This window comes from Dickeya chrysanthemi NCPPB 402 (assembly GCF_000406105.1).
GTDB classification, from domain to species: domain Bacteria; phylum Pseudomonadota; class Gammaproteobacteria; order Enterobacterales; family Enterobacteriaceae; genus Dickeya; species Dickeya chrysanthemi.
Genome location: NZ_CM001974.1, coordinates 2,998,616 through 3,052,327, shown reverse-complemented (window position 1 = coordinate 3,052,327; position 53,712 = coordinate 2,998,616). Strand labels below are relative to the sequence as shown.

Here is a 53,712-nt window from a genome sequence, read left to right as displayed (position 1 = left end):
GGCTGGACGCCACCGGCCGGGTGCAGGAGGTGTTGAGCGGCGGCGCGGGCAAACCGGTGGACACCACCGCCCGTTACCACTACACCCGCACCGGTCTGCCGCAGGAGGCAGGCCGCCTCACCGAGTGGCAGTCTGGCCGGCTGATTCAGCACGATGATGCCCATTACCAGTACGACAGGGCCGGACGGCTTATCCGTAAACAGGTGGTGCAGCCGGGCTACCGCCCGCAGGTGTGGCAGTACCGCTGGGACAGTCGCAACCAGCTGCGGGTGGTGGATACCCCGAACGGCGAGCGCTGGCTGTACCGCTACGACCCGTTTGGCCGCCGGGTGGGCAAACGCTGCGACCAGAAAGCCGAAGAGACCCGCTACCTGTGGGACGGCGACCAGATAGCGGAAATCCGCCACTACCGCCACGGCCAGCTGATACAACGTCGTCACTGGGTCTACAACGGCTGGGAGCTGGTGGTGCAGCAGCGCCAGCACACCGGCGGCGACTGGGAAACGGATTTTGTCACCAGCAGCCAGAACGGTACCCCGCAGGCGCTGTTCACGCCGGACGGCACCCTGCGCTGGCAGGCGCCGACAGCCACGCTGTGGGGCCGGCGGCAGACAGAAAAATCGGAAAGTCCGGACCCCGGCCTGGCCTTCGCCGGGCAGCTCCGTGACAGCGAAAGCGGGCTGTGCTATAACCGCTTTCGGTACTACGACCCGGCCGGTGGGTGTTATGTCTCGCCGGACCCGATAGGGATAGCGGGGGGAGAGAGTAATTATGGGTATGTGCCGAACCCCAATACGTGGGTTGATCCGTTTGGGTTGGCTGGTTGTGAAAACATACTACGTGCGAGTAAGCCTAAAATTCTAAGCCAAGGTAATTTATCTTCAACTGAAAGAAATTACTTAGAACGCCAGTTCATGAAAAAGCAAAATGCACTTAATCGAGCGGCTAAAAGAGGGGAATTAGTTTGGTCTCCTGGCACACATGATGTCAGAATCGCGTCCGTCCAGAGTTCATATAGGAAGGCTGTTTCTGAGCGTTACGAGCGAATGTTTGGTAAGGCACCAGATCTCTCAAAACTGAATGCTGATCACCCAGTTGACCTAATCGTGGGCGGCTCTGCAACACAGCGCTTACAGATGCTGAATGAAACCATTAACAAAAGTGTTGGTAGTGCTCTCAAAAATGCAGGAAGAAAAGCAGGACTTCAGCCTGGTGATAAAATAAGCGCGATAATATTTGATTGAGGTATTAAATGAATATTAACTTCAAGATTTTTACGGATACAGCCACGATAGTTATATTTGATTTGCAATCACTTAAACATCGCATTACCGATACACCTGATTGGTGGAGTATCGAGGATGACGAAATAGATGAAACTAATAATGGTAACGCTGTTTTTTTAAATTTAGGAAGTGATGGTGAATATTTAATAAACATTGTTGAATCTTTAAATGATTATGATGGTGCTGCATATATAAAATCCCCATCAGGGGATATATTTATTGGTGCGGGAGAAGATACTACAGGCGGCGATCTAGAGCCTGAAAATACAAACAGTGTATCTGGTTATTTTTTAAAATCCCTCCCAGGAAATTACTCTGTGAAATTTAAGAAGGTCGATAGCAACATATACTTATCCTTCGCTCCATCAAAAGAGAATAGAAATAATATAGGAAAACCCATCAGATTATAAAATAAAACCGGAAGTGATCCCAACGATCCTTCCGGCTGCTTTTTTATGCTGTTTAATTCAACGATCAGATATTAGGCTGTATCCCTTAATTCAGATTCACTGATTGATGGTGAAAAAATGCATTAAATTCGTTCATTTATGAGCCGATTTCGTAAATTTCCACTGCCATCACCTGTAAGCGTTATGTGATTTTCCACCACGCAGGTGATTAAGAGACACAGCCTGGATTGAATGAGGACGTACTCTATTAACCAGATCCTGAAATGGATGTTGGCGAGCCGCGCTCCAGCGCAGTTTTTAGTGTGTCACCGCTCAGATGGTCGGTGATACCATCAGTTGATGCCCATTGCTCAAAAATAGACAACAGCTTATAGGGTTGCCGGATTAATGGACTAATGGCCTCATTATGTTTACAGGCGAGCAAGAATAATCGGGATAGCGGCGTGGATATCCGTGTGGAAGACGACGAGGAAGTTTGGTTTTTGGTCGGCATGTCGATTAACTTTTCCAGTTCAGTATGCCGGATGACAAAGCAGGCATCTTGAGGTAAATCATGAATTGGAAAATAATCCTTTCGGAGGTCTGGATTTATGCCTTGTTGTAGAATTCTTTGATAAATATCAGTCCACATTTTTTCAGGGAGTCGCATTATTTTCTGGTTTATTCTTTCCTGCCATGTGAGCTTTTCGAATACCTGAAATATCTCTCCTGAAAGAGTTACCGATATACCGTAATTGATCTCATTCTCACCGATGTGTGGTAATGGAATGTGCAGGGAGCGGGCAAGTAAACGTTGTACCATAACGTACTCATGTCCCGCTAATAGTGTGTCGATAATTGGCTGGGTGGGAGTAATGTATCTTCCCTCGGTACTGAGAATAAGATTTCGTTTGCCAAGGAAACTGTTTCTATCGAGCAAGCAGAGCCGGTCGATGAATGAGTGCCCGACCGGGCGTAGCTTCAATTTATTATCCAATGTTCGTATTTTTCGTAAAACAATCGGTGACTGGAAGTAAATAGAAAGGCTGATATTGCCATATAAAGCATGGCGATAAATATCACTGTCTGTCAATTCTATTTTTGTTGTTTTCTTCGTTATTCTGATAGCCTCCTGTATCGTCATCCATTCAGGCATACTGCTTTTCGTGTTTAAAAGGAAGGTTTGTTTTTGCATGATGTAATCTCCTTCAGCATGACAACCTTTCCTGTGTGTAGAGCGTAACGGGGGATTAATAAAATTGCCGGGTATAAAGTTAACGTTCCATATGTAAATTTATAGAGCGAAAAAGGTTTATTTAGAATGACCAGCTTTATCTATTTTTAGGTTTTTTTAAGAAAGAAAATAACAAATCCACAAGGAGTGGGGGAATCTGTATCACAAGTGGGCTACCGCCTGCCGTGGCAGCAGCACTACAGCACCCAGGTTATGCACTCTTTAGTTTTATGAATGGATGTCATCAACGTGTTTCACTGGCATGGACAGCCCAGAACTGTTCTGCCAGATTGAATTTATAGAATGAAGTTTTTACTTAAAGTGATGCAGTTTGTCATAAAAATAGATGTACTGCTGTCATTATTGGTTATTACGTGTTAGCTCCGGTATTTTTGAGTGTATAGAAAGGGTAGTTGGCATCTTTTCAGTCTTAAAAGGTTATCCATCGTAATTGACGGGGTGTTTTCGTTTGCCATCATTTGCTGTGTCAGGTTGGATGGATGTTTGCCGTTTTTGGCACTGGCGACGAAGGTCTTGCAGTCAGGAAGAGGGCGTCACCGATATATCGCTCGGCCAGATGACCGGATTGATGCCATAGGCTGCTTTCACCGTGGGATAAATTGCAGAGCATGCTCGACGGTCGTGGGGATGATGATCTTGACCGAATCAGGAGAGGAGCCGGAAAAGCTGTTGTGCGGGGAAGCCGGGCCAGCCAATGCGCCTTTTGGCCTGGTCAGCCTGTGCGTCCTTGAGCTCGTTGTGAATCCTTGCAGGAGCCGGGCTTGATGGCCGCAACCGGAAGAGGCAAACAATTTCCCCGGCGTAAACGCCTTCCTCGCGCAGCAAATTCTTTGCCTCTTCCGGTCCTGCACGGTGTTACGGTCGCAGCGATGCGGCCAGCCCGGCTCCTGCCGTTCGGATCACCACAAAGGACGCGACAGGCGCGACCTTGAAAATCCGAAAGGAGCAACATCATGGCTAACATCGGCACCTTCACCGCACAAAACAACGGCTTCACTGGCACCGTCCGCACCCTGACTTTGAATGTCAAGGCGAGGTTCATCCCCTGCGACAAAAGCAGCGAGCACGCCCCTGACTTCCGTATTCAGACCCTCGGTGGTTATGACATCGGCGCAGCCTGGCGGAAAATCAGCCAGGCCGAACGGCCTTATCTGTCGGTGACGCTCGACGATCCTTCGTTCCCGGCAACCCTCTATGCTCGCCTTATCGAAGACGAGAATGGCAAGCATCATTTGATCTGGTCGCGCAGCAAACCGTCGGCCTGACAGTCAGACACCACGCCCCGCCAGTCACGGCGGGGCGCACACTGTTTACTCCGGCAATAAGCCTATGGCTCATTGCGTTTTTGCGCATAAACATAGGGCGCAACGTATCCTTCCCGGTTCATATCCAGATAATCCGACCACCATTGCATCATCGCTTTTCGGGCATCAAGGTATTCCGCTTTATGGATGTACGCCGCTCGCACGTTGTTGCGCTCCTGATGTGTCAACGACGGGTAAAAAGTGGGTCTTCCGTAACCTGGTTGGAAGAAAACCAATTAAACTTTTTAGTTAACAAGGATCTAAGCTGTTTTAAGTTATGGATAGCCCTATGGCCTCACTTAAGGAGCTTTTGCAGCTACCTTGCGGGTGGCGGTATCCTCCATCAGCGCGTTAAGCGGTTAGCTAATTTGAGGTTAATCCACTCGTCAATTTCAGATTCGAGCCAGGCCACACTGGCGGGACCCATCTTTATTGAGGCCGGAAAGGTTCCGTCTTTCATATACAATAGATTTGCGAACGCCTCAGGCCGGTTTTTTCTTCTACTTGTTTCAAGCGTAATAACTGATGAGATGTTATAGGTTCCTCCAGTGCAGAATGGCGTATGCCCGGAGAAGACAAAAAAACACAGCGAGGGACGGAGTGAAAGTTGATGAGTCCGTATTACGGATATCACCATCCTTAATACGGTTTTCAGATTGAGAAGCGTAATATTATTTTAATTTTTTGCCTATTTTCTACTTGTTAACGAATGAATTTAATAGACTATTATAGTTGTCATGATTTTTTATGACGAATTTCTCTCGGGATACGTCGCCCTTGCGAGTCAAAATAACGATTCGGCCAGATTTCACTTGCCTGTATGCCCAGTGCGTCTGCAATGAGCCGTTCGCCTTTCGGCCATGGGCGAATTAGCGCATTGGCGAGTGTGGATGAACTGAGACCTGCCGCACGGGAGACGGTAGCCAGTGTGGTATTGCGTTTGCGAAGGGCTGCAATGATATCGGCAGGATGCCAGTCCATTCGCTGATTTTGTTGTTCAGTGCTCATGCTTCCTCCTCTCTTGGACTAAAATCTTACTCCTTTCAGTAAATCATATCTTCATTTTAGATCAAAAAACAACCAAAAATAAATTTAAAATTTATTAAGGAAAGAAATGGTTCAAGAATGGCCTGTCGAGAGCGGTGATAATCAACCAATGTTGCTCAATGCTGTGGATACGCCGTGATTGGTAAACGATTAAGACTGGCCCGAGTAAATGCAGGATTAAAACAGGTGGAGCTGGGTTGTCTCGCTGGCCTGGACGAAGAAACGGCGAGTTCTCGCGTGAGCCAGTATGAAAGAGAAGTCAGTGCGCCGGATTTTGGTTTGGTTCGTCGCTTTGCAACGGTGCTGGATGTGCCGGAAGCGTATTTTTATGCCGTGGATGATGATCTGGCTACCTTAATCTTGCAGTATCACCGTTTCAGAAAAGCCAACCCGCATTCCACACTACTCATCACCCCTCAATAGAGAGATATCGTAGACGTGCTTCGGTGTTCGAATTTTATGCGGCTATCATTCCAAATCTCATGATTACTTCTCCAAATAAATTAAATCTTCATTTTAGATGTTAAAGCATTCAATAATAAATTTTAAATTCATTTAGTAAAGAACCACTTCAAGAGTGCTCTATAGGGAACGGCGATAATCGGTTTATGTTAATCAGTGAAGCAGGTAATGCCGTGATTGGTAAACGATTAAGATTGGCCCGAGTGAATGCAGGGTTAAAACAGGTCGAGCTCGGTTGTCTCGCTGGGCTGGATGAAGAGACGTCGAGTTCCCGTGTAAGCCAATATGAAAGGGAAGTCAGTTCACCGGATTTTGGTCTGGTTTGCCGGTTTGCGGCGGTGCTGGATGTGCCGGAAGCCTATTTTTATGCTGTCGATGAAGATCTCGCAACGCTAATCTTGCAATACCATCGTTATAAGAAAAGTAACCCTAATTCTACGTTATTGATTACCCCGCAATAGACCTTCATTCATGTATCCGGCCTGAGTAATTTCCTGACGTTTCACGATTTTTTGTGAAATGCTGAGGTAAAAACTTTCTCGCTGTCTGAAAAGCAGATCCTGTTATCAGGATCTGCTCTTAGGAGCGTTATCGATCAGGCAGTTCCAGCCGTCTTATGTTGTTGAGCATAAATGTACGGCGCAATATATCCTTTTCGGTTGGTATCCAAATAATCTGACCACCATTGCATCATCGCTTTACGGGCATCGAGATATTCTGCTTTATGGATGTAAGCCGCTCGAACGCTATTGCGTTCCTGGTGGCTCATCTGCCGTTCAACGGCATCCTGCGCCCACAGTCCAGATTCCATCAGCGCACTACAGGCCATTGCCCGGAATCCATGACCGCAGATTTCATCTTTCGTGTCATACCCCATCAAGCGCAGCGCTTTGTTGACCGTGTTTTCGCACATCGGTTTATACGGATTATGGTCTCCGGGGAATATCAGCACCTGATGCCCAGAAATTTCCCGTATCTGTTTCAGAATAGCGATGGGCTGACGGGACAGAGGAACGATATGCGGTGTGCGCATTTTGGCACCACGCCCGGAATAACGCACTCCAGGGATGGCTTCACGGGTAGCAGGAATGGTCCAGATTTTGTTTCTGAAATCGATCTCAGACCAACGGGCAAAGCGCAATTCGCTGGAACGGATGAACAGGTGCAGGGTAAGTGAGACTGCCAAACGGGTTAATTCTCTCCCTTGATTGTAGTCCTCAATGCTAGCCAACAGCTCCGGCAGTCGTTCCAGTGGAAGGGCAGGGTAGTGGCGTTTAACGGGAGGGGCGATTATCCCGTCCAGATTTGCCGCCGGGTTGTGCTCTATCAACTCCTGATGCACGGCATGACGCATGATGTTGCACATATGCTGTCGGGTTCGTGCCGCCACTTCCAGCAAACCTTTTTTCTCAATCCCTTTCAGCAGGTCGATGAAGTGGCGAGTTTTCAGTTCTGTGACCGGCAGGTGCCCAATTATCGGGAAGATATGATTGTTCATGCTGGCAAGCAGACGGGCGGCATGGTTCTCTGACCATGAGCGGTTGCTTTTATGCCACTCCAGTGCCACATGCTTGAAGGTTTTTTCTGGTGAGGAAGTGGTTCTTTCAGCGGAGCGCTGCTGTGCGGGATTGATATTCTGCGCCAGCAATTTTCGAATACCGTCACGTTGTTGACGAGCGTCGGCCAGAGATACATCAGGATAGGCACCTAAGCCGAGGCGAGATTCTTTTTTATTGATACGATATTTGAGATACCAGAGACGTGAACCGCCTGGATTAACCAGCAGATACAGACCATGAGAATCGGAAACTTTGAAGGGTTTAGCGGATGGTTTTAAGTTGCGGATTTTTGAGTCGTTAAGAGACATTTGGGGGTCACTCCGTCATCGAACCAACTTGACCCCAAATCTGACCACCAAATTCTCCCGATGCGGAGGGAAAACTGAAAATGCATCGGGAAGATATTTCACGCTAACTCATTGAACCCCAATCACATAAGGATTCGCGAAGCGGCATGAAAACAAGAATCTGGCTCCTCTGACTGGACTCGAACCAGTGACATACGGATTAACAGTCCGCCGTTCTACCGACTGAACTACAGAGGAATCGCTAATTGGTGTGGATGATAGCGGTAGCCTGAGTGCTTGTCAAAGCATGATAACGCTGAGGATAACTGTTTGCTGAACTTATAATCAAATTATTGAAATTATTGTGGTAGTCGGTGTTTTTCTCGTCAGTCCATTCGCTGCATATGGTCAAGGTTGCACTTTCAGATAGCAGGAATTGCACCACTTTGGTGCCAGTGGGCCATTGTACAGGTGTGTAACGGGTCATGGTCAGAAGATTAGTATTGTTACTGTCATCGCCTCCACCATTGCTTTTACTTATTTTTAAGCAGGTTAAACGAGTTACGCACTTTTTTTAATAATAGTGAAATGATCTGGCGCGCTTCTTGCTACTACTTAACCGTAACTATTCGGGAGGTACACATGAATCTGAGACGGCTCAAATACTTTGTGAAAATCGTTGATATTGGCAGCCTGACCCAGGCCGCTGAAATGTTGCATATTGCGCAACCAGCGCTGAGCCAGCAAGTTGCTACGCTTGAAAGCGAGATGGAGAAGCAACTGCTGGTCCGTAGTCGTCGTGGCGTGACGCCGACTGAAGCGGGCAAGATTCTGTATTCACATGCGCAAACTATTTTGAATCAATGTGAGCAGGCTAAGCACGCAGTGAATGGTGTACGACAAACAGTCAGTGTCTAATCGGATACGGTCAGCTATATCGTCAGGTGTAGCTGACCGTATTGAACTTAACGCGACGCAAAAGCAGGTGTTACATCTGCTTTTGCGTTGTGACGTTACGCCTGGACCTGAGCGAGAGCTCTGCGACGACGAATTAACTGGTAGGCTATCGCCAGAATTACAAACCACACCGGTGTGACAATCAATGCTTGCAGCGTATCAGGCTGCAATGTCAGCAATACCAGCACAAAAGCAAAAAAAGCCAGACAGACCCAGCTCATGATAATGCCGCATGGCATTTTGTATGACGAGCTTTGGTGCAACTGTGGGCGCTGCTTACGGTACACCAGATAAGAGCATAGAATGATACTCCATACGAACATGAACAGGATGGCCGACACGGTAGTGACCAGGGTAAAAACGGTCATGACGTTAGGAATGAGGTAGATCAATACAACACCGGAGAGTAGGCACAGGCAGGAAAAGAACAGCCCGGCTGACGGCACTGCGCGTTTTGATAGCTGGCCAAAACGTTTTGGTGCGTCGCCTTGCCTGGCGAGTCCAAACAGCATACGGCTGGTTGAGAAGACGCCGCTGTTGGCGGAAGATGCTGCTGATGTCAACACGACGAAATTAATGACACTGGCGGCAGCCGGCAACCCCACCAGGACAAACATCTCAACAAATGGACTGCGGTCTGCTGCGATATGGCTCCATGGTGTCACCGACATAATCATCATCAGCGCAAACACGTAAAACATGATGATACGTATCGGAATGGCGTTGATTGCTCGCGGCAAAACGACAGTTGGATTTTTGGTTTCAGCTGCGGTGGTGCCAACCAGTTCAATACCGACAAATGCAAATACGGCAATTTGAAAGCCAGCAAAAAAACCGCTGAGCCCTTTGGGAAAGAATCCGCCGTCTTGCCATAGATTGGCCACAGATGCCGTGGCTCCGGAAGGTGATGTAAAATTCATGATGACCAACCCGGCGCCAATCACAATGAGTGCAACGATGGCGATGATCTTGATCATGGCAAACCAAAATTCCATTTCGCCAAATAGTTTAACGGTGGCCAGGTTTAAGGTCAGAAGCAGCAGGACGCACAATAAAGAACTGAGCCACTGCGACAAGTCTGGCAACCAGAATTGTGCGTAGGCGCTGATGGCGACAACATCGGCAATCCCCGTGACCACCCAACAAAACCAGTATGTCCAGCCAGTAAAAAAGCCTGCCCATGGCCCTAGCAGGTCGGCGGCAAAGTCGCTGAACGATTTGTAATTGAGGTTGGAAAGCAACAACTCGCCCATCGCACGCATAACAAAAAACAGCATGAATCCGATGATCATATAAACAAAGATAATCGATGGGCCAGCAAGACTGATGGTTTTTCCCGACCCCATGAACAGGCCGGTGCCAATGGCACCTCCGATGGCGATCAACTGAATATGACGGTTGGTCAGGTTGCGCCGCAGGTCGCTATGTCCGGCTGTGTCCGGGGCGTGATGCGTTTGTTCTGTCATGTAATGTTATTTCCGGATTATGTCTGTCTGTGAGGATGGAGTGCGAATCACCCATGATATATAAGAAATCAGCGAGATTAATAGTAACACGGTATTCAACCGATGATGAGCTGAGAACGTATTTCCTGATTGTCAGGTTGGTCTTCAGAGGATGATGAATTTGCGTCTAATAATCGGTCAATAGAGGTCTGGCGCTGGAGTGGCGGCGTAAAATAGTGATAGGTTACAATGTGTTTTCTGAGCCCCCGGCTGAGTAAAAAAATAAGATGAACCATTTGACAGACGGCGATAAGAAGAGAATAATCCGTCCCCGTTGGGTCGTTAGCTCAGTTGGTAGAGCAGTTGACTCTTAATCAATTGGTCATAGGTTCGAGCCCTATACGACCCACCAACACTTTCATTTGTCTCTGCGCTTTTTTATTCTGAAAAAATACCTATTCGATTTTATTGCTCCAGATAATTACTTTCCGTTCTTTTATTTATTCAGAAAAGTTCATTTTTAAATTATATTTAATCAGTCAGAGCGATTATCGGATATAGTCTGTTTTGTTGACGAAATATGAATGACTCTGTCAACTTCTACGTATTCTTTCTTCTTTTTGTTTGTTTATTATTCGAATTGAGAGGATACCCATCGGACAATTACGGATTATGGTTCTGCCCGATGGTGTATGATTAGCGGCGATAGACGGTTTTGATCTGCTTAATCGTCGTATCGAAAATTTCTGCCTGAGTTGGGTCTTCCAGTTGGGCTGCGTGTTTTTCCATACTGATGATAACCTTGCCTGCATCAGCTTGACCGATAGATTTTAACATCAATGTCATCAGTATCTTCAGGCAGCTAACTTCGTGAGCCAGCGTTTCAGGCGTGGAGGCCGTAGGGAAATCATTGTTATTCATGGAATCTCCTGTTGCGAATGGGCGTTGACGTGGTGGTCCCTGGAAATGGTTTGATATCGTACACTCGCCAACGACATAACAAAAATTGGCCCGAATTATACCATAGATGACAATACGTCTGGTGAGGAAAATAATCCTGTTTGACCATTAAGTTGTATTTTTTGTATCTGTTTGTGCCACATTTTGCCCATATATTGTTAACGTGTTTTTTGGCTTTTAAATGCGTTTGATTAGAAACATTGCAACTTTTATATGGATATTTTAGGGCAGGTGTATTATTTGTAGTAAACAGGCGGTGCAGCGAAGTGACGATACCGTTACAATGATGAAAAAGAAGCTGATGCGTACCTGATTGTTTACGTTTAAAAAACTTGATAACTTATTGATTATATTTAAATTTTAATGATTTTAGACGGTTGAGCCGTCTGTTTCTCTAAAAAACCAGGTTGGAAATATGAATACTGTGATGGAAGTGAGTTCCGAGTTCGATACGCAATCAGTATCATTCAGGATACTTAGAGGATAATACCACATGGTAGAATAAAAAAATACACTTTTAATTAAAAAGTGTATTCATTTTTTCTAAACCACGATAGTACCACCTGCAACAAACTCGTCTGTAAGTGTTACTCTTTTTGGAGAATTGTTCTTTGATTAGCGTTTTTCTTGTTGATGACCATGAGCTGGTGCGAGCAGGGATACGGCGCATTCTTGACGATATCAAAGGCCTCAAAGTTGTTGGTGAGGCGCAGTGCGGTGAAGATGCGGTCAGATGGTGCCGTAATAACAGTAACGGTGTGGACGTTGTGCTGATGGATATGAATATGCCAGGAATCGGCGGTCTGGAGGCAACGCGCAAAATTGTACGATTTTCCCCTGAAATTAAAGTTATAATGCTAACTATTCACACCGAAAACCCGTTACCTGCTAAAGTGATGCAGGCTGGGGCGGCGGGGTACCTTAGCAAAGGGGCGACGCCAGAAGAAGTGATTTGTGCCATTCGTTCTGTGCATGCCGGCAAGCGCTATATTGCATCGGATATCGCCCAGCAAATGGCGCTGAGTCAGTTAGAGCCGCAAACAGAGACACCATTGGAGTGTCTTTCTGAGCGCGAACTACAAATTATGCTTATGATAACTAAAGGGCAGAAGGTGACGGAGATCTCTGATCAACTCAACCTCAGCCCCAAAACGGTCAACAGCTATCGTTATAGAATGTTCAGTAAACTGAACATTAATGGTGATGTGGAGTTAACGCATCTGGCTATTCGACATGGGCTCTTTAATGCGGAGACATTGATTAGTAGTGACTGAACGTTTTGATGCCCAGGCTTTTCTGAAGACCGTAACCAGTCAGCCTGGGGTTTACCGTATGTACGATGCCAGTGACACGGTTATCTACGTCGGTAAAGCTAAGGATCTGAAGAAACGCCTTTCCAGTTATTTTCGCGCTCATGTTGCCAGCCGTAAAACAGAGGCTTTGGTGAAAAGTATTCGGCAGATCGATGTAACGATCACGCATACTGAAACCGAAGCCTTGCTGCTTGAGCACAACTATATCAAACGTTATCAGCCGCGTTACAATGTGCTGCTGCGTGACGACAAATCCTACCCGCTGATTTTCCTTAGTGGAGATACGCATCCTCGGTTATCGGTTCATCGCGGCGCTAAACATGCCAAAGGCGAATACTTTGGCCCGTTTCCGAACGGTAATGCCGTTCGTGAAACGTTGATGCTGCTGCAGAAGTTATTCCCCATCCGACAGTGCGAAAATAGCGTTTATCGCAATCGTTCGCGTCCATGTCTGCAATATCAGATTGGCCGTTGTTTGGGGCCATGCGTTAGCGGCCTGGTGAGCGAGGAAGATTATCAGCAACAGGTCGAGTATGTGCGCCTTTTTCTATCGGGCAAGGATCAGCAAGTGTTGACCCGATTGGTCGAACGAATGGAGGCGGCAAGCCATGCGCTGAAGTTTGAAGACGCCGCCCGTATCCGTGATCAGATTCAGGCTGTTCGTCGCGTGACCGAAAAACAATTTGTTTCTGGCGATGGTGATGATCTTGACGTGATCGGTGTGGCATTCGATGCGGGAATGGCATGTGTACACGTGCTCTTTATTCGTCAAGGACAGGTTTTGGGTAGCCGCAGCTATTTTCCCAAAGTACCTGGCGGGACGGAGCTGGCGGAAGTGGTGCAGACATTTGTCGGCCAGTTCTATTTACAGGGTAGTGCTTCCCGCACCTTGCCATCGGACATCCTGCTGGATTTTTCGCTACCGGAGTACCAACTGCTGGCGGAATCCCTGAGCGAACAGGCGGGCCGAAAGATTCAGATTCAAACCCGCCCACGTGGTGACCGCGCGCGTTATCTTAAACTCGCTCGTACCAACGCCCATACGGCATTGGCAACGAAATTGTCTCAACAATCAACGGTTCAGCAACGTTTGACGGCGCTGGCGTCCGTGCTTGAGATTGAAAAAATCAACCGGATGGAATGTTTCGATATCAGTCATACCATGGGTGAGCAGACGGTTGCTTCCTGCGTTGTGTTTAATGCTGATGGGCCGCTGCGTTCAGAGTACCGCCGCTACAACATTACCGGTATCACGCCAGGTGATGACTATGCGGCTATGAACCAAGTGCTTAGACGCCGCTATGGCAAGTCGATTGATGAAAGCAAGATTCCAGATGTCATCGTGATTGATGGCGGTAAAGGCCAATTGGCGCAGGCCAAGGAAGTTTTTGCGTCGTTGCAGGTATCCTGGGATAAGAATCGGCCTTTGCTGCTGGGCGTTGCGAAAGGCAGCGATCGCAAAGCCGGCCTGGAAACGTTATTTTTTGAAGCAACAGGCGAGGGTGTTGCTTTGCCTGCTGATTCACCCGCATTACATGTGATTCAACATATTCGCGACGATTCCCATAACCATGCTATCAGCGGTCACCGTAAACAGCGTGCCAAAGTCAAAAGCACCAGCTCACTGGAGACTATCGAAGGGGTGGGGCCGAAACGGCGCCAGATGCTGTTGAAATACATGGGGGGGCTACAGCCGTTGATGAATGCCAGTATCGAAGACATTGCTCAAGTACCGGGAATTTCGCATGCGTTGGCAGAAAAAATCTTTCATGCATTGAAACACTAGAGGCAATGTAGCAACATAACCCTATTATCTTTCGGGCCAGACAGTTACCCAGACGCTATGCGATTTAATATACCAACGTGGCTTACCCTGTTTCGTGTTGTGCTAATTCCATTTTTTGTATTGGCATTTTATCTGCCGTTTAGCTGGGCGCCGATGGTATGTGCCGGCATATTTGTCTTTGCCGCGGTAACCGACTGGTTTGATGGCTTTCTTGCCCGGCGATGGAAACAAACCACTCGCTTCGGCGCTTTTCTGGATCCTGTTGCCGATAAAGTCATGGTAGCGGTTGCTCTGGTGCTGGTATCCGAGCATTACCACTCTTGGTGGATTACGTTGCCTGCCGCGACGATGATTGCACGTGAGATCATCATTTCTGCATTGCGCGAATGGATGGCCGAGTTGGGTAAACGTAGCAGCGTGGCGGTATCCTGGATCGGCAAGATTAAAACCACCGCGCAAATGGTGTCGTTGGTCGGTTTGCTGTGGCGGCCAGAGCGGATGGTAGAGGCTGCCGGCGTGGCGGCGCTGTATGTGGCTGCCGTGTTGACCTTCTGGTCGATGTTCCAGTATTTGAGCGCGGCCTGGCGCGATTTGCTGGAACATTGATCGTCTCGCCTTAAAAAACAGCAAACGATTCAGGTGAGGTGATAATTTTATTGACTCAGTGCGTCAGGTAAGTAGAATGCACCGCATCGACAGCAACACAGTTTATTGAAATTACTTGATAAACAAAGTGTTCTGAAAAAGCGGGAATAGCTCAGTTGGTAGAGCACGACCTTGCCAAGGTCGGGGTCGCGAGTTCGAGTCTCGTTTCCCGCTCCAGAATTTTATTTGCAGATTTATACTGGATCTGCGGATAGTTAAAAGGGCCGAAAGGCCCTTTTTTCGTTCCGATATTCCGGCGATTAGCTCTTCATAGCTGTGCCGGCAGCCTGGATTTTTCCCACACATTCCCTGTCAGGCATAGTATAACGTCGCTGTTCTGTTACCAACTCGCCTGCGCCGCTGCCCTGCTGGGTATCGTATGATGTGTCCAGTCAACTGAGCCTGTCCACGTAATGTGGCATCTTCCTGAGTAAGCCCTTTGGTTTTCAGACTGTGCCTGGTGATCGCCGTCGGTGGCTATGCCAATTTTCAGGACTCCATTGCAGAATGACGGCGTATGCTGCCCATGCAGTTTTTATGGGATAATGCTGGTTTGTCATGTGATTGTGTGGGAGTTTATTTACATTAGCAATATTGGTGTGGTTATTGTTCGTAACGCTAAGATTCATTTGCAAATGATATATTTTGTTGATGCCTCCAGCCTGATGCAGAATTTCTTTTTTTGAGGAAATCTTGCTTGTGTTGGCGTACTTTTTTCCATATAAAAGTATAATATGGTGTTAATAGTAAGCAGAGCACTCGCGATGGCATCCAATGCCTCGACTTATTGGTTTGGGTTATCAAAATCCAGTTTAGGTCATGTTGATTTCGACATGCCTGATAATCTGGTAAGGTTATTAGAAGAAATACTGAGGATATATCGGCTGTACTTTTCATGATTGATGTTCTGACTTTATCACTTTCTTTTCTATGCAAGGTTGTAGTAAAACGCGTGATAAGGCTCTGGATGATCTTACACGGTGAGGCTGATGCCTGGAATTATTTATCTCGATAATGTGTTATTCTGCAATTCACGTTATTATTCTTTCCTGGTTTTTTATGTTTCAATATATTTTTATTGATGGTGATTTTGAGAGGAAATTATCAATAAAAATAAATTATCAGACGGGAAAAGTAAGCGCTGAATTGAGATAGAAATATGGTATTTTTGTTTTAAGGGGGAAATTATATCGTAATGTTAAAATAGGGATAATATCAGGCCTGACGTTACTGGCCTTAATCAAGGAGGTGTCAAAATGATTCATGGAATTGAATACGTAAAAATCACGTTATACATCGCATTGTTTCTCAGTATGCCGGGACCAACTAACACATTGCTTCTTTGCTCTGGTTATACTCAAGGTTTTGTTAAAAGTATAAAATTGACTTTATCAGAATGGCTTGGATATCTATTGGCTGTCACTGCATGGGGATTGCTGTTTAACTATTTGGCACAACATGGAAACCCGGTACTGAACATCATAAAGATATTATCGGCATGTTATGTCGTGTATTTAGCGGTGAAAGTGTGGAGGTTTTCTCTTCATCAAACCAGTGAGAAGATCACTTTCAGTACGGTTTTTATCACGACCTTACTCAACCCCAAGGCCTTTTTCTTCGCTGACTCCATCATCCCTCCATCAGCCTTCATATATCAAGACAGCTATATTCAGGCGATGCTTTGCCTGTTTTTGGCGTTGTTACCCATATCATGCATGTGGATTTACTCCGGTACGTTGATTAATCTCAGCCAAGCCTCAAGCCAGCCAAGACTAAAACCAACGGTGTTTTATCGTGGCGCTTCACTCGTTATCTCACTTTTTGCTGCTTCGATGTTTTATAAATCAGTGTCTATTATGTTTTAGTAAAGAGATTGGCTTGTTACCGTAATCCTGACATTGACGTTTTATTGCGTTTTTCTTCACTGCAAATAGTCAGGATATACACAGATCTATTGTATGCTGATTGAGATAGTTGTAAAAAACGATTTATTCATCAACGTTCTGATATTCAGTACGTCCGCATTTTCGCTGGGTGTACTGAATTATCTTAATTGCTGAATAACCTGGATATGTTTTGTCTGACCTCCGGTTGAAAAAAGGTTTTCTCATGCATGATGACTTCCTGTGCCGTGTACTCAGGTAGCTTACTCCGAAGGTACTGAGTCAGATGAGTCTTTAACGTGACAAGTGATGTTCGTGGTTTTTTGACCAGATCCCTGGCTCTGGACAATGCGGCCTCTACAACTTGTTCCCTTGGGTAAACCGGAAAGGGAATGCCTCGCTGCCTCAGCTCTTCACCTCGATAATTATTACCCAACATCAATATCTCTTGTCCCAGAGCCAATCCTAATTTCTCCGGTACGATCAGTGTTCCTCCCATACCGGGAGTAAAGCCGTATTTCATGAAATTGGCGGTATAAATGCTTTCCTGACTCATAATGACAAAGTCGGCAAACAGCCCCATCACCAAGCCACCTCCGACGGCGTGCCCTTGCATAGCGGAAATAACGGGAATCGGACATTCCAGAGGTAAGCTATAAATATTGGTATCAGTAAATTTTCCTTTTCCCTCTTGTAACGCGAACAGGTCTTCCTGCGTTCCCCCTGTAGCAAAATAGCTGTCGTAACCTGTCAGGATGACTGCTTTATAGTGGTCTGATGTTTCAATATGCTTAAATACCTGGATTAGCTCGTAGACCAATGCTCGGGAGAATGTATTTTTGTGGATTTTGTCCTGCATTTTTACATACACAATTCCCGGTTCTATTTCTTGAAAATCAACAACATTTGTGGCCATTGCTTTATTCCTCCCAAGGATATTTCCCCGTTTGGATATAACGGGAGATTTTATTGAGATTCTCTTGATCGGAAAAAATTTCCACATTCAAGGCGAGAGCTGCCGGTTTCTGATCGCGAGTGAGAGTAACCAGCTCGCTCATGTATGATTTGTAACGTGTAATGGCACGCTTCGATAAACAGTTAAGCCGTTGTATGTGCTTCTTGAGGATCAGGTCGCTGTCGTTACCATAATCGTCGACTAAACCCCAGCGGTAAGCTTGCTCTGCTGACACCGGTTTTGTCATTAGCGTCATGTAATGCGCTTTTTGTTTTCCTATTTTGTGCACCAGAAAAGGAAGTACACAGGCAGGCAGCAAACCGAACAACATTTCAGATAAACTGAACAGGGCCCGGGTGTCCGCAATAACGATATCGCTGGCGGCAACGAAACCGATTCCTCCTGCGTTGGCTTTGCCTCTGACATGGGCGATGCTGATGTAAGGCCCACTCATCATATCCTGCCAGACTTCATACAATATCTCTGGGTCCTGAGGGCGGCCACCACTGCTATTTCCGGCAATATTACCTTGTTCTATGGCGTGTAAATCGGCACCAAAGCAAAAGACTTCGGGTAATCCTTCAACGACTAATATGCTGATGCTATCGCGGTATTGCCGGATAACCTCCCGGCACTCTATCGCAAAGTTTTCATTGATGGTGTTATTGGCTTCAGGTCGATGTATCTGCAGGTATAGCACCGGACCTTCCTGCCTCAAGCGGATTGTTTGGTAAAATGCCATCGTCAGACCCACTCATATTCACGGTGAAATTCGTTGATTCGGCTTAGTACGAGATGATGGGTGTTCTGAGGGCCTGAATGGATTTGAGGAAAGAGACTCAGATCCAGCGTGACATTTTTAGTACCGAAGCGGACTCCATGGTTGCCGTAAAGCAACGCATCATATTCACCCATTGTGAGTTCACGACGTCTGTCAAGATGAGCGCCAATGTCCATTTGTCTGACACGCCGGCAGCCTTCAGGAGTCACGACACCGCTGAAAAACTCTGAGCAGCATCCCGAACCGTAGGAAAAGCACCCAATCCGTTGTGGTGACTGAATATCCGCATTGGATAAGGTACTGAGTAGAGAAAGGGCTAATGTTGCCCCCATGATATTGCCGACCCGTTGACAATAATTCAGACCGGGAGCCACGCGACGGTTAAAATCGGCTTCCGTATCCTGCGGCGTAGCGCGTACCATTTTACGCATCATGTTGCGGTGAGCGCCTTTGACCATTCCACCAAAAGGCGTATGAAATGCCAGATAACCAAAGGTATTGACATAATCAATGCCGGCAACGCGTTTTTCGTACTCCAGATAGGCTTTTTCACAACATTCCAGATAAGCCAGTAATGACAGGTCGGAATCACCGGTTTCTTTATCCGGGACTGGCCTACAGGTATCCATTACTTCATAACCGTAATAGCCGTTTGCCCCCGCATCGATCTGAAAAACGTGAGGGGTGTCGCTGACCAGCATGGCAATAGCGCCGGAGCCACCGCTTGGCTCGGCAAAAGACCAGTCCTGGCTGGTATGGTCGCTATTTTCTTCTTCCAGAATGAATCGCGTCATATCGGTGGCAATAACCAACGCTTTACTGCCGGGAGATGTCTGGGAGAGGATGGTATTGATAGCCATTTGCAAACCGGCGACGCCGGAGTAACAGGCTGTTTTCAGTTCGAACAACCGACAGTTTCGCTTTAGCCCCAGATAGTGGTGAACATAGGTACTGATTGACTTGCCGAAGTCGATTCCCGATTCTGTACAGGTGATCAACAATTCAATACTGTTTTTTTCCTGCTCACTTAGCGCATCCAGGAGGGGTTTTGCTGCATTGACGGCAAAGCTGACGGGATCTTCACAAGGCAAACTCACCGTTTTTTGCTTCATCAAGAGATTGTCAAAACGGGACATATCCAGCCGGCGGTGCTGCGCCAGCTCTCTGACATTAATGTAGCTTGTACCACAAAACGCGTTTATCGCTTCAATTCCAACGGAAATCATAAGGTCCCTCTTACGCTAAATTAGGTAAACGCTATTGGTTGACGTGCTCCCAAACAACACAGGTATTAATGCCGCCGAAACCGAAGGCGTTATTCAATGCGATGTTGATGTCCTGGCGTTGAGCATGTTGCCCGACAAAACGGCATTCATTGTTGATGGGGGTTTCCAGGTTCAGATTGGGATGGAGAAAGCGTTCTCTCATTTGAACCAATGTGGCTACCGCTTCTACCGCGGCGGCGGCGTACAGACAGTGCCCCGTGAGGCTTTTGGTTGAGTTAAGCCAAATCTGGCGATGATAAGGGCCAAAAACGTGCTTGATGGCGGCGATTTCAGTTTCATCTCCCATCAGTGAACTGGTGCCATGCGTATTGATATAGTCGACAGAATCATAGGCACAACCCGCAGCCTGCAATGCCTGTGCCATTACCCGGGATTCGCCTTCACAACTTGGATTGCTACCTCGATTGGCATCCAGACAGATACTGCCGCCGAGGATGCGTCCCCAAATTGGTGCGTGGCGTTTACGCGCGCTTTGTTCATTTTCCAGCAGCAGACAGGCACACCCCTGACCGTAAACAAACCCTTTTCGCTGTTGGTCAAAGGGGCGACAGAGCTGTGTTGGATCACCCGAATCGCTTTCAGCCAGCAAAGCGCCGCTGTTTTTGAATGCCTGTACCTCCGGGGGAGATAAATCCGCCATTGCTCCGACTACCAGGCAAGACTGAGTGATTCCCGATGCGACTTGTCGGTATGCCTGGATAATGCCGGCGTTTCCGCTGGCCGACGCGCCGCCAACGGTGCAGCCTTCTCCACGGATAGTGAAGAGCTCGCTGAGCAAACCTAACTGGTTGGTGTCCATGAAGTACAGTGCGTAGCTGGCAGGAACAAACTCAGGTTGGTCGGTGAAGGATTGCCGGACTTGATACTGATATTTTTGCTCGATGTTGTGTCCGGCAATGATGATGCCTCTTTGCTCTGGCGGGTAAGGACATTCGTCGGCAAAGGCAGAACGCCAGGCTTCAAGTGCCGTAGCGAGCGATATCTGGGCGCTCAGCGGTACTCTGGCACCCAGGCGTAAAGCATCGTTCAGCGTTTCCTGAGTGAGCGATAAAGACGTTAATGCGGCTTTATAGTTGTAATCAGACAGGCTTGCCTTGATTTCTGGGTATTCGCCGGCATGCCTGCTGATTCCACTGATACCTGTTTTCAATGATTGGGTAAAAGCGGGTATTCCGATTCCATTCGCCGCGGCTATGCCTAAGCCGGTCACAACGACATTGTGCATCATACGCATCCTGCTTTGATTCACTGAAAGGCCATCTTCGCCAGAAGATCTGCATAGTTTGGATGGCTACTGCGCTTTAGCGTGCAAGAAATCTACTAATTCTCCGATGTTTTTGAGATCGCCGGCTTCATGGAGAGGGAATATGAGATCGAGGGTTTCCATACTGGAGAGCAGAATATCCGCCCGGTCAATTGAATTGGCCCCCAAGTCCTTCATGCTCCGCTCCGGCGTAATGGTACTGGTATCCAGATAAGGGAGGATTTCCAGTAAGTTATGCACGATAATATTGAAAATATCTTCCTTACTCTTGTAGCTCATGTGGTGCTCCTTACTTGTGCATGACTGACTTAAATAAAAATAACTACAGATAGAAAAAATTATCTAAAAATAAAATCACTATTACCTAAAGAAAATTATCGACGAGTAATGAAACACAAAAGATTAACTGATTATTTTGATTGTTCGTCTCTGTGCTTATACCTGTCATGTTGCGATAAACAGAATCTGTTGGTTATTACTGATAACCTTATGTAATTACTTTATTAAACATTATAATTATAGAGAAGCTGTGTTACCGGGTTCCTGTAATCTAAATTACTTTTTATATGGCTATTTTCATTATAATAAATGAGCGTGACTTTATCTATTTAACTTATGTGTAACTTACGGGCAACTCTATATCAGTGAAGAAAGCGGTGTCAATCAGTGTTCTTGATAATAAAAGCGAGACGTTGATTTTTATAATTTTCGTACTCAACAATTCCTCATATCTTCATCTGCTCCTTACCGGGAAATAGGCCGATGGTTGCTGTAAAGTACTGAGCTTTTCGGTAGCTACAGGCTGTAGTAGCAACCCATAGCAGAAAATTCACGACAGATATGTCGTTGATGTGTAGTGATTTAATGTTATATCGGCATGTTTTTGTATTGGGCACCGTACGATGGAGAAGGTTTTGCGTGCCGTTCGGCATCACTCAGCCCGTCTGGAAATATATTTTTTGTGATGGCTAAAATTGTTCAATTCAGCTTGTTATACCCCGAATTTTATTGCTGTTTGTAGCCATTACTTCTCTGTTTTTTTTGATTAAAAACGATTTTTTTAATGGTTGAAATGATTTGAAATAATTTTCCTATTGAGAGTAAAACATATCTGTAACACGCTGATAACGGATGTATGTGCTTTGTATTTAATAACCTGTTGACTCGTTTCACACCCAGTTTTTCCTTTTTTTTCCGGGTTTTCTTTTGGTTTCCCAATATCGGAATTAATCTTTTCTTGGGGTGTGAATAGCTGGTTTTTTATTGTTGTTTATCAATAGCGAAACTTTCAGGGACGAAGATTTCGGGATTTAACCAAAATTGTTTAAGCATATTGGTGACAAGGAGGTCGTGATGTCGAAGTACATGTTAAATAATAGCCATCTTATTATTTCCGGGCACATAGTATCGAGTGAACCCATCCTGCCCGCGATGGGATACCTTCATTTTGTCGCAGCCTCGCTTCTGGATAACAAGCAAAGTCATCATCAGATTTCTCTTTATCCTTTGCAGGTAAAAGATGCGGTATGGTTTGCACCCCTTACGATTGCGGCGGGCGAATGTCAGGTTAATGTTCATCTGGATACCGAGGGAGAGGGCATAACCTATTGGGTCACATCCACGGTGCCGGGAAAAGCGACAAAACGTCATGCGACAGGTGTTGTTTTTTCAGGTTTAAACAATGGACCTGATTTAATTAAAAAACCGGCGACCCATCATGCCGAAGAACCTGTTTTTCGTCTTCCTGATACGTCATCTCACGCTTTCACTCACCGACTGAACCGCGATGAAATTTACCGTTTGTTTCTGGCCGGCGGAATCAACTATGGGGAACCGTTTCAGTGTCTGGACGCGTTTCACTATAGCCAGGATCTGTTTTGGGGGCGGATCGTGGCTGATGAGGCGAATCTGACGGATCTTCCTTCACCTTACATACTCGATGCTGCAATCCAAACAGTCTTGCTTGGCGCCAGGGAAAGCCGACTACCCAATCATCAACATCAGATTTATGTCCCTTTCTCGTTGGAAAATATCGTCATTCATACACAGTTAACGCCAACGTGCGACGTATTTGTCGTACCCAGACAGCCTGTTTCAGACACCACCGAGACGCGCGTTTTTGATGTGTTCTTAGCTAATGAGTCGGGAGAGATAGTGGTGGAAATGCATGGGGTACATATTCGCTCATATCAACGCGTCGGGTCGTATGAGCAGGCTGTAGGAGTAGAAAAAGTCGAACAACCGGCCGGCCAACCGAATATTGGTCAGCCAAATCAAACAACGCGTATCGCCGGGCAATCATGGGCTATTGCCGCAACCTTTACTGCGGAACCGATCGCAGAACCTTTGCAGGCATGGTTCTCTCGGCTGAACTGGCAGGATCAGATTCACTTTGCGCCATACAACCAGGTTTATCAGGCGCTTCTTGGCCAACAAAGTGTATTCGCTGCGAATACTGACGGCGTCAATGCGATTATCTGTCGGTTAGACGATCTGGTTGCTAACGGAACGAGAACAGCCCCTACCAGAAAAAATGGGTTACCTAAGGTTTCTTCGGCGCAAATTGAGCGGCATTTGACGGATTGTGAACGCTTTGTACTGCCTAACGGTATGGAGATAGCACATCTTAAATCGTATGAAACCAGCTATCTCTATGAAGAGATTTTCGTAGAGAAAACATACGTGAAGCACGGCATTTCTTTTGAGCCGGGAGAGGTGATAGTCGATATTGGCGGCAACATCGGCATGTTCTCTCTGTTTGCTGCCACTCAATGTCCTGATTTACGTATTTTTTCTTGCGAACCTTCGCCGATTTCTTACGAGATTCTCCGAAAGAACCTTGCATTGTATGCACCTCAGGCGAAAGCATTGCAAGCCGGTATTGCCGATAAGGACGGCGAAGCCGAGTTTGTTTTTTACCCGAACGCTTCGGTTTGGTCAGGGTTTCATACCGATGAAACAGAAGATGGCGAAGCGCTGAAAAAATCGATGGAAAATGAGGTAACCAAGCGTTTCAGCGATACCGATAGTGAAGCCATTCGGGATCATCTGGATGACATGATCGGTGATCGTCTGCAAAAACAAACCTATCAGGTCAGGATGCGCTCGTTAGCCAGTATTATGCAAGAGCATCATATTGAGACGATTGGTTTGCTGAAAGTGGATGCTGAAAAATGCGAATGGGACATTCTCAGTAGCATTACCGATGAAATATGGCCGAATATTCGTCAGGTTGTCGTTGAGGTTCATGATAAAGAAGGTACGACAGCGAATAAGATAGCCCAATTGCTGCGGGATAAAGGCTTTGAATTGGCGACGGTTGAAGAGGAGATGCTGAAGTCTTCAGGTTTAGCCAATTTTTATGCCAGGCGCCCTGTCGCCGATACGGATAATCAGCATCGCCTGACGTCATTTGAGCAGGCGATCAGCGATAACGTTAAGGAATTGCTGACGCTGGTCAGAGAAACGCAACATAGCCGCCGGGGGCCTACGCTCTTCGTGCTGTGCCCGCCGTCTCCTGAGATGAAAGTGCGGTTTTCTGCCGAGTTGCTCAACAACATACCTCAGATGATGCAACAAATTCTGGGGGATAAGACGGACATTATCGGCATTGATCTGAACAGCGAGTTGGCAGCCGCTTATGATGTCACCGAATATCACGATGCCGTTCGTGACGAGATGGGGCACATTCCTTATATACCCGCGTTTTTTGACGTCATCGCATCGGTGCTGGTTCGTCACATCCATGCCTTCCGGCGTTCCCCTTATAAAGTGATCGCCCTTGATTGCGATAACACGCTTTGGTCCGGCGTGGTGGGTGAACTGGGGGCCGAAGGCGTCGAAATCGATTCGAATTATCGTGCGTTGCAACAGTTCATGTTACGGCAGAAAGAGCAGGGCATGCTGTTATGTCTGGTGAGCAAGAATAATCATGAGGATGTCAGACACGTATTCGATAGTCGTGACGACATGATTTTGCAGTGGGATGATTTTGTTGATACCCAAATCAACTGGAATGCCAAGTCCGCTAATCTTCAACATCTGGCAAAAACACTCAACCTTGGCCTGGATAGCTTTGTTTTTCTTGATGATAGCCCGATCGAATGTGCAGAGGTCTCTGCCGGCTGCCCACAGGTATTAAGTTTACGCCTGCCTGATAATAGCGACGACATTCCGGGATTTCTTGCTCATGTCTGGGCCTTTGATCAGGGACGACACCGAACGAATGAAGACACGAAACGTACGCATATGTATCAGGAGCAGGTTCAGCGTGAAGCGTTTCGTCAGAGTGTATTCAGCATGGAAGCATTCATTCGTGGGCTGGCGCTTGACATTACCATCGAGCCGGCGACACCGGATCAGGCGGAAAGATTGTCTCAACTGACGCATCGCACCAATCAGTTTAACTTTGCCAAAGCGCCATACTCCGTTGCCGATATCGTTGCCAAAATTCAAAGTCCGGAACAGGGTTGTCTGAGCATTCGTGTCGCCGATCGATTCGGTGATTATGGTGTTTGCGGTTTGTGCTTGTTCTCCGAGCGGGAAACGGTGTTATCGGTTGATGGGGGATTGATCAGTTGCCGCGTACTGGGGCGTGGTGTTGAATATCAGATGTTGAATGCCCTTGGGCGACAAGCGCTGGAACGGAAGAAGGCGATCGTTGAAATCCGATTTGTGGCCAGTGATAAAAACAAGCCGGCTGAAAATTTCCTGCGCAGTATCAAGGCCATCACGTATGTACCTGAATCTTCCAGTGTAGGGATTTACACCATACCCGCTGCCGTCCTGGCCGAATTGGTTTTTACTCCATCATCACAACCTATTGATTCGACTGATCATGCTCAATCTGAATCTGAAGCGGCTCCGCAGCAATGGTTGCTGCCGGCAGACACGAGCCTGATGCAGCAAATCGCTGATCATCGCGGACGATTACCGGTTCTCCGGTCGGCGTCGGAGCAGGGTTCGGCAGCGTATCTACAGGCAGAACAAGAGAAAGTGTCGCAACCCGTCGTTACCGACGAAGACGCCATCCTGAATTATATCAACATCGTTGTCGTGAAGAATCTGCGGGAATGCCTGAAGAAAACGGTTGATATCGACGAAGCTAAAGCATTTTCCGAATATGGCGTTGACTCCTTCGCGGCAATTAATCTGGTGGTAAAACTGAACGGTGCGTTTGCGATAAAACTTCCCAGTACCGTGCTTTTCGATTATGGCTGCGTGAATGATTTACGCCGTTATCTGATGGCAAATTATCAGCATGACATTGTGACGCGTATGCAGTCGGAATGGCCGGTCGTTGATACGCCGGATGACGCGGCGCCAGGCAGAGAAGACAGCCCGACAAGACAGAGCGCGCACAAAACCGATGCGGCCCCCAAGATGGCACGGCACATCTATGAGGGGGATGTCTATGAGGGGGATATCGCCGTCATCGGTATGTCCGCACGTTTCCCCGGCGTGGCGAATGTTGATGCGTTCTGGTCTTTGTTGCTGGAGGGCGGCACCTGTATTTCCGACGTGCCGGCAACGCGCTGGAATATCGCCGACTATTTTGATGAAGACCGCACGAAACCCAATAAAACCTATGGCCGATGGGGCGGTTTTATTGAGGATATTGATCAGTTCGATGCGTCTTTTTTCGGTATTTCCGGCAAAGAAGCCCGGCAAATGGACCCTCAGCAACGTCTGTTTTTACAGGAAAGCTGGCACGCGCTGGAGGATGCAGGGTATGCCAACCGTGAAATAAAAGACAAAAAATGGGCTGTTTATGCCGGTGCCGATGCCGGCGACTATCAGGTTAATCTACGACAGCATGGTATCCCGCTGGATGCCTCCTCATTTATGGGGAACGATTCATCGATCCTGGCCGCCCGCATTGCCTATTTTATGGACATGAAAGGCCCGGCGATGGCGATCGATACCGCCTCTTCATCGTCCTTGGCAGCCGTACATTTGGCGTGTGAAAGCCTGAGAAACGGCGCTGTGGACATGGCTATTGCCGGGGGCGTATCAATCCATACTACCGCCAACTTCCACATTTTGTGCGCGAAAGCCGGGATGTTATCGGCCGATGGGCGTTGTAAGCCGTTTGATCACCGGGCTGATGGTTTTGTGCCGGGCGAGGCGGTGGGGATCGTGATCCTCAAGCGGTTGCAGGATGCCATTGACGATAAAGACCACATTTACAGTGTGATCAAAGGGTCGGCCATGAATCAGGACGGTAAGACGAACGGGATTACCGCGCCAAGCAGCCGTTCGCAGACCGATTTGATTTGCCAGGTATACGATGCGTTGCACCTCAGTGCTGATGAGTTGACCTATATTGAGGCGCACGGTACCGGTACGAAGCTGGGTGATCCCATCGAGATTACGGCTCTAACCGATGCCTTCCGCAGACAGACGCCGCGAACCGGTTTTTGTGCGATTGGATCGGTAAAAAGTAACATCGGCCATTGTGTCCATGCTTCCGGCGTCAGCGCGCTGATCAAACTGCTGTTGTCTTTCAAGCACCGCAAGCTGGCTCCCAGCGTGAACTTTGAAAAGCCGAATCCGCTGATTCCCTTTGAAGACACGCCCTTTGTCGTCAATACCCAGGTGCAGGACTGGCAACCGAACGCCCAGGGAAGACGAATAGCCGCAGTCAGCTCTTTTGGTTTTAGCGGCACCAATGTCCACATGGTGCTTGAAGAATTCCGGCCTGCAGACGTGTCGCCGGTGGGTGCTCCCCTGGAATCGAATGCTGAGCCGGCGTTATTACTGCTTTCTGCCAGAAGCGAGGCGCAATTGCATGACCTGGCCCGGCAACTCAACGCCTATATTCAGCAACACCCGCATCTGACCGGCAGTGAGTTAAAAGACATTGCTTATACGTTACAACTGGGGCGTGAATCTTTAGGCCATCGCCTGGCTATTGCCGGAAGAAGTGATGCAGAGATACTCACCGGGCTGAATGATTATCTGAACCGGAATACGTTTGCTCAAAGTTACCTTACCGGCACGGTTACACAAGGAGAGAAAAACAAGGGCAACAGCAAGCGGCAGCAGGCGGAAATCGAGGCTTTTATTCAGCAGCGTGATTTACGCGGGCTGGCGGGGCAATGGCTCGAAGGTCGGCAAATCGACTGGACTGCATGGTATCAGGCTCCGCGCCAACGTGTGGCAGGCTTGCCGCTTTATCCGTTCGAGCAAGAACGGTACTGGTTACCTGATGACAATGGCGATTCGACGCCGGTCAGCAGCAATCATGGCTCTGTCCCGTCTGTCCCGTCTGTCGCCGTGACGCCGACAAGCGCAACGTTATCCTCAACAAACGCAGCGGTCGGCCACACATCCGCGGAGCGCACCGAAGGCAAGCGGGTGCTGGCTTCTTTGCAGACATTCCAGGCGGAGTCATTTCAGGTTTCGAGCCTAAATGCGCCGCACTCTCCCTTTCATTTAACGGATGAAGGCCAGGGAATATTTTGTCTTCAACTGCATGACGCTGATGGCTACTTGCCGGAAGAGGAGGCTTCGGAAACGGCTCGGCTCAGTCAGCTTCTCCATCTATTCAATGAAATAAAAAGCAGAAAAGACATCAGCGTGTTGTTACTCAGCGGGGGAGAACACCGTTTTCTGCCCGCCCTTGAAGACGATGCCACGCTGTTTTGGCAACAAGCACTGTATCGTGCCGTTCTGGAATTGCCTTTTCCCGTGATTGCCTCTGTGCCCGGGGATTGCAAAGGCTACGCGTGGTTGTTTGTCTGCCTGTGCGATTTTGCCGTCTTGAGCACCACTGGCCGCTATCAGTATGTCAGCCGCAAACAAGTGGTATCGCAGCAGTTATATCATCTGCTGAGCGAGCGTTTTTCGCCCGCCGCGGCGCAGATATTGTTGACGGATTGGCGGGGAATTGAAGGGCGTCATCTGAAAGAACTGGGGGTGTTGATGCCGGTTTTCCCATCGGCGGAAGTGGCCGGGGAAAGTCTGAAGCTGGCGCAGGAGTTGGCGACGGTACCCAGAGAGGCGTTGGTTCAATTAAAGCGGCATTTAGCCGCCGGGTTGACTCGTCAGTCCGTTGCGCTGGCCGAAAGCCCCGTTGCTTTTGCCGTCGGGAATGCCGCACCCGAAACCGATGAATTCGTGGTTCTGACGGAAGACAAGTTACAGGCATTTGAGGCCGGGCAATTAGAGTTACCGCCGGGCGAGCCGCGCAAGGTGGCACTCAATTCTCCGGTTATCGATGCGGAAGTCTATGACAATGGCGTTTTGCTGGTTCGGCTATGTGAGCGGGAAAGTCGTAATAAGTTCTCGAAAGCGTTTGTTGCCGGTTTTGACGAGGTCTTTGCGCATATTCGCCACAATCAACGCTATAAGGTGGTCGTGCTGACCGGGTATGGCCACTATTTTGCCAGCGGCGGTACGCTGGAAACGTTGCAGGCGATCCAAAAGGGAAGCGCCAGGTTTACCGATGAGAAAATCTTTGCCTTACCGCTGGAGTGCGATATCCCGGTGATTGCCGCCATGCAGGGGCACGGTATTGGCCCTGGCTGGGCTGTGGGCATGTTCTGTGATGAGGCGGTTTTCAGTCAGGAAAGCGTCTATTACAGTCCTTATATGCGCTACGGATTCACGCCGGGAGCCGGGTCAACCCTGATTCTTCCCCGTCGTCTGGGGTTGGATCTCGCCAGAGAGGTTCTGTTTACCGCCAGAGAGTATAAGGGGGGCGAGCTTCAGGCTCGTGGGCTCAAAAACCCGGTTCTTGAACGAGCTCAGGTATTGCCATTCGCTCTGGCTGCGGCCAATGCGCTGGCGCGGATGCCTCGCGATGAGCTGGTTGCCTGGAAAACACAACGTGCACAGCACATCAGAAATCAGGTTGAAGCAAACTATGCGCTGGAACTGCAGATGCATGAGCATACATTTGTCGGCAATCAGGACGTGCTGGCGCGTATCCAGCAGCATTTTAATCAGGGGATGTCCGGTCACGTCAGTGCTCAGGATCCGGCCGACCGTCGGAAGGTATCTGTGGGTGAAAACACGAAAGCGGCGGGTTCAGTGGGGGCGGTGCAGCAAGAACATGGCAATAACGTGGTCTTTGAACAGGTTTACAGCCTGTTACGCCGTATGCTGGCGGATGAGTTGCAAATCAAAATTGAACACATTGACGGCGAACAGCCCTTTGTTGACCTGGGACTGGATTCCATCACCGGCGTCACCTGGATTAGAAAGATTAACGCGGAATACGGCCTGACACTCAATGCCGCCGAGGTGTACAGCTACCCTAATCTGAGCGTTTTTACCGGGCTGGTTGTTAGCGAAGCTGCGCGGCACACGGTAGCGGGTGACGGTCAAGCCGGCGGGGCGGAGAGGACTTCCGGTCTGGCCTTGGCTCCGGTAGCGGAAGTGGTCGGTAACGCCAGCGAAGCTCGGGAAGGCACGGCTGACTCTCGAAAAAACACCAACGCTCCCGCCGCGAGCATGTTGGCGTTTTTAAGCCAAACATTGTCTCAGGAACTGCAGATTAAACCTCAGGCGATCGATCCGACGGTGGCGTTTGTCGATTTAGGATTGGATTCGATAACCGGCGTCACCTGGATCAGAAAGATCAACCAACACTATGGGTTGAACCTGAATGCCGCCGACGTATACAGCTATCCGACGTTACAAGAATTCGCCGTGCTGGTTCAGCGTTATTCGAGAGAGGATAGCGCCTCGACGCCTGATTCTGAGGCAACTGGCGACGCCACCGTGACGTTGCCGGCGAATTCTGACGCGCAGGAGGGGGGAACCGGTCTGTATCAGACATCGGTCGCGAGCGCCGAACAGACGCCTTCGCCGGCCGCACGTGCCGAGCCGCAGGCAGCAGCAATTCCTGGTACCGCAAACATGCCCGGCATCGCAAACACCGAATCGGTGATAACCCCGTCCCCGGTGGGACGTCAGGCGATTGCTATCGTCGGTATGTCCGGTCAGTTTCCGAAAGCGAAGAATTTGCAGCAGTTCTGGAACAATTTGCGCAAAGGGGAAGATTGTATTTCGGAAGTTCCGCCGGAACGCTGGGCGATCGACGACTTTTTCGATCGTAATCGTAAAACACCCGGCAAAACCTATTCCAAATGGATGGGGGTGCTGGAAGATGCCGATAAATTCGATCCGCTGTTTTTTAATATTTCTCCCCGGGAAGCCGAGATGATGGATCCGCAGCAGCGGGTATTTCTTGAGGCGTGCTGGGGATGTATTGAGGACGCCGGCTACAATCCTGCCGATTTATCCGGCAGTCGATGCGGTGTTTTCGTCGGTTGCGGAGACGGTGACTACGAAGCGCGCTTTGGTATGGAACTCAATGCGCAAACCTTTATGGGAAATGCGATTTCCATTTTAGCGGCAAGAATTGCCTACCATCTGGATTTGCAGGGGCCGAGTCTGGCTATTGATACGGCTTGCTCGTCATCGTTGGTGGCGATTGCCTCGGCCTGCGATAGCCTGGTTCTGGGAAACAGCGATCTGGCGTTGGCCGGCGGGGTTTCCGTGTTGGCCGGCCCCAGTATGCACATCATGACCAGCAAGGCCGGAATGCTGTCGGAAGATGGGCGTTGCTTTACCTTTGATCAGCGAGCTAATGGCTTTGTTCCTGGGGAAGGCGTTGGTGTGGTGCTGTTAAAACGCCTGGAAGATGCGATTAATGATCAGGACGTCATCCACGGTGTGATCAAGGGGTGGGGGGTGAATCAGGATGGTAAAAGTAATGGCATTACCGCCCCGAATGGAAATGCGCAATCTCGCCTGGCGCAGACGGTATACACCGACTTTGGCATCGATCCGGCACAGATTCAGTATGTAGAGACACACGGAACCGGCACCAAACTGGGGGACCCGGTAGAAGTCGTCGGCCTGAAGCAGGCGTTCTCGCCTTTTACCCGAAAAGAAAACTACTGCGCATTGGGATCGGTGAAGAGCAACATCGGCCATACGTTGAGAGCCGCCGGCGTCGCTTCGGTGCTGAAAGTGTTGTTGGCGATGAAGCATCAACAGATTCCGCCCACGTTGCATCATCAGAATCTCAATGAGCACATTGCGCTGGACGGCACACCGTTTTATGTCAACCGGGAGCTCAAAGACTGGACGGTGGCGTCTGGTCAACGGCGTCTGGCGGCCATCAGTTCTTTCGGGTTCAGCGGAACCAATGCCCATATCGTTATTGAGCAATTTCCGGCAGAGGAGGCATCAGTCCGCGAATCCTCCGCTTGGGACATCGCTGCGGGAGAGGCGATGTCTCGCCATCCGGCACTGATCCTGTTATCGGCGAAAAATGATCAGCAGCTCAGACAAATGGCCGCGAATTTGTTGGCCCATGTGGGCGACTATGCGAAGCGGATAACGGCGCAAGGAGAGCGCGCATACCTTCATTCCCTGGCGTATACGCTGCAAACCGGACGTGAAGCGATGAGTGAGCGTCTGGGGTTGGTGGCCCACTCGCTTGATGAATTGCAACGTAAGCTGTCGGCTGTTCTGGCCGGTGAGCAACACACCGTTGACTTGTTCTATCAGGGAAAAAGTAAATCGCATCGTGAAGTGTTATCCGTATTCGATGTCGATGAGGATATGCATGAGCTGGTTCAGGCCTGGGCCAGTAAAGGTAAGTTTGCCAAGCTGCTGGAGATATGGGTAAAAGGCCTCAATATCGATTGGCGCATTCTCTATTCCGCTATGGCGCCGGCATTCAGGCCCAGACGGGTTTCGTTGCCGACATACCCTTTTGCTCGCGAGCGCTATTGGGTCGACCTGCCGAGTACGCCGACGGATCATTTCCGAATAACGTCGGATGAGACGGTTCTCGCTGCGACGACGACGGACGCTTCTGATGCAGCCGTTGCCATTGCCGGTCATCCCGCGTTTTCGCACGGCAATAGCGTGGTGACCGACGAAGCCGTCAACGAGCTGCAACAGACGATGCCGGTTCCGGCGTTAGTGAGTATTCCGGGCGATTTTTCTGCCTATGGGAACATGATGGCCACCGGTGTGATGGCTGCCCAGAAGCAACTCCCCGGACTGTTGTTGCTGGAGTCGGCACGACGTGCCTGGGAACAAGCCGCCCGGCAAAACCGGGCAGCCCCGCCACATGCGGTCGAGTTGAATTACATCCTGTGGGGGCAGCCCGCCCGCGTGCAGGATGCCCTGAACGGCCATATCCAGACGTATATTTCCCGGGAAGAGGATGGCCTCTATTTCCAGTGTGTCACTGAGCAGGCGGGGGAGTCCGTGACGCACAGTTTTGGGCAAATCGCCCTGAATGCCACGGCCGACGGCAGAAGTGACACGCTGGATATTCACACACTGGAAAAACAGCTGGATACGCCACGTAATCATCAGATAACGCATCAAATAAGGCGGATGTTCGATGAAGACGGGATGAGAAATCAGGCGTTGATCGAAAAAGTCGGTTTTGATGGCGAACAACTGCTGGTGACATTCACGTCACTTGCCGAATTGCCCGGTAATCCGAATGCCGCGACTTTCCGGCCGATCCTGTTGACGACCTGCTGGCAGTTACTCTCTGCACTAAACGATTATCGTCATTCCCAGACTGGGCACCACCTGTGGTATCCGTTCTCTCTGGATTCGATCATTGCCTGCGGGCCGGTCACAGGTAGCGTCACCGTACACCTCTCGCCCACACCGGCAGAGCAAGAGCCGTTGATTATCACCGGCGATATTCCAGGGTACGACCTGCGGGTGTACGACGAGTCGGGCGTGCTCGGCCTGTGGCTCAGGAACTTAAAAATAGTGAAAGAAGACGCGTTGCTCTCGCTTGAGCACTCGCAAGCGTGATCGCGCCCGGTGTTGCTGATCGAACAAATTGCTGATCGAACAAATAGTACGGATTGCCAGCACGTTAAAAGGATTTAATGAATGAATATACACGGAAAACGAGTATGCATTATCGGTGGCGGCCCTTACGGCGTGAGTCTCGGTAAGGAACTGAACCAGGCCGGTATTGACTACGATTTGTATGAAGCCGAAGCGGATTTCGGCGGCGTGTGGAATGCCGACAGCCGCTGTGGCCGTACCTATCCGTCGCTGCATCTGATTTCGCCGAAAGTGAATACCCAATATCCGGATTTTCCCATGCCGGAAGACTACCCGCATTATCCCAGCCACAAGCTGATGCATCAGTATGTTTGTGATTATGCGAGAGCGTTCGGGGTGTACGAAAAGGCGCATTTTAATGTTGCCGTTACCCGTATCGAGCCGCAGGACGATGGCTGGCAGGTTGAATTATCGACGGGGGAGCGGAAGTTTTATGCTTTCGTGCTGGTCAGCAACGGGATGCAACGTGAAGCCCGTTATCCCGAGCCGGCCTATCCCGGCCACTTTTCCGGCGATGTCATGCATTCTATCGATTACCGGACACCGGAGCGCATCAAGGGTAAACGGGTATTGATTATCGGCGCGGGTAATTCCGGCTGCGATATTGCGGTCGATGCGGTTCACCATTGTTCGGCGGTGTATCACAGTACTCGCCGAGGTTATTACTATCAGCCTAAATTTATTAATGGCATGCCGACGCCGAGGTGGATGGAAGGGCTGGGCAATAAATTCAACACCCGCGAAGAAACGCTGGCGTATATACAACAGGTTTTTAAGCTTGCCGGTTATGACGGTACGGATTACGGCTTGAAAAAACCGGATTACCCGTTGGATGCCTCCCATCCAATTATGAATTCGCAACTTTTATATTTTATTGGTCATGGCGATATTCACCCCAAAGGGGATGTGCGCGCTTTTTCAGGACAGACGGTGACCTTTGAAGACGGTTCACAGATTGACGTCGATACCATTATTTATGCGACGGGATATAACCGCCATTTTCCGTTTCTGGACAAGCAATATCTGGAAATGAAGCAAGGTATTCCCGATTGTTTCTTACATATTGTCCCCAAAAACTTCGATAACCTGTTGTTTGTTGGTTACATCAACTCCGCCACCGGGCTGGGTGTGTCAGCCCGTTCTCATGGTCTGTTTGTCGTGGACTATCTCAACGCTTATTTCTTACAGGCCAAAGGGCTGCGTGATTTCAGCCGAATGAAAAAAGAACAGCATCCTGACCTGGGCCAGAACTATTACATCGGCTCTTTCCGTCATCAATGGGAAGTTGATCTGTGGAAATTTCTCAAGTTATTGGCGCAGTACCGTGAAGTCCTCAATGGAAGGTAGGAAACGATGACAGGCAAAGAGAACAGAACCCGAGACTTACACGCGTCAGCCCGGAACATTCTGGAAGCTGAGCTGATGCAGTCTGCCATGGAACATTCGCAAGCGGTTTACACGACTAGCAGCGAAATCCCGTCGGGCCCGCTTGCTGACGTCAAAAGCGGCGATTATCGTGAGAAACTTCTGCAGGACATACTGGCTATTTTTTCTGCGATATTAAAGTTGCCGTCGGCAAAAATCGACAGAGAAGAAAAGATATCGACCTACGGCGTTGATTCGATTGTCATCACGGAAATCATGGGGCGTGTTGCCGATGCCTTGGAGGTATCGCTTTCCGCCGCTATTTTCTTTGAAGCCAGAAACATTGCCGAACTGACGGATATCATCATCAAGCGATTCGGCCCGGAAGTCGTGCGACGTTATGGTGACCAACCTGCCAACGATCATCGTCGGCCCGCCGGCGATGTGCAGTTAGATGCGCAGTTAGATGCACAGTTAAAAGATGTCCGGCAGCCGCCGGTTGTCGATTCATCAGCACCGCCGTTATCGTCTGATGCGCCATCGGCCAAACGGCTTCGCGAGCTCATGGCGACCAGTTACCGGCTCCATCAAAAGCGTAATCCGTCTCCCCCGTCGGGCGAGAAACGTCCGCAGGCCAGGAAAACCGACGTCAATCAGTTTGGCGGGAATGGCGGGAATAATGAGCCTATCGCCATTATCGGAATGGACGGGATGTTTGCCCGGTCTCCCTCGGTGGAGGCGTTGCAGCGTCATCTTTATCAGGGCCAGGACTGCATCACCGAGATTCCCCGTGAACGTTGGGATTGGCAGGCAATCTACGGTAATCCTAAAGACGGTGAATTCACCAATGTGAAATATGCCGGCTTTATTGACGATGTGGATAAGTTTGACCCGGCATTTTTTGGTATTTCTCCCCGCGAAGCCCAGACCATGGATCCCCAGCATCGACTGTTTCTGGAGTCGACCTGGCGGCTTATCGAATCGTCCGGCTATGCCCCGTCATCGCTGGCAGGCAAAAAGGTTGCCGTCTTTGCCGGCATCAATTTACAGGATTATGCCGAAACCGTCCTGAATGCCCAGTCCCGCGATATTGTGGAACTGACGGCGATTCCTCATATGTTCTGCCCGAACCGTATCTCTTATTTGCTGGATGTGCATGGTCCCAGCGAAATTATTGATACGGCGTGTTCAAGCTCTTTAGTGGCGATTCATCGTGCGGTGATGAGCATTCAGCACGGTGATTGTGACATGGCGATTGCCGGCGGCGCCAATCTGATCCTGAGTCCGAAAATGCATATTCTGTACAGTAAGGCAGAGATGATTTGTGAGGATGGGCGCTGCAAGACTTTCTCTGAACAGGCGAATGGTTATGCCCGAGGGGAAGGCGTGGGAGTCGTACTGCTGAAAAAGCTGAAAGATGCGCAGGCCGATAAAGACACTATTCTCGGCGTGATTATCGGCTCGGCAGAGAACCATGGCGGCGCAGCGACGTCTTTGATGGCGCCGAATCCGAATGCTCAGGCTCAGCTTGTCCGCGATGCGCATATGAAAGCCGGCGTCGATCCCCGCAGTATTTCCTATATTGAGTGTCATGGAACCGGCACGCCGTTAGGCGATCCTATTGAAGTCAATGGTTTGAAAATGGCGTTTCACGATCTTTATCAGGCGCATGGGCTTCATTCCGAGGCCGGCGCCGGGAAAGCCGTGGTGAAACACTGCGCGTTAGGCTCGGTTAAATCGAACATCGGGCATACGGAAACCGCCGCCGGTGTCGCCGGCGTCATCAAGGTTTTGCTGGCGATGCGGGATGAATATCTGCCCCAGTCACTGCACTGCCAGACGCTGAACCCCTTGCTGGAACTGGAGAATAGCCCGTTTTATGTACTCCAGCAGGGTCAGGCATGGCAGCGTCCGCTCGTCGACGATGTGTTGCAGCCGCTGCGTGCGGGGGTGAGTTCGTTTGGTGCGGGGGGGGCGAACGTTCATCTGGTCATTGAGGAATACCGTCGGGAACCTGAAGAGGCCGTGTCGTTCGGGCATGGCCCGGAAGTTATCGTTCTGTCAGCCAAAAACAGTGAAAGGTTGCAGGTTTATGCGCAACACCTGATGCAGTATGTCGCTGAAAATTCAGACTATGTAGCGAGAAATCTCAAGCAGTTCGCCTACACGCTGCAAACCGGACGAGATGCGATGGAAGCGAGGGCGTCGTTCGTTGCGGAAGATGTGGCATCGCTGTTGCGTCAACTGGCCATCATTGCCGGCGATCCGCTGGCCGCCGCCGGCGAGGGGGCGATTTTTGTCAATTGCGATGAATCCGGTCGTTTACCCAACCTTGATATTCAGGATATTACGCGCTGGTGGCAGAGCCGCCAGTGGACGAAAATCGCCCAGGCATGGGTGGAGACCAGAGCGGTTGACTGGCTGCAATTATATGCGGGTCAGCATTACTCTCGTCTGGCGCTGCCAACCTATCCGTTTGACCGCCAGCGTTACTGGATAAAAGCAACGCGGCGTCAACCCGAGCCGCAAAAAACGGTTAAACAGTCAACCACCGCTGGCGTCACGGCGAATCATGCCGGGAAAATGACGTTGCCGCCGCTGATGCTGAAAAGAGACATCGACCAGTCAGCCGTGCTGAACGGCGCGGCGGCAGCGCAACGGCCGGGCGACAAGACGGCTGTTCACCTCAGTCATGGCATCAATGGCCACGCTACATCTACGTCGACATCTACATTTACATCTACGTCGACATCGACGTCGACATCTACCCGGAATACCGCGGGCGGCGGAGAAATTAACGGGGTCAACCCAACACATACTAATGGCGCTCTTCATGCGGAACACCGGCATGGAGGTGTTTCTCTGGCGAGTGTTATCGAAAAATTACGGGTGAGTCTGGCCCAGGCGTTGTGTTCGCCGGAGGCGGATATTCATAGTGATCGCTCCTTTGCCGAGATGGGGCTCGATTCGATTGTCGGAGCTGAATGGGTTCATGACATCAATCGACAACTGGGCAGCTCGCTGTCCGCCACGCGACTTTATGATTACTCCAGCGTTCGTCAACTGGCGCAGTTTATTGTGCTCAATGGGAATCACAGCGACGCGGCGGATAACCCTTTGTCGGATAACCTTTTGTCGGATAACCCCTTGTCGGAAAGCCCCGAGGCTGACGCGCTGTTACGGCATGAAGATAAGAAGATAATAACGCAACTGCAAGGCGGTACGGCTGATTCACCCCAAATGGACCTTGCCCCCCAAGCGACTGACCGATCATCGGCTCAGCGTGAGCACGTTGGCGAGATAACCCGGTTACTGAAAACCAGTCTGGCCGATGCACTCTACATGACACCGGAAAAAATCGGCAACGATCGTGCATTCTCGGAGTTGGGATTGGATTCCATTATCGGTGCTGAATGGATCAATCAGATTAACAAGGGATTGGGCATCCATCTTTCTGCTACCCGCCTGTACGATTATCCGACTCTTCATGCTTTGGCTGAGTACATTGCCACCCGGCAGGATGGCGGCGGGTTGCCCCCAAAGCCGGTCACGGTCACATTAACCGATATCCCTGAACCGCCGAATTTGCCTCGGGATGCGCAAAATCTGGCCGTGCCGGCATCGGTATCGATACCCGAACATGATCGGGTGATTAACCCGACGACCGAGAAAATAGCCATTATCGGGATGTCGGGGCGCTACCCCGATGCAGACAATCTGGACCAATACTGGAATAACTTAACGGATGGACATAACGCGATTCGTGAAGTGCCTAAAACGCGTTGGGATGTCGATCACTATTTCGATCCTGACCGTAGCAAAGACGGCAAAATATATTGCAAGTGGCTCGGGGCATTAAGCGATATCGACCGTTTTGACCCGCTATTTTTCTCGATCTCCCCCGCAGAAGCAGAGGGAATGGACCCTCAGCATCGGATCTTCCTGCAGGAAGGGTATAAAGCGTTTGAAGATGCCGGTTACAGCCCTGAAGAACTGAGCCATAAGAAGTGCGGCGTTTATATGGGGATTATGAGTTATGAATATGCCCATATGATGCTCAATTCCGCTACGCCGCTGTCCGGGACCGGTAACAGTTTTGCGATCGGTGCAGCGCGGATTCCGTATTTCCTGAACCTGAAAGGACCGGCCATTCCTGTCGATACGGCGTGTTCCTCGTCTCTGGTTACCACGCACCTGGCTATTCAGGCGCTGCAAAATGGTGAAATCGATCTGGCATTGGTCGGCGGGGTTAGCCTGTATCTGATGCCGGAAACGTATATCGGCATGTGTTCTGCCGGTATGTTGTCTCCCGAAGGTCAGTGTAAAGCGTTTGATAATACGGCGGATGGTTTTGTACCCGGCGAAGGGGCCGGGTGTCTGGTACTGAAACGCTTGTCGCAGGCTGAACAGGATGGCGACCATATTTATGGCGTCATCATTGGTTCGGGCATTAATCAAGACGGTAAGACGAATGGGATCACGGCACCCAGCGTCAACAGCCAGATAGAACTGGAAAGAGAGATTTACCGGAAATACCAGATTGACCCGGATTCAATCAGTTACGTTGAAACACACGGAACCGGCACCAAACTGGGCGATCCGATTGAGCTTGAAGCGTTGGCCTCGGTGTTCAGAGAACGGACTTCGCGCAAAAACTTCTGCGGTCTGGGATCGGTAAAAAGCAATATTGGCCATACGTCGGCAGCGTCTGGCATGGCGAGCGTGCAGAAGGTGTTGCTGTCGATGAAACACCGGCAACTGGTGCCGTCGCTGCACTTTCGTACGCCGAACCCACACTTTGACTTCGATGACTCGCCTTTCTACGTCAATACCCAACTTAAGCCGTGGCAGCATGATGAAAGGCAACCGCGAAGAGCGGCAGTGAGCTCCTTTGGTTACAGCGGTACCAATGCCCACCTGGTGATTGAAGAGTATCTGGCGCCGGCGGTTGAAACCGTTCCGGCGGCCAGACCGGTGTTGATCGTGCTCTCGGCAATGCGAGCCGATCGTTTGCCGTTGATGGCGGAAAATCTGCTGGCCTGGCTCCAGCGGGAACAGACCGATGGGCATGACGTCGACTTGCAGCAACTGGCTTATACCTTGCAGCGTGGACGCCAGCCGATGGAGGAGCGTCTCGCTTTTGTTACGGGCTCGGCCAGTGAACTGCAAGCAACATTAACCCAATGCATTCACGGCGATATTTCCGCTCCGCCGCTGTTTAGAGGCCGGGTGAATTACAACGCGCCTTCTTATAAAGCGTTTGTCGATACCCCCGAGTTCGGCGCAGTTATTGAACAATGGGCACATCAGCAAAACCTGAATCAGCTCGCGGGATTATGGGTGACGGGTCTGGATATTCCGTGGGATTTACTCTACCCCGAGGCCAGGGCTGCGGGGCAGTCCGCCGGCCGTCGTTTCCCGGGAAGAATCAGCCTGCCGACTTATCCGTTTTTCAAACAATCGTGCTGGTTTGAAGAAAAAGCCGCGTCGGCGGTGACGGCGGCGCAGAGTCTGCCGTGTTTGCCGCAAGATGCAGCGAAAACGCCGGTGGTTGAAACCGGAGAAACCCACTGGCTGCGAGCTACAGAGACGTGGGTCGAGGTAACGGAACATGAAGGTAACCAATGGGTTGAGCGGATCAAGGCCAGCCGCGATCGGCAAATTCTGGTCCTCAGCCAGACCCCTTCTGATTGCCGGGATATCGAGCAGGTTTGTCAACAGATTCAACATATTGCTGATATGCCGCCGTCTATCTGGGATGTGCGGAATATCACGTTGCAGCACCATGTGTTACAGGCGCCAACGGGGATTAATGCGCTGAAATCCGCACTCTCGGCGGCAGTCACCGATGCGGGTAAACCACTGGTGGTTTTTCTGTTCTTACCTCAGGGCGCAGACGCCGAAACCGGGTATGGCCTGCAGCTTGCGTACCTGTGTGTTCAGGCTGTGCAGGCGGTTGCCCGGCTGAACCCGGTACAGTTCTATTGCTGCCATCGGGCGGATTATGAGCAAAGCCTGACGATGACGGATGTACAACATGAAGCGCTTTGCGGATTGTTCCGGTCTGCGATCCTGGAAACCGTCGGGCATCGCTATCGGAGCGTCATTGTCGAGACTCAGGCAACGGCGCAGGATGTCGCGCTGCAATTGATGCAAACCTGGCTGGGCGATGAGATACCGCTTTCTGAACCGGGAAAACATACTCATGCCGTCAATACTCCGACTCTCCGTTTCAGCCGTGGCCGCCGCTATGAGCTCCGTGTCGGCGAAACCGATGAACATCCGGCGCCTGAAACGCGCTTTCGCACCGGGGCGACCTACTTAATGGTCGGCGCGCTGGGCGAGACGGGGGAGCAGGTGTGTCAGGTGTTAGCCTGCCACTATCAGGCACGGTTGGTGATTTTTTCCCGTCGTCCGGAACATCAGGTCGCCCCGATTTTGGCGCGTATCCGGGCGTCCGGCGCTCAGGTGATTTACCGTGCCGTCGATATTCTGGATATCGATGGCCTTAACCAGGCGATGCAGTCCCTGAAATCGGCAGGCATCACCCTGCATGGGGTGATACATCTGGCCCGGCAGGTGAATGACGGTTCGATTCTGGATAAACCCTGGGATACGTTCCGGCAGGTGATGGCGGCGAAAGTATCGGGAACCCTGAACATTGATGCGGCAACCGCGAATGAGCCGCTGGAGTTCTTCCTGATGTTTTCCTCCGTTGCGGCGTTTGGCCTTCAGGGTTCTTCTGATTATGCCTATTCCGCCGCATTCCAGAATGCGTTTGCCCGATACCGCCAACGGCGGGTTTCTCTCAGGCAAAGGCAGGGACGGGTTTCTTCGATTTGCTGGGGACAATGGAACGTCGATGGCGCTGTTGACGGTTCGCGGCTGGCCGAGCGGTTAGCGTTTTTGGCGCAACAGGGCATGGGAAGTATTGATGCCGTGGCGGCGGTGCAGGCGCTGCAAACAGCAGGGAATGACGAGGTCACGGCGCTGGTTGCCGTCACGGACAGACAAAAAGCCAAAGCGTTACTGGGCCTTGGCGATGATCAGACCGTGTCGCCGTCTGTCAGCCCCAGCCGTTCCATCGCCGATGCGGTTCGACAAAAAATCCATCTTTTCAGCGCCGGGCGGTTATCGACGGCAGAATTTGCAGATTATCTCTCGTCGCTGTCGTTAGCCGACTTACCCGCCGAACTACGGCAAGAAGTGGAAAGCGTGATAACCACCGCCCGGCCGGTGCCGCCGCCGCTGGCGACTCAACGTTCCGTATTCCAATCCACCCAGCCTGAGGCGGCGGTCGCGCCTGACGCCACCCCCCCGGCTGAACGTGATGGAGAGCTTCGTCGCGTGTTGGCGGCCGGAATTGAAAAGGTTATGAAACTGGGCAGCAGTCTTGACTGGGACAAACCCCTGCAAGACTACGGAATGGACTCGATTATTGCGATGCAATTGAGCACCACGCTGGAAAAACAGATGAAAGTTCCCGTGCAGCCGAATTGGCTGATCGAACATCCGACGCCCAATCTATTGATGGATAAATTGCGGCAACAGGTGGAGACAGGAGACATCCGGCTATGACGACGATAAATCAAAAACTGGACGATTTTTTCTCCGGCAACCGCAGCCTGGGGGCGACGGCAAAGGCCGGTGAATCCGGTGCCGGCATCTCTTTTAGCTATCTGTTTTTTTCGGATGTTCGAAAAGATGTCTCAGACCGGGATAAATACCGCTTTGCCCGTGAACTGGTCGAGTTTGCCGATCAGGCAGGTTTTGAAGCGGTTTGCTTTCCTGAGCGCCATTTTTATGAGTTCGGCTCTATTTACGCCAATAACAGCATCGCTGCCGCCTACTTTGCGCCGCTAACCAAAAACGTGCGGTTACGTTCGGCAGCGGTGACGAACACGCTGCATCATCCGGTCGAAATTGTCGAAAACTGGGCGATGGTGGATATCCTCTCTGACGGCCGGGTTGACCTGGGGGTGGGGAGCGGCTGGAACAAAGCGGATTTTATCCTGTCGCCGGAAACTTATGAGGACCGGGCAACAATACGCGATCAGCGGATTCCGGTGATACAGAAACTATGGCGAGGGGAAACGGTGGATTTTCCCGGTCCCGGCGGAGAGATTTTTCCGACGGTGGTTTATCCGCGCCCCATTCAGAAAGAGATAAATATCTGGTATTTCAGCCTTTCCGAACAGGGGTTTCGGCATGCGGGCCTGCAGGGTTATAACGTATTCGGCATGTTGCATGGTATCGACCTGCACGAGTTCAGAAAATACGTAGATGTTTACCGCGCCGCCCGGGCGGAAGCCGGGCTGGACCCGCAAAGCGGTCGGGTCACCCTGATGATGCACGCCTTTGTTCATCCGGATCGGGAGTGGGTACAGCAGGTGGTGCGCGAGCCCTTCAAAGCGTATATCCGCAGCAGCATTATTCCGCAGATGAAAGCCCGGGATAAGCATTTCGACAACAGCCAGATTGACCACATTCTTGATTATGCCTATGCCCGTTACTTCAAAACCGGAGGCATCTTTGGCCCGCTTGAGGAGTGCCAGAAACAGATTGATTTAGCCATCGCGTCTGGCGTCGATGAAATTGCCTTCCTTCAGGACTTTGGCATCGACTACGCCGCAGTCCGCAATGCTTTTGGTTATTTACAGCAATTAGTTGAATTCAATCTCAAGCGGGAGAAGGTGGCTTATGCATGATCAATCAGAACACCTGTCTTTCCTTGAACAGTGGATTCAACACCATAAAACGACCACATCGGATTCGCTATTGGATGTGTCCGCGACGCATGTAAACAATGCGCCGCTGGCGATTACGGGGCTGGCCGGGTATTTCCCGCAATGTATGAGTGTGGCTGAGTTATGGCGACATCTGGATGCGGATGACGCCTTAATCACCGAACTACCGGCACAGCGCCAGGCATGGTATCGACAGGGGGAAAACGGGGGCGATGATCAATGGTCTGTGTTGTCGGGGGGATTTATTCCTGACATCGCGTCATTTGCGCCAGAAGTGTTCGGTATTTTACCGATAGAGGCCGAAGAGCTGGATCCCAGGCAACGCCTGTTGTTGATGTCAACCTATCACATGCTGAAAGATGCCGGCATTGCTGCCGAATCTCTGCGAAAAACGCAGACCGGGGTGTTTATCGGCTGTGAGTCCAATGAGTACGCGGCGCTGATGGCGCGCCACGGCTATCGACCTGAGTTCGGCCTGTCGCAGGCCGACAGCATGATTGCGAACCGGATTTCTTACCAGTTTGATTTAGCCGGGCCCAGCGAATTAATCAATGCAACCTGTGCCGGGTTTGCCGTGGCACTGCACAGAGCGACGCTGGCGCTCAGAGCCGGTGTGATTGACCGTGCCATTGTCGGTGCCGCTAATGTGATGCTGATGCCGGATGTCACTAACCGCTTGAACGATTCCAATCAATTGACCCACGGGAAAACGGTACGCTCTTTCGGTAAAGACGGGGATGGGTTCATTCGCTCAGAAGGGGTCGGCACCATTCTGCTCGAGCGTCTGGCGGATGCTGAAGCCGCCGGCCGACGAGTCTATGCCGTCATCAAACACACCCGGGTTAACTTCAATGGTCAGGGTGGTATTTCAATGGCATCACCGAATACGGATGCGCATTGTGAACTGATCAAGGACTGTTACCGGGAAGCGGGGATCGACCCGCGGCGGGTGTCTTACATTGAGGCGCAGGGCATGGGGCTGCCTGTCGCGGATATTGCGGAATGGACCGCGATAAACCGGGCGTTACGCCAGCTATGCGATGAACAAGGGCTGACATTCGAGCCCGGTTACTGCCGGGTGAGTAGTCTAAAGCCGCTGTTGGGGCACATGCACTCCGCGTCCTCTCTGGGGGCGTTGCTGAAAGTGATCCGCAGTCTTCAGACCGATAAAATTCATAAAATTCCGGACTTTGAGCAAGCGAATGAATATTGCGATACGCATGATGTTCCCTGTCGTTTGGCGACTGAAACGCAGGCATGGCCGGCGGATGATCACCCCCGACTTGCGGCGATTCATAGCTATGGCTCAGGCGGCAACAATGCCCATATCGTGATTGAAGAATATCGGGGCGCTCAGGTCGCTGGCGCCGATTTCCCGCGGGCTCATGAGCCGTTGGCGGGTGAGTACTACTGGTTTCACCCCCCAGTCTCTCAAACCTCAGTCTCTCAACCCTCCGTCTCTCAAACATTGCCGATTGATGATAAGCCGTTTAGCCCTGAGAAAAACCGGGCCGGCGATTCGGCTGCAGAGGCCAGCGCGGAGCTACGAGCGACAATAGGCCGTTTGCTGGGGCTGAAAGGTGCAAGTGAAGACACAGACCATCAGGCATTTACCGATCTTGGCCTGGATTCTGTTTCTGTTGCGGCTTTCGTCAAACGGCTGGCGGCGGCCTATCCGATTACGTTACGGCGTTCGGATCTATTCAGCTACAGCACGCCGGCGGCGTTAGCCGACATGCTGGCCGCACAAATGCGCGACAGCGGTTCGGCCAACAGGCGCCGCTACGATGCGGCTCCCTCGCAAAACAGCCATCATGATGATGATATCGCCATTATCGGCATCGATATTAACGTTGCCGGCGCCGACAACGCCGCGGAATTCTGGCAAGTGTTACGGGAAGGTCGGTGTCCTATCGGCCCGGTGCCTGATGATCGGCTGGCCCGCAGTGATCTTCAGATGAAAACCACCCGGGGTGGTTTTATGACGCACATCGACCGCTTTGATCCGCTGTTTTTCAAGATCTCTCCGCGAGAAGCGCGTTACATGGATCCGCACCATCGCTTGCTACTGCAATCGGCGTGGCGGGCGATTGAAGATGCAGGCTATGACCCGCATGACTGGTATGGGCAAAAGCATGGCATCTTCGTCGGTATGGAGGAGTCTGATTATCCGCTGACCGACGCGTCTGCCATTACCTCGGTGCATACGGGAACCGCACCGGCTCGCATTGGTTATTTCCTTGATACCAAAGGTCCGTTGCTTTCTATCGGGACAGCCTGCTCCTCATCGCTGGTTGCCGTACATTACGCTTGTCAGAGCATTTTAAGCGGTGAAAGCGAATTAGCACTTGCCGGCGGTTGTAACCTGATCTGCCAGCCGGAGCGGCTGTTACATGCCTTGTCCCGTATGGGCGACATGCTTTCGCCAGACGGCACGTGCTACGCGTTTGATGACCGCGCCAACGGTATGGTGGTCGGTGAAGGCTGTGCGACGGTCGTGTTAAAGCGTTATAGCGAAGCACGGCGAGAGGGTGATGATATTTATGCCGTCATTAAAGGTAGCGGGATTAACTATGATGGTAAAACCAACGGCCTGACCGCGCCCAACGGTGCCCGACAGCGTGAGCTTTACACCCAGATTCACCAGAAAAGCGGTGTTTCTCCCGACCAGATAGGCTATGTCGTCAGCCACGGTACCGGCACCATGTTAGGCGACCCGATCGAATGCAATGCACTGATTGATGCGTTTCGTGCCGGTACGGATAAAAAGCAGTACTGCGCATTGACCTCGCCAAAGACCAACATCGGCCATACGCAAGCCGCTTCCGGCATCGTGAATGTGATTACGGCGGCGCTGGCGTTGAAAAACCGGGAAATCCCGCCGTCGCTCAATTATGTCCGGCCAAATGAAGATATTAACTTTGCCGACAGCCCTTTTTATGTCAATACCGAACTCAAACGCTGGGAACAGGAACGGCGTTTTGCCGCCGTCAGCGCTTTCGGACATTCGGGAACCAATGCGCATTTGGTGTTGCAAAACGCGGATGAACAAGAGGGACGTCAGGATGCGCCGTCAGATACCGACGAGCCGTTCCTGGTAGTCTTGTCTGCGAAAAGCGAACCGCAGTTAAAGCAGATGGCCGCAAACCTGATGGCCGGGGATGAACCGGAAAACATGAGGGATTTGGCGTATACCCTGCAATGCGGGCGAACGGCGATGTCTCATCGTCTGGCGTGGATTGCCGACAGCTGGTCAGCCTTACGGGAGAGCGTGGAACGTTATCTTACGGCTGAAGAGGGATTCCGGTCATGTCCCGATCTGTATTATGCCGATGTGCCCGCCGCGACCTATTCCAACGCCGCCGAAGCGTTACTTAGCGAAGGTGAAAGGCCCGGCGTAACCTCTGCGCGGATTGGCGGGCAGTTGGCGTGTTGGCTTCGGGGAGAGCCGACAGATTGGCGGGTGTTATATCCGGGGCAGGCGCCACGCAGGCTGCACTTGCCAACCTACCCGTTCGAACAGGAAAGTTATTGGATCCCAGCGGCGGATAACCCCGTAACGACTACGCCTGCCGCAACGCTATCCGCACCGGGTCAGCAGAGCCGAAAAGCCGAGCAGGCTTTGCGTCATGTACCGATTGAGCCGGATAAGGCAACCGCCCCGGAACAGGATGATGTCGTGCTGGTCTATCGCGAACAGTGGCGACAGCAACCGTTGCCGGATGCGCCGCATCGCGCTGAACGTCAGATAACGCGCTTGCTTTGCGTCGCGCCCGCAGCGGCTCAGACCACGCTACAGCGTGGTATCAGGCAGATTGCCGGTGAGACAACGACGGAATTTTTTACCCCGGATGACTTATCGGCTACCGATGTCGGTGCCTATCGCCGCTATTTTACTCAGGTACAGGCTGGCCAGCGGACGCAGAGCGAGCCGGGAGCGGTAGACGCATTGCTGTGCTTTGTTGAACCTGAATCCGGTATGAATCAATTAGTGCCGCTGTTTCAGGGGCTGCTATCCAGCGGATTGGCTGTAGGCCGTGTTTTGGTGGTCAGCGCGTTTACCGGCAGGCTGGCGCGTTGCTATGCCGATGCGTTAGTCGCGTTCGGCACCTCGTTACGTTTTGTGCTGCCGGCAACACAAGTCACGTTTGCCGCAGTTGAACTGACCGAGGCCGCCGAGACAGATCAATGGCTTTGGGTCAGCGGATGTTTGTCCGACATCTGGGCGGAGCTACAAAGTGAACCGGTTCACGGTGTGCGGTATAGCCAGGGCAAGCGCCATGTATTGACTTTCGAATCGGCCCGGTTGGGACACGACGGTTTAGAAAATGACGGTTTAGAAAGCGACGATATTTTAAACGCCGACGCGTCCTTAAACGCGAATGGTGTTTCAAAACCCGATGACAGGTTAAAAACAGAGAGCGCGTTAAAAATTGGCGGATGTTACCTGATTACCGGTGGGCTCGGCGGGTTAGGGCAAATATTCGCGCGCTATCTGTGCGAGCACTTTATGGCGAAGGTGCTTCTGGTTGGCCGCTCCCCGCTGGATGCAGAAAAACAGGCGAGTTTACGGGCAATTGAGCGGCACGGCGGCCAGGCGATTTATCTTCAGGCGGACGTCAGTGAATTGTCTCAAATGCAATCGCTGTTCGCCGATTGCCAGCGTCAGGGCATCAAGATCAACGGCATATTGCATACCGCCGGCGTTCAAACCACACGGACATTGGCAGAAAAAGATCGTGATGAAGTGCGTCAGGTACTGGCGCCCAAAATTCAGGGGACGCTGGTTCTGGATCAGGCATGGCAAAACGTGTTCGGTACGCAAGAGATAGTGGACTTTGTTGCCTATTTTTCTTCCAGCGCGGCGGTTTTCGGCGATTTTGGCGGCTGTGATTATGCCGTAGCGAACCGTTTTCAAACCGCTTATGCCAACAGCCGCAACAGCCAGACAGGCGCTGGCGAACAGGCACCCTCGCCGACAGGAAAGACCATCGCGATCAGTTGGCCGGTTTGGCAGGACGGAGGCATGACGCAACGTTCGACTGAGCGAGAGCAGGCCACATCCCTTTACTTAAAAACCAGTGGGCAACGTGCGTTACGCAGTGAAGAAGGGGTGAGGGTGTTTGAGCAACTGCTCGTCAGTGACGCCGGTTCGTCACTGGTGATGGTCGGGCAACCTGCCGGTATTCAGCGTTTACTGGGTAACGGCTTACCGGGTGAATCCGCTGTGCGTCAGGATAGCGCGCCGCAGCGCTCAGCCACGGCAGCAGCAACAGCCATCGCATCTCTTCGTCGTCCGGAAATGCAGGGGCTGACGGTTGAGCAATGTGTGCTGTGGCAATTGCAGCAGACGGTGGGGCAGATTTTAGCGATTGATCGACACCGCCTGCATCATGACATGAACCTGGCCGATTTCGGGTTTGATTCGATAAGCCTGGCTGAATTTGCATCCAGCCTTGGCAAGCACTGGAACATCACGGTTTCACCGGCCCTGTTCTTCGGGCATGCCACCTTGTCGCAACTCTGCCGGTACTTTATGTCGACGTACGGTGAGTTGATGCAGGCCTATTACCGCGGATTGGGCAACGCAGACGAGGTGTCTGACCCGAACGCCGAATCGGCTCGAGCGGATGCTCCTCATGGTATCCGCCCGGCGGTTGGGGAAGCGGCTCGCCACGATGCGCAGGACACCTCATTCGATGGTGAAGAGCCGATTGCGATTATCGGCATGAGCGGTCGTTTTCCCGGTGCCCGCGATATCGATGAGATGTGGCAGTATCTGGCCGAGGGGAAATCGTCTGTCAGCCGGGTGAGTGCCGAGTACCTGCGCGGCCGGGACGAATCCTGTCGTGATGGCGATACCTCGACGGAGCAGGGGTTATGGTGCGGCGTGATACCGGGCGCGGCCGAGTTTGACCCGCTGTTTTTTGAAATTTCGCCCCGCGAAGCACAAAACATGGACCCCAGTCAGCGCCAGCTGTTACAGGAAGCCTGGAAAGCGCTGGAGCACGCCGGTTACGGCGCGCAAACGGTGCGGCAGCATCACATCGGTACGTTCGTGGGTGTGGAAGAGGGAGCATACGGGCGTTTCGCATCGACCGAACACGTTGAAATTACTGCCAATCACAATGGTATTCTGGCTTCACGGCTGGCCTATTTTCTTGACCTGCACGGCCCGGTGCTGGCAGTCAATACGGCCTGTTCATCCGGGTTGGTCGCGGCGCATCTGGCGTGCGCCAGTCTGCGTAACCGGGAATGCGATACCGCACTGGCGGCCGGCGTGAGCCTGCAACTCTCGACGGAAGGTTTCGACATCATGACGCGCTCAGGGATGATCTCTGAAGATGGCGTTTGTTATACCTTCGATCAGCGCGCTAACGGCATGGTGCCGGGTGAAGCGGTGGTGGTGCTGGTGCTGAAACGTTTGTCGCAGGCGCAAGCCGATGGCGATCTGATCCATGGCCTGATTCGCGCCAGCGGTATCAATTATGACGGTAAAACGAATGGGATCACCGCGCCGAACGGCGTTGCGCAGACCGAGTTGCTCAACAGCGTGTATCAGCGTGCGCATATCAATCCCGAGCAGATCGACTATATCGTGACGCACGGAACAGGGACCCGCCTTGGCGACCCGGTCGAAATTAATGCGCTGAATGATGCATTCGGCGCGTATACCGATAAACAGGCTTTTTGCGCCCTGACGTCGACAAAAACCAATTTCGGCCATACGTTTGCCGCCTCGGGACTGGTGAGCGCCGTCAGCCTGATTCAGGCGCTAAATCAGCAAATCATCCCCGCAAGCCTGCACTGCCAACAGGAAAATGACTACATTACCTGGGCGGAGAGCCCGTTTTATGTCAATAAAACCGCCAAAGCCTGGCCGATAAGGTCGGACCGGTCGAGAATGGGGGCCGTGAGCGCTTTCGGCATGAGTGGAACCAACGCTCATCTGGTGATGCAGGAATACCCGCAGCCGGTTTCGGCGCCGGGGCCGACGCGCAGCCACTATCTTCTCTGCCTGTCGGCCAAAACCGACGAGGCGTTATACCGTAAAGTCGATGATCTGATTGCGCACGTGCAGAAACCGCAGACCAGCGATCAGGGATTGGCGGCGATCAGTTATACCCTGCTGCGGGGACGAGGACATTTCCAATACCGTCTCGCGCTGGTGGTTGAAGATCGGGAAGGCGTCATCGTCAGTTTACGGCAGGCGGCGCATTCGTCACGTCCGAATCTGTTTCGCGGCAAAGTCCCGCTGAACTTCAGCGGGCAGAAAACCATTCGGCAACATGTCGATGCGTTATTACACCAGTCGCAACACGCGAAGGGACAGGAATATCAGGAAATCCTGTCCGCGCTGGCGGATTATTATTGTCAGGGGTATGAGCTGGACGGGGCCGCGTTATTGCCGGATGTGCCGCGGTGCGTCGTCTTACCGACCTATCCATTCGCCAGAGAACATTACTGGATAGAAGACGCCACGGCGTTCTCTTCATCGCCGGAGCGAAGCGCCGAAACCGGGGCGCTACATCCGCTGCTGAAAGAGAATGCGTCAACGCTGGCTGAGCTTCGTTTTCGCGCTGCGTTCAGCGGCGAGGAGTTTTTCCTTGCCGATCATCAAATTCATGGGCAGAAGGTGCTGCCGGGCGTCAGCTATCTGGAAATGGCCCGGGCGGCATACGCGTATGCCGCTGCTCCCGTTATGCCCGTTGCGCACTCGCCGTATTTCCGCCTAAAGCAGGTGCTCTGGCTTCAACCGGTGGTAGCCGAACAACAGACCACCACGCTCTATCTGGGGCTCAGCGAGCAGGATAATGGCCTCATTGACTACCAGATTTATTCGCAAGACGACCGTCAGCAACGCACGGTTCATGGGCAGGGAATCATTGCTCCGCCCTTCGATGACGCCGCCGCAGGAGGGCCGGCATCAGAGCCGCACTACCTGGATCTCAACCAATTGCAGCAACAGATGACAGGCCCGGAATATCAGGCTGAACACTGTTATCAAACGTTTCTCGACATGGGGTTGAATTATGGTGAAACCTTTCAGGGCATAGAACGGTTGCTGACCGGGGAGCGTCAGGTATTGGCGCGAATTGCGCTGCCGGACGCCGCGATATCCTCAGCATTCGTGCTGCACCCGAGCCTGATAGATGCGGCCTTGCAAACCAGCCTCGGGCTGAATCGCGCGGGCGCGTTGTCTGGCGCAGCGTATGTGCCTTTTGCGCTGGAACAACTGGATGTTTTCGGTGAGATCGACTCTCGTCTCTGGGTGTGGCTGCGACTGGCGTCAACCGCAAGCCCGGCGGATGAGCAGGTACAGAAAATGGATATCGACCTCTGCGACGATCATGGCCGTATCTGCGTCAGTATGCGGGGGTTCTCAACGCGAATTTTACCGCTACCCCATCGAGCGGATGTGCACACAACGCATAACGCTACGCCTCAGCGGCCAGCGGCTACCGTTGAGGCGGCGCTGGGCACGGCACCGGTCGTCAATCGCACGAGTAAAGTGTTAAACGGCAGCGAGTATTTTTTGCAGGATCACGGTGGCTTGCTTCCCGGCATGTTGTCGCTGGAATGGATGAGAGAACTGGCGGTATCGCACCTTCCGGCAAGCCATTGTGAAGCGGTGGTCGGCCTTAGCGATGTGGTCTGGCGCCAACCGGTGACGGTGGGTGAACAGGGCGCGGATATCGATCTGTGCCTGCATCAGGACGAGCAGGGTTATTACTGCGTAATCAGTCGGCAGGGACAGGTTCATGCGCAAGGACGGGTGATGACCGGGCGTACAGACGCAACGGCGCCCCAACCTCTGCAACTCGACGATATTGCGCAACGCTGTCGCCAGAGGCGTTCTCATCATGACTGCGCCGAATTTTTCGGCGCCGCCATTGGCCCCAGATTGCTTGGCATCACCGACTATAAGCAAGGGCATCAGGAAGCGCTGGCGACGCTGGCGGTGCATCCGGATTGCATCGGTGCACAAGAAGAACAGGGATTACCCCCGGCACTGATGAATGGCGCTGTGTTGGCCGGCATTCTGCTGGCCGTCGGCGGCGAACGGCAAGGCGCTCACCCACTGATGCCGTTTAGCATGGATGCGCTACGCGTCTATCAGCCATTACCTGCCAGTGTCCGGGCTTATCTTCGCCAAACACAGTCCGAAACGGGGGCTGAACATCGGGTCGTACGTTGCGACATCTGGCTTACCGATGAGCGCGGGCATATTTTGGTTGAGATGAAAGGGCTGAGCATGGTCAGCGCGTCGGCTTCACCACGTGCGGAGCTGGTTTTTGCCCGGCCTCAGTGGGTCTCGCAGGATAGAGGCACCGCGCCGGAATATGGCGATGATTCAGCGCTGCCGCCGCCGTGTTTTATTCTGGCGGATGAAAACACGGCGCTGCAAACCGCGTTACAACATAGCTGGCCCGATTGCCAGGTGGTGAACTTGTCTGTCGGGCAGGGCGATGCGCCACAGCAATTTACGCATTGTTTGCAACAGCTGTTTGCCCACATCAAAGAAAGCATACGTGCTTGCCGCGCAACATCCCGTCGGCAGTCCATATTGTTGCTGGCGTCGGAACCGGTAAATGAAGCGTGGTTATCCGCTGTTTCAGGGGTGCTCAAAACGGCCCGGCAAGAACACGCCGGCATCAATGGAAAAGTGATCCGATACCACGACTCCACAGAAGCGGTGTCATTGCTGCTGACGCAGTTGCCGTGCGAAATGCATGATGTGAATGACGCTACCGAGATTTATTACGATGGCGCGGGCAAGCGCTCCGTGAAGGCGTGGCGCCGGATAACGCAGTCAGACATGGCGGAAGACGCACTGCCGGTGTCTTCCGGCGGCGTCATTTGGATTACCGGCGGTTTGGGGGGGA

General features: G+C 51.3%; 23 protein-coding genes, 3 tRNA genes and 4 pseudogenes (1 of these 30 running past the window's edge). 17 read left to right on the top strand and 13 right to left on the bottom strand.

All coding sequences use genetic code 11. The annotated features are described in order from the left end of the window. Together DCH402_RS13400 and DCH402_RS13395 are read left to right on the top strand one after the other, a co-directional pair. Window positions 1-1,244 (top strand): RHS repeat domain-containing protein (locus DCH402_RS13400; protein ID WP_040001589.1); only part of this gene is annotated, 1,244 nt, incomplete at its 5' end. A gap of 8 nt (window positions 1,245-1,252) precedes the next feature. Then, window positions 1,253-1,696: a DUF6386 family protein gene (locus tag DCH402_RS13395; protein WP_040001587.1), complete on the top strand. Its 444-nt coding sequence runs from the start codon at window positions 1,253-1,255 to the stop codon at window positions 1,694-1,696. A 247-nt stretch (window positions 1,697-1,943) separates the two neighbouring features. Here DCH402_RS13395 and DCH402_RS13390 read toward each other — a convergent pair whose 3' ends face one another. Further along, on the bottom strand, window positions 1,944-2,870 hold the full coding sequence (locus tag DCH402_RS13390) for a hypothetical protein (protein ID WP_040001585.1): 927 nt from the start codon (window positions 2,868-2,870) through the stop codon (window positions 1,944-1,946). A gap of 1,013 nt (window positions 2,871-3,883) precedes the next feature. On the opposite strand from DCH402_RS13390, the gene DCH402_RS13385 reads away from it, so the two are divergent. Beyond that, window positions 3,884-4,195, top strand: coding sequence for a DUF736 domain-containing protein (locus tag DCH402_RS13385; protein WP_040001583.1), 312 nt, complete (start codon window positions 3,884-3,886; stop codon window positions 4,193-4,195). Between the two features lie 62 nt (window positions 4,196-4,257). Here DCH402_RS13385 and DCH402_RS22015 read toward each other — a convergent pair. The 3 genes and pseudogenes from DCH402_RS22015 to DCH402_RS13380 form a co-directional block, all read right to left on the bottom strand. Continuing rightward, window positions 4,258-4,422 (bottom strand): annotated as a pseudogene (locus DCH402_RS22015) (integrase); the annotation flags it as partial. Between the two features lie 155 nt (window positions 4,423-4,577). Next, window positions 4,578-4,771 (bottom strand): annotated as a pseudogene (locus DCH402_RS21470) (AlpA family transcriptional regulator). Between the two features lie 198 nt (window positions 4,772-4,969). Further along, window positions 4,970-5,242 carry a helix-turn-helix domain-containing protein gene (locus DCH402_RS13380; protein WP_040001581.1) on the bottom strand — a complete coding sequence of 91 codons (273 nt, stop codon included), beginning with the start codon at window positions 5,240-5,242 and terminating at the stop codon, window positions 4,970-4,972. Between the two features lie 174 nt (window positions 5,243-5,416). Between DCH402_RS13380 and DCH402_RS13375 the strand changes: the two genes are divergently transcribed. Next, on the top strand, window positions 5,417-5,704 hold the full coding sequence (locus tag DCH402_RS13375; RefSeq protein ID WP_033577754.1) for a helix-turn-helix domain-containing protein: 288 nt from the start codon (window positions 5,417-5,419) through the stop codon (window positions 5,702-5,704). A gap of 185 nt (window positions 5,705-5,889) precedes the next feature. Beyond that, window positions 5,890-6,204 (top strand): helix-turn-helix domain-containing protein, encoded by a 315-nt coding sequence (locus DCH402_RS13370; RefSeq protein WP_040001579.1) that lies wholly within the window; start codon window positions 5,890-5,892, stop codon window positions 6,202-6,204. Window positions 6,205-6,338: 134 nt separating this feature from the next. Here the strand turns inward: DCH402_RS13370 and DCH402_RS13365 are convergent, their stop codons facing one another. Both DCH402_RS13365 and DCH402_RS13360 read right to left on the bottom strand, forming a co-directional pair. Continuing rightward, complete coding sequence (locus tag DCH402_RS13365) at window positions 6,339-7,610, bottom strand: tyrosine-type recombinase/integrase (protein WP_040001577.1); 1,272 nt, start codon at window positions 7,608-7,610, stop codon at window positions 6,339-6,341. A gap of 161 nt (window positions 7,611-7,771) precedes the next feature. After that, a tRNA-Asn gene (locus DCH402_RS13360) sits at window positions 7,772-7,847 on the bottom strand. Window positions 7,848-8,231: 384 nt separating this feature from the next. On the opposite strand from DCH402_RS13360, the pseudogene DCH402_RS13355 reads away from it, so the two are divergent. Continuing rightward, window positions 8,232-8,498 (top strand): annotated as a pseudogene (locus DCH402_RS13355) (LysR family transcriptional regulator); the annotation flags it as partial. 104 nt (window positions 8,499-8,602) lie between these two features. On the opposite strand, the gene cycA reads toward DCH402_RS13355, so the two are convergent. Further along, the gene (gene cycA / locus DCH402_RS13350; protein WP_040001575.1) at window positions 8,603-10,012 is read right to left on the bottom strand and encodes a D-serine/D-alanine/glycine transporter; all 1,410 of its coding nucleotides are present in this window, start codon (window positions 10,010-10,012) and stop codon (window positions 8,603-8,605) included. A 315-nt stretch (window positions 10,013-10,327) separates the two neighbouring features. Between cycA and DCH402_RS13345 the strand changes: the two genes are divergently transcribed. Further along, a tRNA-Lys gene (locus DCH402_RS13345) sits at window positions 10,328-10,403 on the top strand. Window positions 10,404-10,687: 284 nt separating this feature from the next. Here DCH402_RS13345 and DCH402_RS13340 read toward each other — a convergent pair. Further along, on the bottom strand, window positions 10,688-10,912 hold the full coding sequence (locus tag DCH402_RS13340) for a DUF2594 family protein (protein ID WP_040001573.1): 225 nt from the start codon (window positions 10,910-10,912) through the stop codon (window positions 10,688-10,690). 650 nt (window positions 10,913-11,562) lie between these two features. On the opposite strand from DCH402_RS13340, the gene uvrY reads away from it, so the two are divergent. From uvrY to DCH402_RS13315, 5 genes are all read left to right on the top strand, one after another. Then, window positions 11,563-12,225, top strand: a complete 663-nt coding sequence (uvrY, locus tag DCH402_RS13335) for a UvrY/SirA/GacA family response regulator transcription factor (RefSeq protein ID WP_012769246.1) — start codon at window positions 11,563-11,565, stop codon at window positions 12,223-12,225. Next, on the top strand, window positions 12,218-14,050 hold the full coding sequence (uvrC, locus tag DCH402_RS13330) for an excinuclease ABC subunit UvrC (protein ID WP_040001572.1): 1,833 nt from the start codon (window positions 12,218-12,220) through the stop codon (window positions 14,048-14,050). The genes uvrY and uvrC overlap by 8 nt, the downstream gene beginning before the upstream one ends. Window positions 14,051-14,107: 57 nt before the next feature. Next, complete coding sequence (gene pgsA / locus DCH402_RS13325; RefSeq protein ID WP_012769248.1) at window positions 14,108-14,656, top strand: CDP-diacylglycerol--glycerol-3-phosphate 3-phosphatidyltransferase; 549 nt, start codon at window positions 14,108-14,110, stop codon at window positions 14,654-14,656. A 140-nt stretch (window positions 14,657-14,796) separates the two neighbouring features. Continuing rightward, a tRNA-Gly gene (locus DCH402_RS13320) sits at window positions 14,797-14,872 on the top strand. 1,079 nt (window positions 14,873-15,951) lie between these two features. Continuing rightward, window positions 15,952-16,560 carry a LysE family translocator gene (locus DCH402_RS13315; protein WP_040001569.1) on the top strand — a complete coding sequence of 203 codons (609 nt, stop codon included), beginning with the start codon at window positions 15,952-15,954 and terminating at the stop codon, window positions 16,558-16,560. Between the two features lie 184 nt (window positions 16,561-16,744). Here the strand turns inward: DCH402_RS13315 and DCH402_RS13310 are convergent, their stop codons facing one another. The 5 genes from DCH402_RS13310 to DCH402_RS13290 all read right to left on the bottom strand — a co-directional run bounded on the left by DCH402_RS13310 (window position 16,745) and on the right by DCH402_RS13290 (window position 21,143). Next, window positions 16,745-17,494: a polyketide synthase gene (locus DCH402_RS13310; protein ID WP_040001567.1), complete on the bottom strand. Its 750-nt coding sequence runs from the start codon at window positions 17,492-17,494 to the stop codon at window positions 16,745-16,747. A gap of 4 nt (window positions 17,495-17,498) precedes the next feature. Continuing rightward, a complete protein-coding gene (locus DCH402_RS13305) occupies window positions 17,499-18,275 on the bottom strand; it encodes an enoyl-CoA hydratase/isomerase (protein ID WP_226052022.1) in 777 nt (258 codons plus the stop codon). Between the two features lie 2 nt (window positions 18,276-18,277). After that, window positions 18,278-19,540: a hydroxymethylglutaryl-CoA synthase family protein gene (locus DCH402_RS13300; RefSeq protein ID WP_040001562.1), complete on the bottom strand. Its 1,263-nt coding sequence runs from the start codon at window positions 19,538-19,540 to the stop codon at window positions 18,278-18,280. A 31-nt stretch (window positions 19,541-19,571) separates the two neighbouring features. Further along, window positions 19,572-20,828, bottom strand: a complete 1,257-nt coding sequence (locus DCH402_RS13295) for a beta-ketoacyl synthase N-terminal-like domain-containing protein (protein ID WP_050583310.1) — start codon at window positions 20,826-20,828, stop codon at window positions 19,572-19,574. 63 nt (window positions 20,829-20,891) lie between these two features. Then, window positions 20,892-21,143, bottom strand: a complete 252-nt coding sequence (locus DCH402_RS13290; protein ID WP_040001558.1) for an acyl carrier protein — start codon at window positions 21,141-21,143, stop codon at window positions 20,892-20,894. A gap of 1,074 nt (window positions 21,144-22,217) precedes the next feature. Between DCH402_RS13290 and DCH402_RS13285 the strand changes: the two genes are divergently transcribed. From DCH402_RS13285 to DCH402_RS13265, 5 genes and pseudogenes are all read left to right on the top strand, one after another. Then, window positions 22,218-33,674, top strand: a complete 11,457-nt coding sequence (locus DCH402_RS13285) for an FkbM family methyltransferase (RefSeq protein WP_040001556.1) — start codon at window positions 22,218-22,220, stop codon at window positions 33,672-33,674. An 81-nt stretch (window positions 33,675-33,755) separates the two neighbouring features. After that, window positions 33,756-35,060, top strand: coding sequence for a flavin-containing monooxygenase (locus tag DCH402_RS13280; protein ID WP_040001554.1), 1,305 nt, complete (start codon window positions 33,756-33,758; stop codon window positions 35,058-35,060). An 87-nt stretch (window positions 35,061-35,147) separates the two neighbouring features. Next, a complete protein-coding gene (locus DCH402_RS13275) occupies window positions 35,148-42,656 on the top strand; it encodes a beta-ketoacyl synthase N-terminal-like domain-containing protein (RefSeq protein ID WP_233276283.1) in 7,509 nt (2,502 codons plus the stop codon). Next, the gene (locus DCH402_RS13270) at window positions 42,653-43,786 is read left to right on the top strand and encodes a MupA/Atu3671 family FMN-dependent luciferase-like monooxygenase (RefSeq protein WP_040001550.1); all 1,134 of its coding nucleotides are present in this window, start codon (window positions 42,653-42,655) and stop codon (window positions 43,784-43,786) included. Before DCH402_RS13275 ends, DCH402_RS13270 begins: the two co-directional genes overlap by 4 nt. Further along, window positions 43,779-53,712, top strand: a pseudogene (locus tag DCH402_RS13265) (SDR family NAD(P)-dependent oxidoreductase); its annotated part runs 9,626 nt beyond the window's last position; the annotation flags it as partial. The gene DCH402_RS13270 and the pseudogene DCH402_RS13265, both read left to right, overlap by 8 nt.

What these genes read in the sequence shown, in the direction of transcription:
- DCH402_RS13395 (WP_040001587.1), top strand. Translation starts at nt 1,253, where the DNA reads ATGAATATTAACTTCAAGATTTTTACGGATACAGCCACGATAGTTATA.
- DCH402_RS13390 (WP_040001585.1), bottom strand. Translation starts at nt 2,870, where the DNA reads ATGCAAAAACAAACCTTCCTTTTAAACACGAAAAGCAGTATGCCTGAA.
- DCH402_RS13385 (WP_040001583.1), top strand. Translation starts at nt 3,884, where the DNA reads ATGGCTAACATCGGCACCTTCACCGCACAAAACAACGGCTTCACTGGC.
- DCH402_RS13380 (WP_040001581.1), bottom strand. Translation starts at nt 5,242, where the DNA reads ATGAGCACTGAACAACAAAATCAGCGAATGGACTGGCATCCTGCCGAT.
- DCH402_RS13370 (WP_040001579.1), top strand. Translation starts at nt 5,890, where the DNA reads ATGTTAATCAGTGAAGCAGGTAATGCCGTGATTGGTAAACGATTAAGA.
- DCH402_RS13365 (WP_040001577.1), bottom strand. Translation starts at nt 7,610, where the DNA reads ATGTCTCTTAACGACTCAAAAATCCGCAACTTAAAACCATCCGCTAAA.
- cycA (WP_040001575.1), bottom strand. Translation starts at nt 10,012, where the DNA reads ATGACAGAACAAACGCATCACGCCCCGGACACAGCCGGACATAGCGAC.
- DCH402_RS13340 (WP_040001573.1), bottom strand. Translation starts at nt 10,912, where the DNA reads ATGAATAACAATGATTTCCCTACGGCCTCCACGCCTGAAACGCTGGCT.
- pgsA (WP_012769248.1), top strand. Translation starts at nt 14,108, where the DNA reads ATGCGATTTAATATACCAACGTGGCTTACCCTGTTTCGTGTTGTGCTA.
- DCH402_RS13315 (WP_040001569.1), top strand. Translation starts at nt 15,952, where the DNA reads ATGATTCATGGAATTGAATACGTAAAAATCACGTTATACATCGCATTG.
- DCH402_RS13310 (WP_040001567.1), bottom strand. Translation starts at nt 17,494, where the DNA reads ATGGCCACAAATGTTGTTGATTTTCAAGAAATAGAACCGGGAATTGTG.
- DCH402_RS13305 (WP_226052022.1), bottom strand. Translation starts at nt 18,275, where the DNA reads ATGGCATTTTACCAAACAATCCGCTTGAGGCAGGAAGGTCCGGTGCTA.
- DCH402_RS13300 (WP_040001562.1), bottom strand. Translation starts at nt 19,540, where the DNA reads ATGATTTCCGTTGGAATTGAAGCGATAAACGCGTTTTGTGGTACAAGC.
- DCH402_RS13295 (WP_050583310.1), bottom strand. Translation starts at nt 20,828, where the DNA reads ATGATGCACAATGTCGTTGTGACCGGCTTAGGCATAGCCGCGGCGAAT.
- DCH402_RS13290 (WP_040001558.1), bottom strand. Translation starts at nt 21,143, where the DNA reads ATGAGCTACAAGAGTAAGGAAGATATTTTCAATATTATCGTGCATAAC.
- DCH402_RS13285 (WP_040001556.1), top strand. Translation starts at nt 22,218, where the DNA reads ATGTCGAAGTACATGTTAAATAATAGCCATCTTATTATTTCCGGGCAC.
- DCH402_RS13280 (WP_040001554.1), top strand. Translation starts at nt 33,756, where the DNA reads ATGAATATACACGGAAAACGAGTATGCATTATCGGTGGCGGCCCTTAC.
- DCH402_RS13275 (WP_233276283.1), top strand. Translation starts at nt 35,148, where the DNA reads ATGGAACATTCGCAAGCGGTTTACACGACTAGCAGCGAAATCCCGTCG.
- DCH402_RS13270 (WP_040001550.1), top strand. Translation starts at nt 42,653, where the DNA reads ATGACGACGATAAATCAAAAACTGGACGATTTTTTCTCCGGCAACCGC.